Annotated in this window: 51 protein-coding genes and 5 pseudogenes (1 of these 56 running past the window's edge); 23 read left to right on the top strand and 33 right to left on the bottom strand. The window is 71.6% G+C overall.

Annotated elements, in window-relative coordinates; all coding sequences use genetic code 11:
• Positions 1-611: 611 nt before the first annotated feature.
• Both ACWDBE_RS25595 and ACWDBE_RS25590 read right to left on the bottom strand, forming a co-directional pair.
• The gene (locus tag ACWDBE_RS25595; RefSeq protein WP_449809198.1) at positions 612-2,177 is read right to left on the bottom strand and encodes an RICIN domain-containing protein; all 1,566 of its coding nucleotides are present in this window, start codon (positions 2,175-2,177) and stop codon (positions 612-614) included.
• A 558-nt stretch (positions 2,178-2,735) separates the two neighbouring features.
• Positions 2,736-2,900 carry a hypothetical protein gene (locus ACWDBE_RS25590; RefSeq protein ID WP_449809197.1) on the bottom strand — a complete coding sequence of 55 codons (165 nt, stop codon included), beginning with the start codon at positions 2,898-2,900 and terminating at the stop codon, positions 2,736-2,738.
• 438 nt (positions 2,901-3,338) lie between these two features.
• Between ACWDBE_RS25590 and ACWDBE_RS25585 the strand changes: the two genes are divergently transcribed.
• From ACWDBE_RS25585 to ACWDBE_RS25555, 7 genes are all read left to right on the top strand, one after another.
• Positions 3,339-3,617 (top strand): alpha-isopropylmalate synthase regulatory domain-containing protein, encoded by a 279-nt coding sequence (locus ACWDBE_RS25585; protein WP_449809196.1) that lies wholly within the window; start codon positions 3,339-3,341, stop codon positions 3,615-3,617.
• The gene (locus ACWDBE_RS25580; RefSeq protein WP_449809195.1) at positions 3,614-4,105 is read left to right on the top strand and encodes a YbaK/EbsC family protein; all 492 of its coding nucleotides are present in this window, start codon (positions 3,614-3,616) and stop codon (positions 4,103-4,105) included. The genes ACWDBE_RS25585 and ACWDBE_RS25580 overlap by 4 nt, the downstream gene beginning before the upstream one ends.
• Positions 4,106-4,533: 428 nt before the next feature.
• Complete coding sequence (locus ACWDBE_RS25575; protein ID WP_449809194.1) at positions 4,534-5,082, top strand: hypothetical protein; 549 nt, start codon at positions 4,534-4,536, stop codon at positions 5,080-5,082.
• A 550-nt stretch (positions 5,083-5,632) separates the two neighbouring features.
• Complete coding sequence (locus ACWDBE_RS25570) at positions 5,633-6,388, top strand: (5-formylfuran-3-yl)methyl phosphate synthase (RefSeq protein WP_449809193.1); 756 nt, start codon at positions 5,633-5,635, stop codon at positions 6,386-6,388.
• Positions 6,389-6,396: 8 nt separating this feature from the next.
• The gene (locus tag ACWDBE_RS25565; protein ID WP_449809192.1) at positions 6,397-7,800 is read left to right on the top strand and encodes an aldehyde dehydrogenase family protein; all 1,404 of its coding nucleotides are present in this window, start codon (positions 6,397-6,399) and stop codon (positions 7,798-7,800) included.
• A 2-nt stretch (positions 7,801-7,802) separates the two neighbouring features.
• Positions 7,803-8,909, top strand: a complete 1,107-nt coding sequence (locus tag ACWDBE_RS25560; RefSeq protein ID WP_449809191.1) for an NAD(P)-dependent alcohol dehydrogenase — start codon at positions 7,803-7,805, stop codon at positions 8,907-8,909.
• Between the two features lie 80 nt (positions 8,910-8,989).
• Positions 8,990-9,895 carry a class I SAM-dependent methyltransferase gene (locus ACWDBE_RS25555; protein ID WP_449809190.1) on the top strand — a complete coding sequence of 302 codons (906 nt, stop codon included), beginning with the start codon at positions 8,990-8,992 and terminating at the stop codon, positions 9,893-9,895.
• Between the two features lie 227 nt (positions 9,896-10,122).
• On the opposite strand, the gene ACWDBE_RS25550 is transcribed toward ACWDBE_RS25555, so the two are convergent.
• Positions 10,123-10,809, bottom strand: a complete 687-nt coding sequence (locus tag ACWDBE_RS25550) for a KR domain-containing protein (RefSeq protein WP_449809222.1) — start codon at positions 10,807-10,809, stop codon at positions 10,123-10,125.
• A gap of 74 nt (positions 10,810-10,883) precedes the next feature.
• On the bottom strand, positions 10,884-15,572 hold the full coding sequence (locus ACWDBE_RS25545) for a multicopper oxidase domain-containing protein (protein WP_449809189.1): 4,689 nt from the start codon (positions 15,570-15,572) through the stop codon (positions 10,884-10,886).
• A 236-nt stretch (positions 15,573-15,808) separates the two neighbouring features.
• Here ACWDBE_RS25545 and ACWDBE_RS25540 point away from each other — a divergent pair, with 236 nt between their 5' ends.
• The 4 genes from ACWDBE_RS25540 to ACWDBE_RS25525 all read left to right on the top strand — a co-directional run bounded on the left by ACWDBE_RS25540 (position 15,809) and on the right by ACWDBE_RS25525 (position 21,138).
• Positions 15,809-16,474, top strand: a complete 666-nt coding sequence (locus ACWDBE_RS25540; protein ID WP_449809188.1) for a response regulator transcription factor — start codon at positions 15,809-15,811, stop codon at positions 16,472-16,474.
• Positions 16,464-17,489 (top strand): sensor histidine kinase, encoded by a 1,026-nt coding sequence (locus ACWDBE_RS25535; RefSeq protein WP_449809187.1) that lies wholly within the window; start codon positions 16,464-16,466, stop codon positions 17,487-17,489. The genes ACWDBE_RS25540 and ACWDBE_RS25535 overlap by 11 nt, the downstream gene beginning before the upstream one ends.
• Positions 17,490-18,064: 575 nt before the next feature.
• Positions 18,065-20,005: a LodA/GoxA family CTQ-dependent oxidase gene (locus ACWDBE_RS25530; protein ID WP_449809186.1), complete on the top strand. Its 1,941-nt coding sequence runs from the start codon at positions 18,065-18,067 to the stop codon at positions 20,003-20,005.
• Positions 20,002-21,138, top strand: a complete 1,137-nt coding sequence (locus ACWDBE_RS25525; RefSeq protein ID WP_449809185.1) for an FAD-dependent monooxygenase — start codon at positions 20,002-20,004, stop codon at positions 21,136-21,138. The genes ACWDBE_RS25530 and ACWDBE_RS25525 overlap by 4 nt, the downstream gene beginning before the upstream one ends.
• A 256-nt stretch (positions 21,139-21,394) precedes the next feature.
• Here the strand turns inward: ACWDBE_RS25525 and ACWDBE_RS25520 are convergent.
• Positions 21,395-21,661: pseudogene (locus ACWDBE_RS25520) on the bottom strand (AraC-like ligand-binding domain-containing protein); the annotation flags it as partial.
• Positions 21,662-21,875: 214 nt separating this feature from the next.
• Positions 21,876-22,112 carry a LuxR C-terminal-related transcriptional regulator gene (locus tag ACWDBE_RS25515; RefSeq protein ID WP_449809184.1) on the bottom strand — a complete coding sequence of 79 codons (237 nt, stop codon included), beginning with the start codon at positions 22,110-22,112 and terminating at the stop codon, positions 21,876-21,878.
• Between the two features lie 772 nt (positions 22,113-22,884).
• Between ACWDBE_RS25515 and ACWDBE_RS25510 the strand changes: the two genes are divergently transcribed.
• The gene (locus tag ACWDBE_RS25510) at positions 22,885-23,814 is read left to right on the top strand and encodes a terpene synthase family protein (RefSeq protein ID WP_449809183.1); all 930 of its coding nucleotides are present in this window, start codon (positions 22,885-22,887) and stop codon (positions 23,812-23,814) included.
• Entirely contained in the window at positions 23,811-25,157 is a 1,347-nt protein-coding gene (locus ACWDBE_RS25505) for a cytochrome P450 (protein WP_449809182.1), read from the top strand. Before ACWDBE_RS25510 ends, ACWDBE_RS25505 begins: the two co-directional genes overlap by 4 nt.
• A 315-nt stretch (positions 25,158-25,472) precedes the next feature.
• Here the strand turns inward: ACWDBE_RS25505 and ACWDBE_RS25500 are convergent.
• From ACWDBE_RS25500 to ACWDBE_RS25490, 3 genes and pseudogenes are all read right to left on the bottom strand, one after another.
• Positions 25,473-25,754: pseudogene (locus tag ACWDBE_RS25500) on the bottom strand (transposase); the annotation flags it as partial.
• 79 nt (positions 25,755-25,833) lie between these two features.
• On the bottom strand, positions 25,834-26,283 hold the full coding sequence (locus ACWDBE_RS25495; RefSeq protein WP_449809181.1) for an SRPBCC family protein: 450 nt from the start codon (positions 26,281-26,283) through the stop codon (positions 25,834-25,836).
• A gap of 62 nt (positions 26,284-26,345) precedes the next feature.
• A complete protein-coding gene (locus ACWDBE_RS25490) occupies positions 26,346-26,762 on the bottom strand; it encodes a CsbD family protein (protein WP_449809180.1) in 417 nt (138 codons plus the stop codon).
• A gap of 471 nt (positions 26,763-27,233) precedes the next feature.
• Here ACWDBE_RS25490 and ACWDBE_RS25485 point away from each other — a divergent pair, with 471 nt between their 5' ends.
• Positions 27,234-27,737: a hypothetical protein gene (locus ACWDBE_RS25485; protein WP_449809179.1), complete on the top strand. Its 504-nt coding sequence runs from the start codon at positions 27,234-27,236 to the stop codon at positions 27,735-27,737.
• A gap of 233 nt (positions 27,738-27,970) precedes the next feature.
• Positions 27,971-28,462: a hemerythrin domain-containing protein gene (locus ACWDBE_RS25480; protein ID WP_449809178.1), complete on the top strand. Its 492-nt coding sequence runs from the start codon at positions 27,971-27,973 to the stop codon at positions 28,460-28,462.
• A 73-nt stretch (positions 28,463-28,535) separates the two neighbouring features.
• Here ACWDBE_RS25480 and ACWDBE_RS25475 read toward each other — a convergent pair whose 3' ends face one another.
• The 8 genes from ACWDBE_RS25475 to ACWDBE_RS25440 form a co-directional block, all read right to left on the bottom strand.
• A complete protein-coding gene (locus tag ACWDBE_RS25475) occupies positions 28,536-28,949 on the bottom strand; it encodes a gas vesicle protein K (RefSeq protein ID WP_449809177.1) in 414 nt (137 codons plus the stop codon).
• A complete protein-coding gene (locus ACWDBE_RS25470; RefSeq protein WP_449809176.1) occupies positions 28,946-29,194 on the bottom strand; it encodes a gas vesicle protein in 249 nt (82 codons plus the stop codon). Before ACWDBE_RS25470 ends, ACWDBE_RS25475 begins: the two co-directional genes overlap by 4 nt.
• Entirely contained in the window at positions 29,191-30,009 is an 819-nt protein-coding gene (locus ACWDBE_RS25465) for a GvpL/GvpF family gas vesicle protein (RefSeq protein WP_449809175.1), read from the bottom strand. The genes ACWDBE_RS25470 and ACWDBE_RS25465 overlap by 4 nt, the downstream gene beginning before the upstream one ends.
• Positions 30,006-30,443, bottom strand: a complete 438-nt coding sequence (locus ACWDBE_RS25460) for a gas vesicle protein (RefSeq protein WP_449809174.1) — start codon at positions 30,441-30,443, stop codon at positions 30,006-30,008. The genes ACWDBE_RS25465 and ACWDBE_RS25460 overlap by 4 nt, the downstream gene beginning before the upstream one ends.
• A 36-nt stretch (positions 30,444-30,479) precedes the next feature.
• On the bottom strand, positions 30,480-30,731 hold the full coding sequence (locus ACWDBE_RS25455) for a gas vesicle protein GvpG (protein WP_449783483.1): 252 nt from the start codon (positions 30,729-30,731) through the stop codon (positions 30,480-30,482).
• A gap of 13 nt (positions 30,732-30,744) precedes the next feature.
• Positions 30,745-31,458: a GvpL/GvpF family gas vesicle protein gene (locus ACWDBE_RS25450; RefSeq protein ID WP_449809173.1), complete on the bottom strand. Its 714-nt coding sequence runs from the start codon at positions 31,456-31,458 to the stop codon at positions 30,745-30,747.
• A 1-nt stretch (position 31,459) separates the two neighbouring features.
• Positions 31,460-31,903, bottom strand: coding sequence for a gas vesicle structural protein GvpA (locus ACWDBE_RS25445; protein ID WP_449809172.1), 444 nt, complete (start codon positions 31,901-31,903; stop codon positions 31,460-31,462).
• Positions 31,904-31,974: 71 nt separating this feature from the next.
• Complete coding sequence (locus ACWDBE_RS25440) at positions 31,975-32,364, bottom strand: gas vesicle protein GvpO (RefSeq protein WP_449809171.1); 390 nt, start codon at positions 32,362-32,364, stop codon at positions 31,975-31,977.
• A 401-nt stretch (positions 32,365-32,765) separates the two neighbouring features.
• Here ACWDBE_RS25440 and ACWDBE_RS25435 point away from each other — a divergent pair, with 401 nt between their 5' ends.
• Both ACWDBE_RS25435 and ACWDBE_RS25430 read left to right on the top strand, forming a co-directional pair.
• Positions 32,766-33,599 carry a histone protein gene (locus ACWDBE_RS25435; RefSeq protein WP_449809170.1) on the top strand — a complete coding sequence of 278 codons (834 nt, stop codon included), beginning with the start codon at positions 32,766-32,768 and terminating at the stop codon, positions 33,597-33,599.
• A 3-nt stretch (positions 33,600-33,602) separates the two neighbouring features.
• Positions 33,603-34,682, top strand: coding sequence for an SRPBCC family protein (locus ACWDBE_RS25430; protein ID WP_449809169.1), 1,080 nt, complete (start codon positions 33,603-33,605; stop codon positions 34,680-34,682).
• A 406-nt stretch (positions 34,683-35,088) separates the two neighbouring features.
• Here the strand turns inward: ACWDBE_RS25430 and ACWDBE_RS25425 are convergent, their stop codons facing one another.
• Complete coding sequence (locus ACWDBE_RS25425; RefSeq protein ID WP_449809168.1) at positions 35,089-36,087, bottom strand: YihY/virulence factor BrkB family protein; 999 nt, start codon at positions 36,085-36,087, stop codon at positions 35,089-35,091.
• 317 nt (positions 36,088-36,404) lie between these two features.
• The gene (locus ACWDBE_RS25420; protein WP_449809167.1) at positions 36,405-36,764 is read right to left on the bottom strand and encodes a DUF393 domain-containing protein; all 360 of its coding nucleotides are present in this window, start codon (positions 36,762-36,764) and stop codon (positions 36,405-36,407) included.
• 197 nt (positions 36,765-36,961) lie between these two features.
• Between ACWDBE_RS25420 and ACWDBE_RS25415 the strand changes: the two genes are divergently transcribed.
• Positions 36,962-37,135 carry a CsbD family protein gene (locus ACWDBE_RS25415; RefSeq protein ID WP_270141165.1) on the top strand — a complete coding sequence of 58 codons (174 nt, stop codon included), beginning with the start codon at positions 36,962-36,964 and terminating at the stop codon, positions 37,133-37,135.
• 300 nt (positions 37,136-37,435) lie between these two features.
• Positions 37,436-37,789, top strand: a complete 354-nt coding sequence (locus tag ACWDBE_RS25410) for a hemerythrin domain-containing protein (protein WP_449809221.1) — start codon at positions 37,436-37,438, stop codon at positions 37,787-37,789.
• Between the two features lie 64 nt (positions 37,790-37,853).
• Here ACWDBE_RS25410 and ACWDBE_RS25405 read toward each other — a convergent pair whose 3' ends face one another.
• Complete coding sequence (locus tag ACWDBE_RS25405; RefSeq protein ID WP_449809166.1) at positions 37,854-38,111, bottom strand: DUF6480 family protein; 258 nt, start codon at positions 38,109-38,111, stop codon at positions 37,854-37,856.
• A gap of 261 nt (positions 38,112-38,372) precedes the next feature.
• Between ACWDBE_RS25405 and ACWDBE_RS25400 the strand changes: the two are divergent.
• Positions 38,373-38,732, top strand: a pseudogene (locus ACWDBE_RS25400) (transposase); the annotation flags it as partial.
• 347 nt (positions 38,733-39,079) lie between these two features.
• Here ACWDBE_RS25400 and ACWDBE_RS25395 read toward each other — a convergent pair.
• Positions 39,080-40,438: pseudogene (locus ACWDBE_RS25395) on the bottom strand (MBL fold metallo-hydrolase); the annotation flags it as partial.
• An 832-nt stretch (positions 40,439-41,270) separates the two neighbouring features.
• On the opposite strand from ACWDBE_RS25395, the gene ACWDBE_RS25390 reads away from it, so the two are divergent.
• Both ACWDBE_RS25390 and ACWDBE_RS25385 read left to right on the top strand, forming a co-directional pair.
• Positions 41,271-43,103: an FAD-dependent oxidoreductase gene (locus ACWDBE_RS25390; RefSeq protein WP_449809165.1), complete on the top strand. Its 1,833-nt coding sequence runs from the start codon at positions 41,271-41,273 to the stop codon at positions 43,101-43,103.
• A gap of 896 nt (positions 43,104-43,999) precedes the next feature.
• Positions 44,000-45,109: a mechanosensitive ion channel family protein gene (locus tag ACWDBE_RS25385; RefSeq protein ID WP_449809164.1), complete on the top strand. Its 1,110-nt coding sequence runs from the start codon at positions 44,000-44,002 to the stop codon at positions 45,107-45,109.
• A gap of 151 nt (positions 45,110-45,260) precedes the next feature.
• Here the strand turns inward: ACWDBE_RS25385 and ACWDBE_RS25380 are convergent.
• The 10 genes and pseudogenes from ACWDBE_RS25380 to ACWDBE_RS25335 form a co-directional block, all read right to left on the bottom strand.
• Positions 45,261-45,632 (bottom strand): annotated as a pseudogene (locus ACWDBE_RS25380) (E3 binding domain-containing protein); the annotation flags it as partial.
• Positions 45,633-45,697: 65 nt separating this feature from the next.
• Complete coding sequence (locus ACWDBE_RS25375) at positions 45,698-46,321, bottom strand: V-type ATP synthase subunit D (protein WP_449809163.1); 624 nt, start codon at positions 46,319-46,321, stop codon at positions 45,698-45,700.
• On the bottom strand, positions 46,318-47,694 hold the full coding sequence (locus ACWDBE_RS25370; protein WP_449809162.1) for a V-type ATP synthase subunit B: 1,377 nt from the start codon (positions 47,692-47,694) through the stop codon (positions 46,318-46,320). Before ACWDBE_RS25370 ends, ACWDBE_RS25375 begins: the two co-directional genes overlap by 4 nt.
• Positions 47,691-49,412, bottom strand: a complete 1,722-nt coding sequence (locus tag ACWDBE_RS25365) for a V-type ATP synthase subunit A (RefSeq protein WP_449809161.1) — start codon at positions 49,410-49,412, stop codon at positions 47,691-47,693. Before ACWDBE_RS25365 ends, ACWDBE_RS25370 begins: the two co-directional genes overlap by 4 nt.
• Positions 49,405-49,947, bottom strand: coding sequence for a hypothetical protein (locus ACWDBE_RS25360; protein ID WP_449809160.1), 543 nt, complete (start codon positions 49,945-49,947; stop codon positions 49,405-49,407). Before ACWDBE_RS25360 ends, ACWDBE_RS25365 begins: the two co-directional genes overlap by 8 nt.
• Positions 49,944-50,153, bottom strand: coding sequence for a hypothetical protein (locus ACWDBE_RS25355; protein ID WP_449809159.1), 210 nt, complete (start codon positions 50,151-50,153; stop codon positions 49,944-49,946). Before ACWDBE_RS25355 ends, ACWDBE_RS25360 begins: the two co-directional genes overlap by 4 nt.
• An 11-nt stretch (positions 50,154-50,164) precedes the next feature.
• A complete protein-coding gene (locus ACWDBE_RS25350; protein WP_449809158.1) occupies positions 50,165-50,581 on the bottom strand; it encodes an ATP synthase subunit C in 417 nt (138 codons plus the stop codon).
• Positions 50,578-51,960: a V-type ATPase 116kDa subunit family protein gene (locus ACWDBE_RS25345; RefSeq protein WP_449809157.1), complete on the bottom strand. Its 1,383-nt coding sequence runs from the start codon at positions 51,958-51,960 to the stop codon at positions 50,578-50,580. The genes ACWDBE_RS25350 and ACWDBE_RS25345 overlap by 4 nt, the downstream gene beginning before the upstream one ends.
• Positions 51,961-51,964: 4 nt before the next feature.
• Positions 51,965-52,888, bottom strand: coding sequence for a V-type ATPase subunit (locus ACWDBE_RS25340; RefSeq protein WP_449809156.1), 924 nt, complete (start codon positions 52,886-52,888; stop codon positions 51,965-51,967).
• On the bottom strand, positions 52,861-53,325 hold the full coding sequence (locus ACWDBE_RS25335) for a hypothetical protein (protein WP_449809155.1): 465 nt from the start codon (positions 53,323-53,325) through the stop codon (positions 52,861-52,863). Before ACWDBE_RS25335 ends, ACWDBE_RS25340 begins: the two co-directional genes overlap by 28 nt.
• 168 nt (positions 53,326-53,493) lie before the next feature.
• Here ACWDBE_RS25335 and ACWDBE_RS25330 point away from each other — a divergent pair, with 168 nt between their 5' ends.
• Positions 53,494-54,336 carry a CBS domain-containing protein gene (locus tag ACWDBE_RS25330; protein WP_449809154.1) on the top strand — a complete coding sequence of 281 codons (843 nt, stop codon included), beginning with the start codon at positions 53,494-53,496 and terminating at the stop codon, positions 54,334-54,336.
• Positions 54,337-54,979: 643 nt separating this feature from the next.
• Here ACWDBE_RS25330 and ACWDBE_RS25325 read toward each other — a convergent pair.
• Together ACWDBE_RS25325 and ACWDBE_RS25320 are read right to left on the bottom strand one after the other, a co-directional pair.
• A complete protein-coding gene (locus ACWDBE_RS25325; RefSeq protein WP_449809153.1) occupies positions 54,980-55,999 on the bottom strand; it encodes an Acg family FMN-binding oxidoreductase in 1,020 nt (339 codons plus the stop codon).
• Positions 56,000-56,127: 128 nt separating this feature from the next.
• Positions 56,128-56,277 carry the 3' portion of a hypothetical protein gene (locus ACWDBE_RS25320; RefSeq protein ID WP_449809152.1) on the bottom strand. 57 nt of this gene lie beyond the right edge of the window, so only the last 150 of its 207 coding nucleotides appear in the window; its start codon lies beyond the right edge, outside the window — the gene reads right to left on this strand; the stop codon is at positions 56,128-56,130.

Raw genomic sequence — 56,277 nt, 5'->3', positions numbered from 1 at the left:
CAACGGTGGCGACCGCACGGTGGCAAGGGCCCGCACCAGGGATCTCGGCACATTCCTCGGTCCCGCCGCCCGGACAGCCGCACGGCTCCGGGCTCGGTCGTGGGACCGACCGTACTGTCCTGCGCCGGAGATCCGTCGTTGGTTGTGTGTGAGCTCTTCTGCTCCTGAGATCCCGGTGCGTCGTCGAGGTCCGGCCTTGACGCCGTTGCTGCTGTCCGACGAGGAGCGGGCTGCGTTGACACGGTGGGCCCGCAGAGCCTCGTCCGCCCAGGCGTTGGCTCTGCGGGCCTGGATCGTGCTGGCCTGCGACGGTCGGGTGCGCTGTGGAGGTCGATGCGCTCGGCTGGCCGAAGATGGAATCGTCCTGTTCGGCAGTCGAGTTGACGGCCATCACGGCCTCCCGGCCTGGATGGTGACGCTCCCGGGTCCGACGCCCTCGGCGGCCACCCGCAGCTTCGCCTGGACGTGGGTCTGGACGTGGCGCAGTAGTTCCTCCTGGGCGGGGCCGATCCGGCTCCGGTTCGTCCGGTCGGCACACCGGTGTACGGGTCCGCCGCACAGGTCGAGGTCGACCTGTGCGGCGGACCGGCGTGCTGGTCGCCCCTGTCGGGTCAGCTGAGGGTGGCCCAGTTCTGGGAGTAGCGGTTGGCGGCGGCGGGGTAGACGGTGACGGGGGCGCCGGTGTTGAAGCTGGTGGTGTCGAGGACGTAGCCGGTCGCGGGGTTGGTGATGGTGAGGTTGCCGCTGCCGTTCTTGGTGACCTGCCACTTCTGGGCGGTGTTGGCGGCGTTGAAGGCCTGCAGGGTGGCCTGGCCTCCGGCGGCGGTGGGGGCGGTCAGGGTGAGGGGTGTCGGACAGCTGTCGTAGATCCTCGCGGTGCCGTCCGCGTTGGTGTCCAGCTTCCACTTCTCGGAGGCGTGGGTGGCGTCGTAGGCGTTGATGTCGGCGACGACGTTGGCGGTCATGACGCACTGGCCGGCGCGTTCCAGGGCCAGGCCGTTGCCGTTGGTGAGGGCGTGGTACTGGTTGTCGCCCACGATGGTCGGGCCGTAGTCGATGGTGTGGTTCGCCAGGTAGGTGAGCGCGGCGCCGGTGGTGGCCAGCGGGGGCACGGCGGCGGGCCGGTCGGTCTTGAAGTAGTCGGCGAACGTCGACGGGGTGTGCGTGGTCAGCACGCTGATGGTGCCGTTCCATCCGCCGTCCACGTTGTTCCACAGGTCGAGCAGCGAGCCGTCCACGTTGCCCTGCACCTGGTCCCCGGTGTTCCAGTTGGTGGTGTAGGTGAACGGGTAGCTGCTGCCGTCGGACCACACGTAGCGGTAGTCGCCCAGGATGTAGGCGGCGGCGGAGTCGGCGAAGCCCTCGGTCCAGGCGCAGCTGCCGGAGCTGACCAGGTTGATGTAGTGCGGGCTGCAGTTGGTGACGGGCGGGAACGACCCGTTGTACAGCCGCTGCATGAGGAAGTGGCTGGACTCGTGGAGCACGGTGTGCTCGGAGTCGGGGTCGGCGGCGGAGAGGTGGACCGTGTTCGCCAGGTCGTAGTACGGGCCGTCGGTGGAGGTGGCGTACCACTGGAGGTTGATCTCCGTGCAGGCGCCGTTGTTGAGCTCGTGGGCGGACCAGCAGATGCTGAGCGGGTTGTTGCGGCTCCACCACAGGAGGTTGACGGTGTCGAAGGCGTGCCAGGCCCGGGCGTCGGCGGTGACGGGCTTGTACGTGCCCAGGCTGCTGCTGACGGTGACGTTGGTCAGGTGCGTCGAGTCCAGCGTGTAGGGGTTGCCGCTGGTGTCGCTGACCTTCCACAGCTTGGTGCTCTCGGTGCGGGCCCGCACCCACAGGCTGCTCATCGAGGTCGTGGTGACCGGGGTGTAGCAGAGGTTGAAGCTGCCGTCGCTCACCGCGGTGTACTGGTAGTCGGCGGTGAGCTGGTGCGGGGTGTCGGTGGACTTCTCGGCTCCCCACAGGGAGATGTTCGCGTTGCGAACCGGCTTGGTCATCGTGGGTTTGGTCGTGCCGGCCTCGGCCGACTGGTAGTCGTACTGGATGTTGCCGCTCAGGCAGATGGGCGCCGTGACGGCCGCGGCGGGGGACGCCGTCAGCGGGATGGCGGCCGCGGCGGCGAGGACGGCGATGCCCACCGCGGCGATTGCGCGCGGCAGTCGGACTCCGATGGCCATGGGGGTTCCTCTCCTGCGGAGAACACACCTGGGTTGAAGGCCTGGTACGGGTGGACAGGGATCTCGGGCAGTCTCGGCCCCGGGGTCGGCACCCCGGGTACGTACAGTCGTGATCCGGCGGGCTCGTGGGCACCGGTCGCGTTCCGGCTCCCCCGCGCGCTTCGGCGTGCCGTGGAACGCTCGTGGAGCACGTGTCGGACCGGCCGGACCGGAAGCGGTACTGCGACGACCCGTCCCATCGGTCGAGGTCACGGCGCTGATCGCCGGCGATCGAGCCCCGAGCAAGGATCGGCCCCGGCGGGCCCCGCAGGAAAGAGCGCGCGACGGCGCGCGGGAGGGCAACAACAGGCGGATCGTCGGATGGAAGCACTTCGGTTGTGACGCCGCTTGTCGCACGCCCGGCGCGCCCGGGCCCACGTGGGAGACGGCACCGTTCAGGACTTCACCTCGCCGCCGGCGTCGGCTGGTCGGCGTGATCGTCCGGAGAAGACGGTCCGCCCCGGACGGAGGTGCGGGCCGGACGGCGATGCCCCGGCATGCGGGCCAGTGCCGTTCCCCTTACCCGTGGCTGTGGTGGTCGGTGGCGGTGGTCAGCCAGCCCGGGACGTGGTTCGGCGCCTGGCTCTTGGAGGCGTCGGGAAGGAGGGCGTAGTCGCTGGCGACGGTGGGCTGCTCAAAGCTGCCGTTGACCAGGGCGGTGCGGGACGGGACGGGCGTGGTCACGGGGGTTCTCCTCCGGGTCGCTGGTGCCGGGCGATGCCGCCGTTCGGACCGAGCGGGTGCACCGGGGCCCGGACGCGGCCTCCGGTGCCCCGGCCGGTGGCCCCTCCCCTGGGGGAGGGGGTGGCAGTGGCACAGGAGGGGCATCCGACCTCAAAGTGAGCGCTCGTTCTTGCACGCACGAGGGCGTGGGATCGGGATCGCGACGCGCGGCGGGTGGTGACGCGCCCGGCCCGCACCCGGTGGTGACCACTCGGGCGCGCGCCAGGCCCAGGGCGCCGTAACGCACGTCAACGAGCCCCGTCCACCCAAGGGTTCACAGCACACTGACTCAGGCATGGTCAGGGGCATAGCACCGGCTCTTGGTTCGAGCTGTTCCGTGCCGAGTACCTGGCGGCCGGCGCCGATCCGGTCTGGCGGGTCGACGGAGAGCGGGCCGAGGTGGACGGCCGCCCGGGCAGCGGCGCCGGGCCGGTGGACGCCGTCGCGGACGCGGTGGGCGTGGAGATCCTCTCCTTCACCGAGCACAAGGTCGCCGGCAGCCCGGACGCGATCGCCTACGTGGAGGCGCGGGCGGGCGGCGGTGGCCCGGTGGTCTGGGGCGCCGGGCGGGACGCCTCGGTGCTCACGGCCGGTGTACGGGCGGTGCTCAGCGCGGCCGCGCGCGCCACTGTGGGAAGTGTGACGGCCGGATCCGGAAAGGGCATGATGGGGCGATGAGTGCACCCCTTCCCACACGAAGCGTCGCCGTCGCCGAAGCCCTGACAGCCGCCGGCGTCGCCGGTGAGATCGTCGTCCTGCCCGACTCCGCCCGCACGGCCGCCGAGGCCGCCGCCGCCCTCGGCTGCGAGGTCGGGGCGATCGCCAACAGCCTGGTATTCAGCTGCGACGGCGAACCGCTGCTGGTGATGACCAGCGGCGCCCACAAGGTCGACACCGGCTACCTGGCGGCGGAGCTGGGCGCCGGGCGGATCACCCGGGCCTCCGCGGACCAGGTCCGCGAGGCCACCGGCCAGGCCATCGGCGGCGTCGCCCCGACCGGCCACCCGGCCCCGCTGCGCACCGTCGTCGACACCGCGCTGCAGGGGTACGAGGTGCTGTGGGCGGCGGCCGGGCACCCGCACACCGTCGTGCCGATGACGTACCAGGAGCTGCTGCGGGTCACCGGCGGGGCCGAGCTGTCCGTCGTGCCGCCGACCGCGGACTGACGGCGGACACCTGGCGCCCGCCCAGGCGGCCCACCACCCCCGGGCGGTGGGCCGTCGGTGTGCGGGCCGTCCCAGGGACGGCCCGCCGACCCGGGCCGGGCAAGAGCTGGTGCGGGCCGAGCGGCTTGACCGCCGACGCAACACCGCCTGCTTGCGACCCCAACCGCGCCCCCGAGGCACTCGCCGCCGGCCTCGGCCTGCGCCCGGCCACCGCCCGGCTCAGCCCCCACCGGCTGGCCACCGCCCGCCACCTCCCCCAGCAGCGCCTCCCAGCCCAGGACGCTGACCAACAGCGAGAAGGACCGGCGCGCGGCGGCTGGTGCGCGCCGCCCTGGGCTGCGGATCGCACCGGTTGCCGTGACGCCTTGACAGTGCGTCACAGGCTGAGAACCCTGGTACCCGTACTCCCGGGACGCGAGGGACACGGCATGCCATGGGTTGACGAGAGCGGGCGCCATCGGGGTTTTCCGGCGGCGGTGTTGGCGGACGGCAGCGAGCCGGCGCCGTTGCCGGACGGGCGCACCACCTGGTGGCTCTACAACGGCGCGGACGGCCCTCGGGCCGCCGCCGTGCGCGGTGGTTGCAGCTGCGGCTGGCGGGGTGAGCGGGTGCACCTGTTGGACTTCGGTGACGACCAGGCGACCGAGGCGGTGGGCGAGGCCACCGGGCCGTTCGCGGACTGGGAGTGGCACGTCGACCTGGCCGAGGGTGTGGTGCCGCGCGAGGTCGAGGAGCTGGTCGCGGCGCTGGTGGACCGCATCTGCGACCTGACGGAGAGCAGGCCGTACGCCGCCGTGCGTGCGGCCGCCCGGTTCGAGCGCGCCGCCGGTTCGACCGCGCTGCTGGCCGGCCACAGGGCCCGCGACAACCTGATGACCTGGGAGTACATCGGCCGCGCCTTCGGCTGCGGGCCGGAGGCGGCGCTGGAGCGGTTCGGCGAGACGCTTCCCGACCTTGACCGGGGTGATGAGATGTAGGTCGTCAGCCTTCACGCCTCGCGCAGGTGGCTGACCATGGCTGCCGGCGCTCCGGCGGCCGGCTGGTGCCTCTGACGGGCGGGGGCGCCGAGAAGGGCTCAGCGGCCAAGGAGACAAGGCGACTTGGCATGGACCAGTCGATTCACCGTGCCCGCGGTATCCCAGCCGGCCGGCCCGCTGCGGGGACCGTTGCAGCGAACACGCCGACGGCGCCGCTTCGATCGAGCGCAGCCGACCGGCCGCAAGCACACTGCGGTCAGATGTCGCGGAGCAGGCAGGTCAGGTCGTCGGTGATGGCGATCTCGTAGGTGGCTGCGGTCCGGCCCCGGAACGTGCAGGCACTCGACCTCCGTCGGGCGAGATGTCGCAGTGGGCCCCATTCGCTCCGCCATGCACGGCGCACACCACGTGGGCATGAGCGCCCCATGCGAGCTCTGCGCGCCCTACCGGTGCCCACGGGTAGCGGAAATGATGAGCGCACCGCACATGAACCAGACGATCCGCGCCCCTGTCCCTCGGCCAGGTGGACATGCGGCGGAAGGAGCTCACGGTGTTGCTTCTCATCTCCCCGGACAGCGTCGAGGAAGCCCTCGATTGCGCGAAGGCAGCGGAGCACCTGGACATCGTCGACGTCAAAAAGCCCGACGAGGGCTCGCTCGGAGCCAACTTCCCCTGGGTCATCAGGGAGGTCCGCGACGCGGTACCGGCGGACAAGCCGGTGTCCGCCACCGTGGGGGACGTCCCGTACAAGCCCGGCACGGTGGCGCAGGCCGCGCTCGGCGCGGTCGTCTCCGGCGCCACGTACATCAAGGTCGGCCTCTACGGATGCACGACGCCCGATCAGGGCATCGAGGTCATGCGAGCGGTCGTCCGGGCGGTGAAGGACCACCGCCCCGACGCGCTCGTCGTGGCCTCCGGCTACGCCGACGCCCACCGCATCGGCTGCGTCAACCCGCTCGCCGTACCCGACATCGCCGCCCGCTCCGGTGCCGACGCGGCCATGCTCGACACCGCCGCCAAGGACGGGACGCGACTGTTCGACCACGTTCCTCCGGAGGTCTGCGCCGAGTTCGTACGGCTGGCCCACGCCTCGGGTCTGCTCGCGGCCCTCGCGGGCAGTGTCACGCAGGCCGACCTCGGCCCGCTGACCCGCATGGGCACGGACATCGTGGGCGTGCGAGGAGCGGTCTGCGAGGGCGGTGACCGCAACGCCGGGCGGATTCAGCCGCACCTGGTGACCGCCTTCCGGGCGGAGATGGACCGGCAGGCACGTGAGCACGCCGTCGGCGTCCCCGCCGCGAATTGACCTCCGGCATGCCGAAACCTGAGGCCGACAGCGTGCCCGGACGCCGGGCCGTACGTTTCTCCGTCGTCGACCCGGCCACCGGGGAGGCGTTCGATGAGGCCCCCGACCAGCAGCCGGGCGAGTTGGACGACGTGGTCGCCCGCGCCCAGCGGGCCTGGCGCGGCTGGCGCGCCGACCCCGCCGCCCGTACCGCCGCGTTGCGCGGCGCTGCCGACGCCGTGGAGACGGCCGGCGACGACCTCGCCCGGCTGCTCACCCGGGAACAGGGCAAGCCTCTGGCCGAGTCGTCCGCGGAGGTCGCCCGTACTGCGGCCCGCCTGCGCTACTTCGCCGACCTGGCCCCCCGGACCCGCCGGATCGACGACGGTCGGCCCGTGCACAGCGAGATCCGCTGGCTCCCCCTCGGGCCCGTCGCCGCGATCGTGCCCTGGAACTTTCCCCTCCAGCTCGCGGCGGCGAAGTTCGCGCCCGCGCTCGCGGCGGGCAACACCCTGGTCCTCAAACCGTCGCCGTTCACTCCGCTCGCCACCCGGCGGCTCGGCTCCGTCCTCGCCACCGCCCTGCCCGAGGACGTACTGACCGTCGTCACCGGCCGCGAACCCCTCGGTGCCCGCCTCGCGTCCCACCCTGGCATCCGCCACGTCACCTTCACCGGTTCGGTGCCCACCGGGCGGGCCGTCGCCGGAGCGGCGGCGGCCTCGCTCGCCCGGGTCACCCTGGAACTGGGTGGCAACGACGCCGCCGTCCTGCTGGACGACGTCGACGTGGACCGGATCGCGGACCGGCTGTTCTGGGCGGCGTTCCGCAACTGCGGGCAGGTCTGCATGGCGGTCAAACGCGTCTACGTCCCGGCCCGGCTCCACGCCGAGGTCGTCGAGGCCCTCGCCCAGCGCGCGAAGACCGTCGCCGTCGGGCCCGGCCTCGACCCCGAAACACGGCTGGGACCGGTCAACAACGCCTCGCAGCTGGCCCGGGTCGAACGGGTTACGGAGCAGGCCCTGGCAGGCGGCGCCCGGGCGGCGTCCGGCGGCCACCGGCTGGACGGGCCGGGATACTTCTTCGCTCCCACGATCCTCACCGACGTCCCACCCGGCAGTCCGGTGGTGACCGAGGAACAGTTCGGACCGGTCCTTCCGGTGCTGCCGTACCGGAGCGTCGACGAAGCCGTCGACGCGGCCAACGGCACCGGCTTCGGGCTGGGCGGCTCGGTGTGGGGCACCGATCTCGACCGGGCCGAGGCGGTGGCCGACCGGCTCGAATGCGGCACGGCCTGGATCAACCACCATGCCGAACTGTCCCTCGCCCAGCCCTTCGCAGGCGTCAAGGACAGCGGAGTCGGCGTCGCGGGCGGACCGTGGGGGCTCTACGGCAACCTCCGGCCGTTCGTCGTCCACCGCCCGCAGGAGGCGTGACGATGAAGTTCCAGGCGGCCGTACTGCGCTCGTACGAGAACCCGTTCACGGTCGAGGAGGTGAGCCTGCGGACAGAACCCGCCGCCGGCGAGATCCTGGTCGAGATCGCGGGCTCCGGGATGTGCCGGACCGATCTCGCGGTCCGGCGATCCGCCGGCCGCAGCCCGCTGCCCGCCGTCCTCGGCCACGAGGGCGCCGGGGTCGTGGTGCGCACGGGCGGCGGCCCTGACGCCGCGATCAACGTGGGTGACCACGTCGTGCTGAGCTTCGACTCCTGCGGACACTGCCGGAACTGCCGCAGCGCGGCCCCCGCCTACTGCGACTCCTTCGCCTCCCTCAACCTCTACGGAGGACGCGAGGAGGAACCGCCGCGGCTCACCGACGCGACCGGGAAAGCGCTGGCCCCCCGTTGGTTCGGCCAGTCCTCGTTCGCCGAGTACGCGCTCGTCCCGGCCCGCAATGCCGTCCGGGTCGACCCCGCACTGCCGCTCGAACTGCTCGGGCCCCTCGGCTGCGGCTTCCTCACCGGCGCCGGAGCCGTGCTGAACACCTTCGGCTCGGGCCCCGGCGACACCCTGACGGTCCTCGGTGCCGGAGCCGTGGGCCTGGCCGCGGTGATGGCGGCCACCGCCGCCGGCGTACTGACCGTGGCCGTCGACCGGCATCCCCAACGGCTCGCCCTGGCCGAACGGTTCGGCGCGATCCCACTGCCGGCCGCAACGGCCGGCCTGCCCGAACGGATATGGCGGCTGACCGACGGCGGCGCGCAGTACGCCCTGGACACCACGGCCTCGGCCCCGCTCATCAACAACGCGCTCCAAGCACTGCGCCCCACCGGCAGCCTCGGCCTGGTGGCACGCCTCCACACCGCGTTGCCGCTCGAACCGGGCACGCTCGACCGGGGCCGCAGCATCCGCCACATCTGCGAAGGGGACGCCGTACCCGGACTGCTGATACCTCGGCTGACCGGGCTGTGGCAGGCCGGCCGCTTCCCCTTCGACGAGCTGATCCGCACCTACCCGCTGGCCGACATCAACGAGGCCGAACGCGACTGCGACGCGGGCCGCGTGGTGAAACCCGTCCTGCTCCCGGAGCGGACAGCCCGATGAGCGAGGCAGGCGACACCACGGACTCACCCCATCCGACGAGCGGACACCTCGCACTCCCCGCTCCCGCCAACGGAGGAAACATGGCCCGCACAGCGCCGCAGCAGACGGACGCGGAAGGCGTGGACGGAGGTGTGGGCCTGACCGCCCTCCTGGTCGCCGCGGCACGGGCGATCGAGACCCACCGCCACGACAGCCTGGCCCAGGACGTCTACGCGCAACACTTCGTGCGCGCAGCCCCGGCCTGCACGGACTGGCCGCTACGCATCGAGCAGGTCCCGGGCGGGGACGACAACCCGCTGTGGGGGCGGTTCGCCCGCTACTTCGGCCTGCGGACCAGGGTCCTCGACGACTTCCTCCTCCGGTCGGCCGGTCCCAAGGCCCGCCAAGTGGTCCTGTTGGGCGCGGGGTTGGACACGCGCGCCTTCCGATTGGACTGGCCGTCCGACTTGACGGTCTTCGAGATCGACCGGGCCGGCGTGCTGGCCTTCAAGCAGCGGGTGCTCACGGACCTGTCGGCTGCCCCGAAGGTGAAGCGCGTCCCCGTACCGGTCGACCTGCGCGCGGACTGGGTCACCGCGCTGACCACCGCCGGCTTCGACCCGGCCGTGCCGAGCGTCTGGCTGGCCGAGGGGCTCCTCTTCTACCTGCCGGGCCCCGCCGAGACGTACCTCATCGACACGGTTGACAGGTTGACCACCGCAGGCAGCGCTCTGGCCTTCGAGGCCAAGCTGGAGAAGGACCTGCTTGCGTACCGCGACAGCCCGATCTACACGGCGACGCGAGAACAGATCGGCATCGACCTGCTCCGCCTCTTCGACACAGGTCCACGACCCGACTCCGCGGGCGACCTGACGGCCAAGGGGTGGTCCACCTCGATGCACACGCCCTTCGAATTCACCCGCCGCCACCGACGCGGCCCCCTCCCCGAACCGAACGACGCGCTGGAGGGAAACCGGTGGGTGTTCGCTCACAAGCCCCGGCCATGACGTCCGCAGCGCGCACGACGACGTCCGCACAGGGCCCGGCATCCCGTACCCGGCTCGCGGCTGCGCCGGGATCGGGAACATCCGTGCGACGGCGAAGGAGTTGAGGGCGGGGCCCTTGCCGCAGGCCCCGCCCGGTAGGACCGCATCCCGGCAGAGGCGGAACAAATCGGCTGCGTCGTAGCGGTTGTCGCCCGCGCCCAGCGCGCGGACGGCTCGCGCTGACGCCGTCACCGCGGGCCTTGTTCCGGCTCACCCTCCGTGTCAGGCGGACCGGCCGCCGGCCCGGGAGGCAGCGTCCGGGCGAGCCGGCCGCGGATCGCTTCCGCCGTGGTGGCCACGTGCTCGTCGAGGATCGAGTGGTGGTCGCCCGGCACCTCGCCGGCGCGCAGGCGCAGGGTGGGGACGGTCGTCTTCCCCTCCCAGCCCAGGAAGATCCGGACGTAGGCGCCCATCGCCGCGAGGCAGGGCTCGTCGAGCCCGAGCGCGCCGGGGACCGCCGGCTCGGTGAGCCACTCCTCGTCCCGGACGGGGTGGGTGTCCACCAGCACCACGGCCACGCCCTCGGCGGGGGTGAGGGGCGTCAGGCCGGGGGTGGCCGGTCGGCCGGCCGCCATCCCGACCGTCCAGGGGCCCCAGGCCAGGGAGAGCGCGGGCAGCCCCGACCGCCGCCGGTGGCGGGCGAGTTCGTCCAGGTAGCTGTTGACCGCCGCGTAGTTGGCCTGTCCGGCGTGGCCGAGCACACCGGCCGCCGAGGAGAACAGCACGAAGGCGTCCAGCTCCCGGTGTGCGGTCAACTCGTGGAGCTGCCAAGCGGCTTCGGCCTTGGGGCGCCACACCGTCGCCAGCCGCGCCGGGGTCATCGAGGCGAGGATTCCGTCGTCCAGCCCCCCGGCCGTGTGCACCACGGCGCGCAGGCCGTCGATCGCCCGCGAAGAGCCGGGAGGGCGGGCCGCGGTGGCCCGCCCTCCCGTCGTGCGCGATCGACCGGTCAGGGCGCCGGGGTCACCTGGAGCGGGTCCGACACCGATTTCACCGTCATGCCCGGGAACTCGCCGCCGTAACCGACCGCGTTGAGCGCGACCACCCGGTAGAGGTACGGCGTGGTCACCGACGCCGACAGGTCGACGAAGGAGCGGGTGCCGTGGGTGTTCGGCTGGTCCAGGGGCGAATCGACCGTGCCGACGTCAACCCAGAGGGTGCCGCCATCACTCGATCGTTGGATGACGAAGCCGGTCTCGTTGATCGAGTTGTCCTGCCAGTCCAGCCGGATCCGGGCGTTGTCGCCGCTGCCCATGACGGTCGAGCCGAGCCCGGTCGCCTTCGTCGGCGGCAGCGCCAGCAGCTGGGGACGCATCATGTCCATCTCCTCGTGGCTGAGGATGTGGCAGTGGATGACGTACTCCCAGCCGAAGTTGACCAGCCGGTTGACGATGGCCGCCGTCGGGTTGCCCTGCGGATCGGTGTTGTTGAACATCGCCGTACTGCCCAGCGGCATGGTCGGATCCAGCGGCCGGACGGAGTTCGGCACTTCGAACGGCACCGTCGGCACGGTCGGCCGCAGCGCGACGATCGTGTCCTCCAGTGGGCTCATCCGCACCGTGTCCTTCCAGCCCAGCTCGTTGGCGTCCGGTTTGATGACGATGTTGTCCCAGGTCACCCGGTTGAGGACCTGGACGTCGTAGAGGTGGAAGTGCATCGGGTGGGTGTCCACCCCGTTGTGGGTGAACCGCCAGATCTGCGTCCCGTCCTCGGTGGTGCTGATCGGCGTCACCTTCATGTCCGCCCTGGGCAGGGCGGTGCCGTCGATCAGCTCGGTCGGCGGGTTGATGTACGGGTACAGCGTCACGTTCTGCGCCCCCGGCGTCGGCGGCGAGGCCTCGACGCCGAGGTTGGCCGACATCCGGCCGTACTCGTCGAAGGTCGAGGCGTTCATCTCGTCGTGGATGGCCTTCGGCTGGAGCGGCATCGACGTCTTGGCGGTCGGCGCCTTGAGCGTGTTGAAGCCGAAGGTCGACGTGTCGTTCACCCGGACCAGGCCGTCGCAGTTCTTGACGGTGCTGTTCTTGACGTTGCAGTTGCTGCTGGCCGCGAAGCTCGTGCCGTACGCCGAGTTGTAGGCCGCCTGCCCGACGATCACCGGGTTCTGCCCGGACTCGAAGACGCCCGAGCCGTCCGCATGGTGCTTGAACGCGGCTTGCAGCCTGGCCAGGTTGAAGGCCGGGGCCGGGGCCGTGTCCGCGATGGTCACCTGCATCACGGTGCGGGTGTTGGGACCGTACCCCGGCAGGGTCTTCGGCGCGCCGCCGTTCCCGGTGAGGTCGGGGCCGCCCGTGTAGTAGTCGTACGACGAGATGCGGGCCGGGAAGGCCGCGGGCGCGTCGTTGTAGAGGATCAGCGTCTTGCCCGCGAACTTCGAGAAGTCGACCAGCACGTCGGCGCGTTCGGCCGGGGCGACGGTCAGCGAGTGCTTGTCCACGTTGCCGACGTCGAAGCGGGTCGGGTCCGTGATCCAGGTCGTCGGCTGCTGGCCGTCGATGACGGCCGGGGCGGCCAGGAAGCCGCCATCGTTGGCGATCTGGATCCAGTCCGGCCCGGCGGCGTCGTTGTTGGCGTCCGCCGGGGTGGGTGACACGTTCGGGTCGGTCTGCGCGGCGGCCAGCTCGTCGGCGTTCAGCGCCACCTCGGTGGTGCCGTCGCCCTGCTTCGGATCGGCCTTGTACCACTGGAAGTTGAAGAACCGGTCGTTGGCGGCGTTGAGCAGCCGCATCCGGTAGGTCTTCGGCTGGAGCGTCACCTTCGGGTAGGCGACCCCGTTGACGATGGGCGTGTCGTTGAACTGCTCCATGCCCATCGAGATGTTCGGCGTGCCGGGGATCTGCTCCGGCTCGCAGTACGGGGCGCTCTGGTACTGCCAGGTCGCCTGGTCGTCCAGCTTGCACTTCGGGTCGTAGTACGGGTTGGCGATCGGCCCGAACTTGGTGTCCCCGGCCGGCGGCCAGAACCACGGCCCGTACATCCAGCGCCCGTAGGAGCTCATGCCCGACGGATCGCCCGGGTTCTGCGCGGGCATGTAGACGTGGTGGTACCAGAAGCTGCCCTTGCCGCCCCAGCGTTTGGTGTCCCAGGTCGGGTCCTGGCCGTAGGAGACGGTCTTGCCGTCGGCGTCCTTGCGGTCCTTGAGCTGGGCGTCGTCCGGCACGAAGGTGCGGTCCTGGACGAGCAGCGGGATGGTGTCGGGCGCGTCCGGGATGGTGCCGCCGGCGACCAGTGCCTTCTCGGTGTCGTCGGTGATGGTGTAACCCGCGGCCTCGCCGGCGTACACGTTCAGCCGGGTGATGCCGTAGCTGTGGTCGTGGTAGAACATCAGCCGCGCGCTCTGCTGGTTGGTGTAGTAGAAGGTCGAGCAGCCGTCGTCCTTCGCCTCGCAGAGCACCGCGCCGCTGTTGTCCACCATGTCCGGCACGTTCTGCACGCTGACGCCCTGCGGCCACGAGGTGCTCTCACCGGCCGGGGTGATCCACTGGTGCGGGGTGCCGTCGCTGATCCACGGCGTGACGCCGCCGTGCAGGTGCAGCGTGGCCCGGTTGTCGGTGAAGCAGCCGGACTTGTCGTCGGTGCACGAGGGGTTGCGCACCTCGTCCGTGACGGTGCCGTCGTTCTTCGGCGGCGGCATCGTCATCGGGACCATGCCGGCTCCCATGCCGCTGCTGTCCACCGGCAGGAACAGGTTGCCGTCGGCGCCCTTCGGGAGCAGGTTGCGGAACACGATCCGCACCGGCCGGTCCTTGGTCGCGGCGAGCAGCGGGCCCATCCACTGCGGGGAGGTCACGCCGGTGTACGGCAGCGGCTGCCGGGTGCCGTCCATCAGCTCGTTGTAGAGCGGGACCTTGCGGCCGGGCACCGCGTCCGTCGACAGCTGGACGTAGCCGCGCACCAGGGTCGGCGGCAGGTCGGAGGAGAACCGGGTGAGGTACTGGACCAGGCCGATGACGTACTCGTCGGCCGGCTTGCCGCTGGTGGTGACGGATTCCGGTACGGCGACCGGGATGAACTTCTCCGAGGGCTTCGTCGTCGGCGCCTGCGACTGCGCGACGCCGGGGCAGCCGGTGCCGTCCGTCCCGGGGTTGCAGGTCAGCGGCAGGGTGTCCTGGAACTTCTTCATCCCGACCGTGAGGTAGCCGGCCCCCGCGCCCGTGACCTCGATCCCGCTGATCGCGCCGCGGTCGGTCACGGCCGTCGCGGTCGCCCCGGTGCCGCCCCGGCCGGTGGGGTCGGTGACGGTGACGACGGGCGCCGCGTTGTAGTCGGAGCCGATCTTGTCCACCGTGACCGCGACCAGCTTCAGGCTCGCGGTGGCCGTCGCCTTCGTCGCGCCGTTGATCGGGGCGGCGAGCGTCCCGTTGCGGATCACCACGCCGGGTGCGCCGCTGTAGCCGCTGCCCGGCTCGTCGACGGTCACCTTGGTGACCTTGCCCTCGGCGGTGAGGTCGGCCGGGTCGACGTGGCCCTTGGCCGCCGTGCCGTTCGGGTCGTCGGGGAGGTCGAAGTCGACCGTCGGCATCGTGTAGCCGGATCCGCCGTCGGTGACCGCCACGGCGTCCACGCCGCCGGAGGCCGTCGCGGTGGCGCCGTTGCCACCACCGCCGGAGATACCGACGGCGAAGCCGCCGTAGCCGCTGCCGCCCGCGTCGACGGTGAGGCCGACCACGGCCCCGGTCGCCTTGACGGTGGCCTTCGCGGTCGCCGCCGTGCTGCCGCCCGCGATGGTGACGGAGGTCGCGCCCGGGGTGTAGTGCCGCCCGGGCGAGGTCACCTCGATGCTCGCGATGCCGCCGGTGCGCGGGTCCACGGTGGCCGTCGCGGTGGCGCCCGTCCCGGTGCTCGCCGGGAGCACCTGCGCCCCGAAGGAGTACGTCCGGTCCTGCGCCGGGTAGCGCGGGTAGGCGCTCGACCCCAGCGTCACCGTGCCGCCCGCGGCCGGCGGCACGTTGGTCGGCGGGTTCGTGGTGCTGTCCACACCGGCCGGGTACAGGAACGCGTCGGTGGCGGCGCCGACCCCGGTGTCGACCGGGACTCCCTGGCCGTAGAAGCCGATGAGGTCGCCGGACTGCACGGCGACGTCGGGGACCTCGTAGGTCGCGACCTCCCCGGCGGCCGCGCTCGGCTTGGGCACCGTCCTCGGCCCGCTGTCCGCCACCACGGTGTAGGCGTCCGGCGCGCCCGTCGGCCGCAGCACGTAGGCGTGGAAGAGCCCGCCCTCGGAGGCCGAGGGGCTGCCGGCCGGCTTGGCCTGGTTCCAGGTCTGGAAGCTCTTCAGGGTGCCGGCGGGCAGCGGGGAGCCGCCCAGCACGACGAGGACCGGCCCGAGCCTGCCCGGCGGCGTCGCGAAGTCCGTCGCGAACGCCCGGTCGACCAGCGGGTTTCCGACCGGCATCGCGGTGGACGCGATGGACACCTCGGCCTTCGACTGGGTCAGCGGGCTGTTGGCCCAGTTGCCCCACGGTCCGAAGTAGTGCGGTGTCTTCGTCCCGTCCGTCGCGCTGCTCGGTCCGCCGGTGGCGACGGCCTCCTGGCCCTGCTGGAGCGGCGCCGGAGGCAGCCCCAGCAGGGCCGCCACCATCGTCCCGACGCCGGCCATGGCGACGGTCCGCCGTCTGCGGCGCGCCGACGCTCTCATTGCCCGTGTGGTGAACACGGCCTGTGTGGTGAACACACCTTTCCTCTCACCTCGACTGATCCGCCCCCGCTTGCGCGCCGGGGTGACGCGCGCGCGACAAGCTTGTGGCCGAACCATCGGGAGCGGGGCGAAGATGACAGGCCTCTCATCAAGCTGTCATGAGAGGTGAAGCGCTTATAGGATCTGACGCACCCCGAGAGGGGCGAGTACGGCAGGGGAGGAGACGGAAGCCCACCATGGCCCGGCTGTTGGTCGTCGAGGACGAGGCGCGGCTGCGCACCTACCTCCATCGCACGCTGGAGGCGGACGGCCATCTCGTCGACGGCGCGGGAACCGGCCCGGAGGCCGTCCAGCGCCTGTGGGACGGCGAGTACGACCTGCTCGTGCTCGACCTGATGCTGCCGGGGTTCGACGGCTTCGAGGTGATGCGGCGCGCCTTCGAGCGGCAGCCCGACCAGCGGGTCCTCGTCCTGTCCGCCGTGATGGACGTCGCCACCCGGGTCCGCTGCCTGCGGCTCGGAGCCGTCGACTTCCTCGGCAAGCCCTTCGCCACCGTGGAGTTGCTGGAGCGCGTCCGCACCAGGCTCCGCACCCCCGCCGCCGGTGCCGCCCAGCGGTGGCTCCACGTCGGGCCGGCCGCCCTCGACCTCGACCGGCAGGCACTCAGCCTCGGCGGGCGCGAAGTGCCCTTGTCCCACCGCGAGTTCATGCTGCTCGGCCATCTGATGCGGCGGGCGGGCGAGGTGTGCAGCCGGCGCGAACTCCTGGCGGGCGTCTGGGGCCACACCGACGACCTCGGCAGCAACGTGGTCGACGCGACGGTCCGCCGGATCCGCGGCAAGGTGCCCCGGCCGGTCATCGAGACGGTGCGCAACGTCGGGTACGCCTTCAGTGCCGGCTGAGCGCGGGCGGCGGCTGCTGTTCGCCGGATGGGTGCTGTTCGCCGGGTGCGCCCAGCTGCTGCTGCTCGTCCAACCCACCCTCGAAACCCTGGTGTTCCACCTGGTGTGGATCAGCATGTCCATCGTCTACGGCCTCCAGAACTGGTCCGCCCGCCGCACCGCCGCCGCCCTGGCCTCGGTCACCCTGGTCACCGGCGCCGCGCTGGGCCGGTTCGTCGCACAGGGTCACGCCGAGTGGGACGAACTCGCCGAAGTGCCGCTGATGGCACTGGTCTTCCTCAGCATGGTCTGGCACGTCCGACGACGGGCCGCCGCCCTCGCCCAGACCCAGGACCTCGTCGAACGCGAGCGCCGCGCCCAGGAGGTCAAGGAGCTGTTCGTACGCAACTGCTCGCACGAGATGCGCACCCCCATCACGGTGGCCCGCTGCTACGCGGAGATGGTCCGGGGCGAGCTGGCGACCCCGGAGAGCCGGGACGACCTCGACGTGGTGGTGGACGAACTCGACAAGCTCGCCGGCCTCGCGGGGAGGCTGCTGGTGCTGGCCGACGCCTACGAGCCCGCCACCTTCGACCGGGCCCCCGTCGACCTCGGCGCCCTGCTGCGGCGCACGGCCCAGCGGTGGAGGCCAGCCTCGGACCGGGACTGGGTCCTGGACGCGCCCTCCGTCCCGGTGCACGGCGACGAGTCCCGTCTGGAGGCCGCCCTGGACGCCCTGGTGGAGAACGCCGTGAAGTTCACCGCGGACGGGGACACCATCGCCCTGCGCTGCCGCGCCACCCGCGACGGCGCCGTGCTGGAGGTGGAGGACGGCGGCATCGGCTTCGCCCGCTCCCGGGCCGACGACGGAAGCGGCCACCCCCGCGCCTCGGGCCGCCCCGGCACCGGGCTCGGCCTGGCCATCGCGCGCGCCGTCGCCGAGGGCCACGGCGGCGGCCTCAGCGTCGCCTCCGAACCGCCGAGCGGTTCACTGCTCCGGATGACGCTGCCGCCGTACCCGCCGCCGGGGCGCTGAGGCACCCCCGCGCGCCTCGCCGACCTCATCAGGAGCGTTGCAGAACATCCATAGCTGGCTGTATTCGATGAAAAAAGTTGACTACAGGGAGTCTTGACACCACTTCAGCACGCTCTGCACCAGACGCCCTCCGGCCGACGTCGTCGCCGGTGCCGGAACCGGTGCCGCGCGGCGGCGCCCACGACTCCGAGCTCGGGAAGGCCCGCCAGGAGATCACCCGGCCGAGTCGACGACCTGGAACGCGCGCTCACCGAGTTCGACGGAGCGACGGTCGACTGATGTCGACAAGCACGCACCCGCGGTGCCCGTTCCACCGGATGGCCTTCGACGTGCGGCACTGCCGCGGACGTGCCTATCGTGATGAGCGGTTTCCGCACACCCTGTTCGGTGTGCGCGGGTGCCGTCGCCGCCTTGTGCCGTGCCGGTGACCCGAGGGCCCATGCCGTCCTTCCCGTGTCCGGGGCGCCCTTCCCGTCGAACCGTCGAGGATTCCGGGGCGGGCCGACCGCCGGTGGGCCTGGGCCCCGGTGCCACGAGCGTTCCGGCGGTTACGCAAGATCATCTGGAGTGTGTCCATGTCGGACATCGCGTATGTGAAGATCCACCCCGCGATCGGTATCGCGCGGGTCGGCAACGGCGACGGGGTGTTCCTCGGGCCCGAGAGCCCGGATGAACCACCGAGGGATCCGGGCTTCTCGAAGGACAGCGTCTCCGCGATCAAGCGGCAGGCGGCCCGCTTCCGCCTGTACGGCTACAACGCCGCCGGCGAAGTCCTGCAGGAGATCAAGCACGGGCAGTCCGGCGCCGACGTGACATGGACTGTCTCGCTCGCGAACAAGAAGGCGGCCTGGTACCAGTTCTCGCTCGCCCTGGACATCCCCGAGGCCCGGAACCTCTCGTCCGACCAGTTCGGGCGCCGCAACGCCGACACCGCCGATCGGGGCAGCCTGAAGAACACCCCGCCCGCGCAGTCCATCTCCGGTCTCAACCAGAGCGGCAAGCCCTTCGAGGGGGCCGTCAACGGCATCGGCGTGTACCTGGGTGAGCTCCAGACCGACGAGGCCGGCAGGCTCAAGGTCCTGGGCGGCCGGGGCACCTCCGCCTCCTTCACCGACCCTGCGACCGAGTTCACCTCCTTCGGCAACAACGACGGCTGGTACGACGACGTCTCCGACGGCCCGGTGACCGCCGAGATCACGATCGAGGGCCAGGTCTTCACCGCCGCCCCGGCCTGGGTGGTGGTCGCACCGCCGAACTACGCGCCGGACGTCAAGGGCATCGTGACCCTCTACGACCTGCTCTTCGACCTGTTCGTGCGGAACCAGGAGATACCGCTGCCCGACCCGGTGACCTTCGACGAACACATCAAACCGCTGCTGCTACGGTTCACCGGACTCCAGTGGGTCAACGAGGGCTTCGCCGCCGAGTACGGCTGGGGCGCCGCCAACGACTTCTCCTCCCCCGAGGTCCTCGCCAAGCTCGGCAGCAACAAGTCCCAGTACCAGGACCTGCGCCAGCGCGTCTACTACCACATGCGCAACTACGACCGGGACGGCATGTCGCCCCTGCCCTGGCCCTGGCTGTACGGCGACGCCATGTCCACCCACCCCAGCTCGGTGCGCCAGCACAATGTGCTCACCGACACCCAGGACGCCCTGCTGCAGCGGTGGGTGAACGGCGAGTTCGACACCACGCCCTCCAGCCCCTACCCCTGCCTGGACGAGGCGCCCGTCGCCCTGCAGCCCGCGCTGCTCGACCGGGCGATGCTGGAATCCTGCCTCGCCGACGCCTTCCACCCGGGCTGCGAGGTCACCTGGCCCATCCGCCACCGCACCCTCTACCACGAGCCCTTCCGCATCCTGCACCGCACCGACGGCCAGGACCCGGACTACGGGACGCTCCTCACGCCCGACAAGGCACTGGCGACCAACGGCCCGCTGTACGCCCAGGGCCCCGGCGATCTCACCCGCTGGATGGGACTGCCCTGGCAGACCGACACCGCGAGCTGCCGCTCGGGCTACGAACTCGCGGCCAACATCGGCCCCCGCTACAGCCCCTACCTGCCGACCTTCTGGCCCGCCCGGGTGCCCAACCACGTGCTCAAGCAGGAGGACTTCGCCACCGTCGACGACCCCGGCAAGAGCGACGACGAACGGGAACGGGCCTTCGCCCGCCGCGCCGTCTGGCTGCGCTTCCTGCACCCGACCAAACCCCAGACGTACCACGACATGGTGAAGGGATGGGCCGGGTTCGGCATCGTCGAGACCCGGGCGTACACGCCCAAGGACGGCAAGTTCCCCGTCAGCATCCTGGTGGAATCCACCCCGGCCTTCCCGCCGGTCGCCGACCGCCGCAACCTGGTCAACGTCCACGTGCCCGAAGCCGGACCCGCCGCACCCGCCGCCACCGCCGCCCAGCGCGCCACCCGCGAGGTCGCCCGCCGGACGCGCTTCACGGAGGAGGAGATCTCGGCCGGCTACGTCGACAAGGTGGACCCGTTCCGGGAGAGCAGGTGACGACCGCGCCCGGCGCCCGCGGCCCGCACGGCGCCGGGTGCTACGACGCGGTGATCGCCGGCGGCGGCCCCGCCGGCGCCGCCGCGGCCATCACCCTGGCCGCCGCCGGACGCAGCGTCCTGCTCGCCGACGCGGGCACCGGGCCGCCGAAGACCGGGGAGTCCCTGGTCCCCGCCGCCCGGATGCTGCTGCGTGACCTCGGCGTCGACCCGCGCCTGCTGGACCGCGACCACCGCGTGTGCCACGGCACCGTCTCCGCCTGGGGTTCCTCCGACCCGCGGCACGTCCACTTCATCGACGACCCGCACGGACACGGCTGGCACCTCCACCGGCCCGCCTTCGACCGCCTGCTGCGCACCCGGGCGCGGGACTGCGGGGTCCGGGTCGCCGAGCACACCACCGTCGGGCACCCCGAACGCGACCCGGGCGGGGGCTGGCGGGTGACGGCGACGGCCCCCGGCGCACACCGGACGCTGCGCTGCCGGTGGCTGGTCGACGCCACCGGCCGGCGCGCCCGCCTCGCCGTGCGCTGCGGGGCCGTCCGCCACCGCCTGGACCGCCTCGTCGCCGTCCACCTGTGCCTCGCCCACGACCCCCGGGACACCGAGCACCTGTCCCTGGTCGAATCCGCGCCCGACGGATGGTGGTACACCGCCCCCTGCCACCCCACCGGCCGCCTCGTCACCTTCTTCACCGACACCGACCTCACCCCGCCTGGCCTCACCGACCCCGAGGCCTTCCGCCGCCGCCTCGCCACCACCGTCCACACCGCCGCCCGCGCCGCCGGCCGGCCACCCCGCCCCGGTCACACACCGCTGCGCTGCGCCGCCCACACCGCCCGGCTGGAACCCGCGGTCGGCGACGGGTGGATCGCCGCCGGCGACGCGGCGACCGCCTACGACCCGGTCTCCTCCCAGGGCGTCCTCACCGCTCTGTACACCGGTGTCTGTGCCGGCCGAGCCGTGCACGCCCACCTCGACGGCGAGCCGCACGCCTCCGCCCGCTACGCCGCACAGCTCCAGGAGACCTTCGACGCCTACCTTCTGGGCCACCGCGCCGTCCACTCCTGGGAACGTCGCTGGCCCACCAGCGACTTCTGGCAGCGCCGACAAACGGCCGTGCCATCCGGCTGACCTGACACAGCGGAGGCGGCGATAACCAGTCGTCTCCGCACACACCTACACCTTCACCGCGGAGAACGCGACCTCCTCTGCGGACTCGAATCCCCTGATCGCTCGACACCGCTTTCTGTTGCTCGGGACCAGCGACGTCCTCGCGTACCGCATCTCCCTCTTCAACATGCCTGCCCGCGCCTTCCAGATGGTGCTCTCGATCGATCTGGGCAGGAACGGACACCTGAAGTTCCACCCTGCGGTTGGGCCGCGCGGTGTCGTACAGGACGAGTCCGCCCGCTGCCATCTCCGCCCGGTGCCCGTCCTGCTCCAGCACGGCCCGGCCGGACACCTGCACCCCGACCCCGACGTGCGGTTCGGTCCGCGGTGCAGTCGTGATCAGCGCCGCGGTGCGCGAGCCCCTGGCTGCGTCCGCCTCCAGCGTCGAGATCCGCACGGACCCGATTCGGTGCGACACCAGGCGTCCATCGAACGGCCTTCCGGCGAGTGGGACCACCTCGACCGGCACCAGGGTCCGCGACATCGCCCCGCTCCAGAACGCCGCCTTCTCGTCCTCCGGGACGGACGCGCTCGTCACCTGCATGCCCATGTGACCTCCCCTCCGCCGAGATCCCTGCACGCTCGCCTGGCGCACGACCGCAGAGCCTGTCAGGTCATCTGACTGTCGCGACGCAGCGGCCTCGCGGGGCGGCCCGGTGGCCCCGGGAGGGACCGGCGGGGCCGGACCTCCCGACCGGTCAGCGGTTGTCGAGAGCGTGGGCGAGCGCGGCCCGCGAGGTGATGCCGAGCTTCGGGAAGACCTTGTAGAGGTGGGCCCCGACGGTGTGTGGCGACAGCTGGAGCCGTGGGCCGATCTCCTTGTTGGCCTGCCCGCTCCCCCGGGCCGAACAGGGAACCGTCCGCCGCTCCTCTCCGTCACCACGCTCACTACGGTTCCGGGCACTGGGCAGGGACCCGGTCTGACCGTCGACCACGCTGGTGCCCGTGCCGTGCCTTCTCGGTCAATCCCCCGTGCGCTCACAGCACCATCGCCGGCGCTCCTCGTCAGTAGTCTGCCGAGCGCCGGGCTGGAACGCTCGCCACGGGTTCCGCCGCGCACGGGTTCCGCCGCGCCCGGCGTGAAACCCCGGCCGGATGCACCGATGAGGGAGGTGGTCCGATGGGCTCGGAACATAGGGGGAGGCTTCGCGCCGCCGGTGCTGGCGCACCGCGCATGCTGGGGACGGTGCTCGGCGGGATCGGTCTGGCAGTGGGGATCTCAACCTCGCCCGCCGCGGCCACCGAGGACGACTGGATCAACGAGGGAGGTGCTGCGAGGCCCCCGGAGGCCCTGTCCGCCGCGTGGTTCGGCGGGCAGGTCGTCGAGGTCACCCGCGGGGAGGACAACCGGGTCTGGTGGCGAAACGGGAACGGGGCCTGGCAGCCGATGCCGGGCAACGCCCCCACCCGGCACCGCCCCCAGCTGGTGTCCTTCGCCGGGGACAACCTGGCGCGGCACCTCGTCGTCTTCCGGAGGGGCGTGCGAGTCGGTGGCGGTCGGCCGCGGCGGCGACCCGGCACACCTCGCAACCAGTCCCTTCGACCCCGCCTTCTATCCCTCACGCTCACACGCCCGCAGGCCCCCGTCGGGGGGGACGGCGGCCTGCGGCAACCCATCGAGACAAGGACGTCGGATCAGTGGTCGATCTCCACGACAGGCAACCTGGCGTATCCACCGACGAGTTGTGGTGCCCCTTCCCCTCTCTGATGAACCAGCACGCCGACCAGGCGGACGAGCAGAGCCTGGTCTGGCTGGCAAAGCACCGCATGTTGGACGGACAGCCGCGGCAGGCGGAACGAATCCGGCGCCAGCGGAGCGGCCACTTGGCCGCGCGGACCAATCCCGAGGTTGCCGCCGAGATGCTGCAGTTGCTGTCCGACTGGTACGTGTGGCTCTTCGCCTTCGACGACGGGTGCTGCGAGAACCGCGAACACGGCGGCAAGCCCGGCCCGTTGGCCCGGACGACCGCCCAGCTCACACGGGTGCTCGACATCGAGACGCCCGCGGCCCAATCGAACGGACCGGCCCGTGCCTACGCCGCGGCCCTGCGCGAGATACGGGACCGGATCGCCGCACACGCTTCACCGTCACAGCTGTTCCGGTGGGAGTGCACCGTCCGCGACTACCTCTCCGCCCAGGTGTGGGAGGCCGCGAACCGCGAGGCGGGGGTGGTTCCGGACCTGGCCGAGTACGTGGCCATGCGCCGGCACGCCGGGGCGACGTACACCTGTCTCGCTCTCATCGACATCGCGGCCGGCTACGAAGCGCCGGCCGAAGAGGCGGACGGTCCCGCGCTGCGCAGACTCAGGGACATCACCGCGAACCTGGTGAGCTGGGACAACGACCTGTACTCGCACACCAAGGAGAAGGCGGACGACCAGGGCCGCCACAACCTGGTCGAGGTTCTCGCCCGCCACCACGGATGCCCGTCGGCCGAGGCCAGGGGGCTGGCCGTCGCCATGCGCGACTCCGAGATGGGCGCGTTCATCGAGCTGAGCGAGGCCGTCCGGACCGACGGCAGCGCCGCGAGCGCGGCCTACGCCCGCAGTCTCGGTGTGTGGCTACGGGGTCACATCGAGTGGTCCCGCGGCAGTTCGCGATTCCGCGTACAGGCACCAGCGGCGGTCGGCCGATGAGCAGGATCGAACCCTCGACTGACGCAGCACCGTGTGCCGCCGGTCGGCTACCGCTGATCGGCCACCTGATGCCGCTGATGATCCGGCCCGTGCCCTTCCTGCAGTCGCTGGCCGACTACGGACCAGTGGTGCGGATCCACCTGTGGCGTCGCCCGGTCCACGTCCTCACCACGCCCGAGCTCGTCCACCGGCTGCTCGTCCAGGACGCCGCGAAGACCGAGAAGGGCTTCGTCTTCGACAAGGCGCGCGGACTACTCGGAAACGGGCTGTTCATCTCCGAGGGCCCGTTCCACCTCCACCAGCGACGCCTGGTCCAGCCGGCCTTCCACCAGGACGGCATCCGCCGGTACGCCGCACTGACCTCGCGCCTGGCAGCATCGGCGGTGTCCCGGTGGGAGCCCGGACGGCCGATACCGATCGAGCAGCGGATGCACGAACTCGCCCGGGACATCGTGGTGGAGGCTCTCTTCGCCGCCCGGCTGAGCGAGTCCCGTAAAGCCAGGATCGACCGGGCCGTGCCGGTGGTCCTCACCGGATTCGTCCAGCGCGCGCTCTACCCCTCGGCCGCGCTGGAGAAGCTCCCCCTTCCGGCCAACCGACGCTTCGACGCGGCGGTCCAGGACCTGCGCGCCGTGGTGGACGAGATCGTCACCCACGCCGTCCCCCGCCAAGGACAGGACGGCACGCTGCTGGACCTGCTCCTGTCCGCCCGGGACGAACGCACAGGACGAACCATGGAACCGGCCCAGGTACGGGACGAAGTGGTCTCGCTGCTCCTGGCCGGCACCGAGACCACCGCCACCACGCTCGCCTGGCTGTTCCACGAACTCGCCCGACACCCGCGTCTACAGGATGAGTTGAGCGATGAGGTGCACGCCGTCGCCACCGATGGCTCCGTGACCTGGAGCGACCTGCCCCGCCTGGAACGCACCGGAAACGCGCTCGACGAGACTCTCCGGCTCCACACCCCCAACTGGATCCTGATGCGCCGAGCGGTGGCCCCCCTCCGGTACGGCGACGCCCACCTACCCGCGGGGACGGAGATCCTCTTCAGCCCAACCGCCCTGCACCGATCTTCGCTGCACTACCCCGACCCCCTGCGCTTCGACCCCGGCCGTTGGCGACAACCCGGGGCTCCTTCACACAAGCTGTTCCTTCCCTTCGGCGCGGGCCCCCACAAGTGCGTCGGCGAGTCCTTCGCGCGAACCGAGATGCTCGTCGTCGCCGCGACCGTCCTGACGCACTGGCGGCTCAAACCGGCCACCCCCACCCCCGTCGCGGAGAACGCCACCTCGGCGACCATCCGCCCACGAGGCCCGCTTCTCACCGTCGATCAGCGCTGAGGAACGGCGGGGGCAGTCAGCCGTGAACGGACGAGGACGCAGTGCGGCTACCCCTGGTACTCCAGCAGCGCTACTCCATTTCTGCTGGTCAAAGGCCCGGGCGTGAGGAGTGTCTTCGGTCCGGCCACCGCCGGTGAGCTGGAGTACGCCGCCTGGCCGCGGACCTGCGGGCGGGGATGCTGCTGGGCGACCGGAACTTCGCCGCCGCGCTGCTGAACCATGAGCGGACACGTCCTGCGAGCCCGCACCCCGGACGGCATCGAGCAGGAGGTCTGGGCTCTACTGACCGCACCAGGCACTGCGGACCGCGATGAGGTGCAGTTTGCCGGGCCTGCGTCGTCTGCGGCCGCGTCGCGAGCGGAACGGCGGGATGGCTTCGGTGAGCGGGATCAGGGCCTGGCTGTCGTGGACGTTAGCGCCTGAGATTGCGATCGAAAGGGGTAGGCCGGTACGTTCGGTGAGCAAGTGGATCTTCGAACCGTACTTGCCCCGATCGACAGGATTCGGACCCGCCCGGGCCCCTGCCCGGCCTTCATGTGCTCCGGCCCCGCTCCGGCGTGCATCCCTGCGGCGCGCCGCACCCGGCCGGCCCAGCATCCCCTACCCGCACGACAAAGCCGGACGGCCCCGGCGGGCGGGCTCCGCCGCCAGCCGGGGCCCTCACACGGTTGCCGGGTCAGAGCTTGCCGCGGTAGCCGCCGGTCTCGCTGCCGCGCTTCTCGATGAAGTTCTTGAAGCGCTTAAGGTCGCCCCTCACCTGCCGGTCGAGCATGTTCACCATGTCGGCGGCCTTCTCCGCCAGCCCCTCGGGCTGGTAGTCCATCGACATCACGATCCGGGTGTGGCCGGCGTCCAGGGACTGGAAGGACACCATGCCGGACTGCTTCACCTCGCCCGTGACCGTGCGCCACGCCACGTGGTCGTCCGGGACCTGGTCGACGATCTCGGTGTCGAACTCCCGGCTGACACCGGCGATCTTCGTCTTCCAGCGGTTGTGGCGGTCGTCGATCTGCGTGATCTCCTCGACGCCCTCCATGAACATCGGGAACTGCTCGAACTGTGTCCACTGGTTGTACGCGGTGCTGATCGGCACGTCGACGTCGATCGTCTCCTGGACCCTGCTCATAACCAACCCACTCCTTACTCGTCGGTCTGCTGAACCGGACCCGCGCGCCAGCCCTCGGGCAGTCAGGCACACGGGACCCCCTCGGCCATCCCGCCCCACCCGCGGCGTGCCCGCAATCGGAAAAAACCAGCACCGTCCAGCCACAGCGGGCGGCGGGCCAGTCCCCCGACGGCCACGGCCGTACGCCACCCGGGCCGCGCCGTGTGGTCCGCCCGGGTGAACGCCCGCACAACCACCAACACAGCCCGGATGCTGAGCAGCCCTTCTCCTGAGGTGTCCAGCCCTTCCCTCCACCGGGTGGCGCGGTCAACCCTGGAAGGCGTCCTTGACCTTCTCGCGTCCTGCTTCACGTCGCCCTTGGTTTGGTCGCCTTTACCTTCAACTTCAAGGCGTTCGTTGCGGACCGCCTTGCCTGCGGTCTCCTTGACCTTGCCCTTGACCTTGTCACCGAGGTTCGAGGCCTTGTCCGAGGCGCTCATTGTGATCTGATCTCCATCTGATCTCCCACCGTTTCCGCAACGGCCTGTCCCCGGAGCGGCTGCCCGGATTGCCCGCAGGCATGCACCGGATGTGGTGCGGTGCAGTTGGTCCGGGACCGCGGCGGTGGGCGTGGGCGCTGCGCTTACTGGACCTGGATGTAGGTCGGGGATCCGTGGGGGTGGCGGCGTTGCCGGGGGTGCTGCGGGCCGTGGGAACAGTGCCGCCCGGTGCTGGGGGTGACGGTGGCTGGATGGAGCAGCCCCGGGTGCTCGGAGTCGCCGCGCTGACCGGTGCAGCCGAGCGGCGCCGCGATGACGCTGAACCTGCACGACGTGACCTTTCTGGACTCGGCCGGACTGAACCCGCTGCTGGCCCGGAACCCAGGCCGCGGTCACGGGACCCCAGCATCGAGTGCCGTACAGGCGTGACCTCGGGCCGCCTTGGGCCGTTGCAAGGGCATGAGCCATTCCATGTCCTGGGCCGGCCTGCCCGGCGTTCCCGGCCTGGGAGAAGACGAGACCGACTCGGTCGCCGGTGGGCCGAGCGGGCACGACGGGGACGTGCTGGCCGCGGTCGCCGCCTGCACGACGAGGGCCGCGGCCTGGGTAGGCCACCTCGCCGACCGGCAACCCGACCCCATGCACGGCCGGGTCCTGCACCAGTTCGCCGAAGCGGTCGCCCGGGTCGGCAGCGACCTGGATCCCGGGGACGGCTACCTGGGCGGCGTCGATTGGCAGACCCGCTCGCGCCTCGACGGCTACGTGCTGCTCGGCGCCCGGCGCAGCCACCAGCCCGTCGACCTGGACGTGATCGAAGCGGTGGCTGTCGGCGCGGTGGCCGCCCTGGCTCTCGCCCTGCCCGCCGCCGCGATGTTCGACGTGGCCGACCTGCCCCGCGTGTGTGGGCTGATCGACCAGGCCCTCGCCGCCGGGCGTGCTTGCCGCCAGCAACACCATGGCGCCGGCTGGCAGTAGCGCCATCACCGCCCTGCGGGGCCCGGATCCTCCCGGAGGAAGCCGGGAACCACGCAGTAGTGGATCATGCCCGGCTGGCCGCTTCCAGGCAAGCGAAGGGAGCCGGGGGAGGTCATGCCGACCTGGTTGCGGCATGTGAGCAGAGTCCGTCCTCCGTTCGGCTTCCTCAAGGCATGCGCGGTGCTCTGTCAGGGCACACGGTCCACACTGTCCGCCGCTTGAAGGAGGCCCTTGTGTCCACTGACGCCATCGTTTTGCTCAAGGAAGACCACAAACAGGTCCGCCGGCTCTTCCGAGCCTTCCACAATGCCGACAAGGCGACCAGGGCTGAGACGGTGAACCAGATCCTGGAGGCTCTTACGGTCCACACCTACATCGAGAACGAGGTGATGTACCCCGAGGTGCGCAGGCTCGTTCCGGACCTGGAGGGCGACATCCTGGAGTCCTTCGAGGAGCACCACGTCGCCGATCTGCTGTGCGCCGAGTTGGCCGGCCTGAGTCCCGACGACGAACGCTTCGATGCCAAGACCACCGTGCTGATCGAGAGTGTGACCCACCACATCGAGTCGGAGGAGAACGACTGGTTCCCCAAGGTGCGCGAAGCGCTGGGTCGCAAGGAGCTGCAGGAGATCGGAGTCCGGCTGATCGAAGCGCGCGACAGGGCGCCCCGCAGACCAGAGACGCCCAGCGCGCTCAAGAAGGCGGTGGACGCGGTTCTGTCCTGACGGGACCAGGGGCACGGCCCGGTGTCCGGACCTGCGCCGTCCACGGCCATCTGCACTGCGGCGCAGGACAGGACTACTGCGGTTCGTCTGGTGGGAGGAGAGGGCCGAGGGGGCCGAGGTCGAGGTTGAGGTCCTGCATGGTGAGCCCGTAACGGGCACACAGGTCGTTCATGCGCTCGTGTAGCGCCATGAGGGTGGCTCCGAGGTTCTCCTCCTGCTCCTCGGTGAGGTCGCCGGCTTCGACACGGTGCAGGGCCTGCCGTTCCATGAGCTGTCGGAGGAGTTCGACGAGGGTGAGGACGAGCTTCATCAGGTCCCGTTCGACGGTCTCGGGACTGGTCGTGATCTTTCGGGGTGCATGGCGCGGGCGGCCCGGGCCTGGGGCTGCCTGGTCGCTCGGGGTGGCCGGCAGGACGCGGAACGCGCGTGTGGCGGCCTGGGCGACCTCTTGACGGCGGTCCGGACGGGGTGGCCTGTCGGTGGTCACGGCGTCCCCCACTCTTCGGACGGGGCGTGCGCCGCCCAGGGAGCTGTCGTGCGCTCGCTGATCGACGTGATGAGGGCGCGCAGCGAGATCCGTACGAGGTCGATGTCGGCGACGGACAGGACGAGGTCACCGGTGACGACCACTCCGCCGCTGAGCAGCCGGTCCAGGAGGTCGATGAGGGCGGGCTGCTGCTGGGGCGCGGACGCGCCGCTGGTCGGAGCCGGGATGTTTCCTGAAGGGTTCACGGTGCGCCCGCCGTGCCGCGTTCGGGAGAGGTGAGGGTGGCGAAGGAGTAGGGGGCCCACGGACCGGTGACATCGACCCGCAGGCCGGGGAGACCGTCGGTGGCGTGCATGGTCTCCTCGCGGAACGCGCGGACATGGTCCGCGGGCACGAGGTACGCGTCGTTGACCACGTTCTGACCGGGGCCGGTTGCCAGTTCGCCTTCCTGGACACGGTGACGTGCCCACTGCACCGCGTGGGCGCGGGCGCTCACTGCGATCCGTTGTGCTGCCTCTTCGGCCGCCCGATGGGCGTCGTGGCGGGCGTCCTGCTCCGTACGGCGGCGGCGTAGATAGGCGCGTCCCGGACTGAGCGCCGGATCAGGCGGGGCATCCGTTGCGGCGGGGGGCGGGGGTTCGGCCTCGATGTAGAGCTTGACGCCCAGCTCCACATGGCCACGCAGGCGTTCCAGGCCGTCCAGGAACAGTTTCTGGTTGTCGTCGAGCATCGCGCGTACCCGGTCGTCGTCGAGGTAGACCGTGGCCAGGCGTAGCGGAAGGACCGTTGTGTGCGCTGCCAGTGCTTCGATGACGCCGTGGTGGGCCCGGGCCAGGGCTTCGAGCCAGCCGAGGTCCTCCAGATGCCGATGCAGGGCCGCTTCCTGGAAGTCCTCGGCGGGAACGGAGCTGACGACGGCCACCGGAGTGGTGCTGCGGTCGGGAGTCAGCAGGCGGACGGGTGCTCCGGCGACGCCCGTGACGGTGCCCGCCTCGGCGGCCAGGGTGGGGGTGCGGTCGCGGGCAACGGCGTAGGCGTAGGTGAGGGAGGCGTCGCTCATGTGCCACCTGGACCGGGTCGTGGGTGAGCCGTGGGCCGCTGGGCCTGGCGGCGGCGCGGCGTGGCTGCCTCCGGAGAGCTGACTGGCGGGAGGGCGGCGTCGGCGCGCAGGGCCTCGATCTGTTCGCGCAGGCGTTGGTTCTCCTCTTCGAGACGGGAAGTGGAGTGGTCGGCGCGGGAGGACAGCGAGGGATCGTGTTCCCACCAGTCGATGCCCATCTCCTTGGCCTTGTCCACGGAGGCGATGAGCAGGCGCAGCTTGATCGTGAGCAGCTCGATGTCGAGGAGGTTGATCTGGATGTCGCCGGCGATGACGACGCCCTTGTCCAGCACCCGCTCCAGGATGTCGGCGAGACTGGCGGAGGAGGCCGGCTGGTAGGGCGGCGTGGACCGGGAGGGCAGCGAGCCCAGACGGTTGGCGAGAGAGTCACTCACTGCTGTCCTCCCTCCGGTCACGTGGCTGCTGCGCGATCATGGTGCGCGGTGCTGGGTGTGGGCCCGGATTTCGTCGAGGCGGTCGAGGAGTTCGTCCTCACGCCGGTCGAAGGTCTCCTCGTCGATCTCTCCGGCCAGGAGTGCTCGCTCCAGTGCGGCAAGGTCGTGTTCGACGGGCGCCGGGTCGTAGTACTCGTCCTCGGCGGTTTCGACGACGCGTTCGAGCACCCAGACGGTGCCGCGCACCGGCGCGAGCGGGAGGGTGAGGATCTGGGTGATCAGACCCATGGCTTCACGTCCTTCAGACGAAGCTGTAAGCGGGCAGGGGGCCGTACAGCCGGACGTCGCAATCGGCGCCGAGTTCATCGGCGAGGCCCTTTTCCGCAGTGAGGAAGAGCTCTCGGTGCTCTTGGTCAACGAGGAAGGAGATGCTCAGGAAGTCGTTCCCGGTGGGCTCGGAGGCCAGTTCCTCGCGGGTGTGGGGACGCAGTGCCTCGGTGATGCCGGCTGCCAGGGCCTGCTGGCGCGCGAGGACCTCGTGCGTGACGAGTTCCCCGAGGGCGAGCGGCAGCTCGGGGTTGCTGTTGCCCGCCTTGATGTCGTCGTTGAGCTGCCGGGCCCTGGGTGATTCCCGCAGGATCTGCCGCAGCAGGGCGTCCTCCTCGACGGCAGCCTTGATGTGGTACTCGGCGCAGCCCTCCAGGCGGCTCAGCCGCTGGAGATACTCCTCGCGGTGCTGGTCGAGGGCGGCCCGGACGGCGTCGTCGTCGGGAGCCGTGAGGCCGAAACGCAGCGGCAACACCGCCCCGTCGGCGACGAGGCGTTCCTGAACGGCCTGGTGGGCGATCAGGTCGCGTCGTTTGGGACGCAGTTCCGCAGGTGCGTCGCTGACGACGGCCGCCAGCGGCCCGGCCCGCAGGGAGCGCAGCGCTGCTGGGACGGGACCGACCGCGTCGAGGCCGGTCAGGTCGTGGGGATGACCGGCTGCGGTGATGGAGTAGACGTAGAGGGTCATCTCATTCCTCCCGTCGTCTGGTGGGCCGACGGGCGGGCCGCGTGCGCCTCGGCGCGGGCTCCTCCTCCTCTTCCTCCTCCTCGTTGGCGTCTCCGAGGTGGAAGGCGTCGGTGACAGCGTCGACGGCGCCGCTCAGCGCGCCCTTGCTCTTGCCCCGGGCACCCCCTTCCGTGACCTCGCCCACGATGTCGGTGAGCTGAGCGGGCGCTTTGCGCCCGGATTCCAGGTCGAGGCGGTTGCACGCCTCGGCGAAGCGGAGGTAGGTGTCGACACTGGCAACGACGATGCGGATGTCGATCTTGAGGATCTCGATGCCGACCAGCGAGACCCGGACGAAGACGTCGATGACCAGCCCCCGGTCGAGGATCAGCTCAAGGACGTCGTAGAGACTTCCGGTGTTCCCGCTGCGGGAAACGCCGGCTGCGCTTTGCGGCACCACAGTCATGGTGCCTCCCTTCGCGGCCCGCCCTCACGGTGAACGCGGGCGTTCTTGCAGGTCATCGCGCCGCAAGGTTGTCAGGTCGGGCGATCGACCTGTCCCCGGGTGTAGCGACGGATCCGCTCGTACGACTGCAGTTCGCCTTCTTCGTCGAGCCTTACCCGGTAGCTGGCCAGCACGCTGGTCGTCTCGGGGATGCGTTCCAGCTCCACCACCTCCACGTCGGCCTGCCAGCCGCCCTCGACGGGTTTCAGGGCCGACACCGACTCGGGGACACGTCCGAGGAGGTCTTGCAGTTGCTGAGCGGCGATACGCATGGCATGTGGCGCGGATACACGTCGACGGGGCCGCGGCGTCCGGCCCGGCGACCGCGTGGGACGCGCGCCGGCCCTCCTCGGTTCCTCGTCGTGCTCGTTGCCCGTGGTCATGCCCTTCTCCGGATCGGGGAAAGCCTGCTCCAAAAGCATTCACGTACCACGCATGCCCGATATGCACCAATATAGCCGTCGACTTGTGTCTCATGCCCCGGCGCCGCAGGCCTGCTTCGCGGTGGCTGGTCGGCGTGGGGCGTGGAGTACAGGGCCGTGCACTCGGCGCGACATCGGTTCCAGGTGCGGGAACACCGCGGCATGCCAGACTGGGAACTGGGTTCTTTTCTGCCGGCTCGGCAGGGTCACGATCCCCGATTCTCCCAGCGCCGCTTCCGACGCGGGCTGCCGTGACCGACGTCGCAGCGACGGATCGTTGCCGCATGTCGGCGTCGCGCCGACCACAAGACCGGCCATCACGCGCGCGGAAAGACAAGGAACGGCCCCTTCGCTGGTGCCGATCACTCGCGAAGGGGCGATCGCCGGAAAGGGATGCCCCTATGAATGACACCACCAAGGTCGCCTTGGCGGCGGCTGTCGTGGGCGGTTACGTACTCGGGCGCGCGAAGAAGGGGCGTCTCGCGTTCGCGGCCGCCACTTACATCGCCGGGCGCCGGTTTGGTCTGGATCCGCGCCAGCTCGCCACCGAAGGCATACGCAAGCTCGCCGAGGTCCCGCAGGTGGCCGAGCTGAACAAACAGGTCCGCGGCGAACTGCTGGAAACGGGCAAGAAGGCCGTCGCCGCGGCCGCCGACCGGCGCATCGGTGAGCTGGCCGACTCGCTCAGGGAGCGCACGCTCAACATTGGAAAACCGAAGCCGGACGAGGGGCAGGACGAGGAGGAACCGTACGAGGCCGAAGCCGGGGAGGAGGAATGGGACGAGGAGCCGGAGGAGGAGGAAGAGCCCGACCAGGCCGGAGAGGAGGACGAGTACGAGGAGGAGCCCGAGGAGGAGGAGGAAGAGCCCGAGGAAACTCGTCCGGCGAAACCGGCCCGGCGACGCCGCACCGCCGAACCCGCCGGTGACCAGCCGCGCTCCTCCCGCACGGCGCCGAGCACCAGCGCGCCGAAGACCGCCGGCCGCCGACCCGTCAGGAAGGCCGCACCGGCGGGGAAGAAGACCACGGCCAAGAGTCCGCCGGCGGCGAAGAAGTCGTCGGCCCGCGCCACGACGTCGAAGACCGCCGCATCCAAGCCCGCGCGCGAGAAAGCGCCGGCGCCGGCGAAGAAGACCGCGGCGAAGAAGACCGCAGCGAAAAAGACCGCAGCGAAGAAGACCGCAGCGAGCAAAAGCACCGCCGCAAAGCCGTCGACGCGCACCAGGCGGAGGTGAGCCATGGCCGCCACGGGAGACAGGTCCACAGCCGGGTCGGGAGTCGACCGACTACGGGAAGAAGTCGTCAACTTCCTCGGCGCCCAGTTGGAGCACCTGGGGGAGAAAGCGGGTGAGAAGGTCTCCGACCTCACCGACACCCTTGCTGACGTCGCCCAGAACGGAGGCGTCCTGCCCAAGGTCGGTTCCCGTGTCCTGCAGGGTGACTCCCCGCTCAAGGCCTTGGTGGGCGAGAAGGCCAAGAGCATCAAGGACAACGTCGTCGACAAGGCCAAGGAGGCGTTCGGGGGAGGCGGCAAGCCCGGCCGCAAGGCGGGCAAGAAGACGATGAACATCGTGGAGGCACTGGATGTCGGGGTCCCCGTGCGCACCGCCTACGACCACTGGACGCAGTACGAGGATTTCAGCGGCTTCGCGAAGGGTGTGCTGAGCGTTTCACAGGGCGATGAAGTCACCACCGACTGGAAGGTGAAAGTCGGGCCCTCCAAACGCAGTTTCAAGGCAACGGTCCAGGAGCAGATCCCGGACGAGCGCATCGTGTGGACCTCCGAAGGCGCCAAAGGCAGCACTCGGGGGGTCGTCAGCTTCCACGAGCTCACCCCGAACCTGACCCGCATCGTGCTCGTCGTCGAGTACTACCCCAGCGGCTTCTTCGAGAAGACCGGCAACATCTGGCGTGCCCAGGGCCGGCGCCTCCGCCTCGACTTCAAGAACTTCCAGCGGCACGTCTCCCTGTCCAACGACGAAGCCGAAGGCTGGCGCGGTGAGATCCGCGACGGCCAGGTGGTGCGCACGCACGAGGAGGCGATGGAAGACGAAGCCGCCGAGGACGACCGGCTCGGAGAAGACGAAGACGACGAAGAGGAGGAGCCCGGGGGCGAGTACGACGAAGGAGAGGAGCCGGAGGGCGAGTACGACGAAGAAGAGGAGGAGCCGGAGGACGAGTACGACGAAGAAGAGGAGGAGCCGGAGGGCGAGTACGACGAAGAAGAGGAGGAGCCCGAGGACTACGACGATGACGAGTACGACGATCGCGACTACGGGGAAGAGGACGAACAACCGGAAGAGGAGGATGAGGAGTAGGTGGAGGAAGCCAGCTGACCGGCGGGGCAGCCAACCCGGGTCGGCCCCGCGCTCGCGGGGGTTGCTCCGATACCACGGTCGTCGACCAGGGCAGAGCCGAGGACTCCCCGGATGAGCTGCCCCGAGTTTCGTGGAGTCCGCGATCGTGTGATCAAGCGACCTGCGGGACTTCCTCCAGGCTCGCCCAGTACGCCTGTTCGTACTCGTCGGGCGGGATGTAGCCGAGGGCCGAGGTGAGTCGTTCACCGCCAATGGAAGACGGCCCTCTCGACCTCGTCGAAGTCCCGCCAAGGACCTTGATGCTCGATCAGTTCGGCCTTGAACGTTCCGTTCAGGGCCTCTGCCATCGCGTTGTCGTACCACCGCACTCGCAGGCCAGCCACCCGCCAGCCGCGTCCCCAACGGTTCAGGTGTCGTCTTGGTGCGGCCGCCCGTCCTCGGGGGACCTGTTGTCATCGTCGAAGTCGACGTCGACATGCTGCTCGGGGCGGCGTTCTTCCTGGTTCGCGATGGATTCCAGGACTCTCTCGTCTGCCTCGGTGAGCGGTGGCTGCAGAATGCTTCGCGGCCACAGACGCCGGTGCAGAACCACGTTGGTCTCGGCCGTGTACACGGTGATCGTCGCGGCCAGAGCGAGCCATGAGAGCAGGCCGATCACGGTTGCGAAGAACCCGTAGACAGCTGTGGCATGACGCAGCTGGTGGGCCACGAGGACGGCACCGAAGGCCTGCAGGACGGTGAACAAAGGCCCGGCGATCGCACATCCGGGCAGCAGGGCGCGAGCGGAGATGATCTTTGGAGTCAGGATGCGAAAGCAGGCCAGGCACAGGCCCGTGTTGAGCAAGGCGGACAGGACGAGGGCGCCGATGTGGGCGGCCAGCCCGCCAAGAGTGGTGGCGACGAGGGTAGCGGCGGCCGTGCCGAGTAGCAGGCCCACGGCGAGGGTGCTGAACAGCAGCAGGCTGCGGGCCAGGCGCGGGAAGTAGCCGGGGCGGACCACTCCGGGCACGTTCCAGACCTCGGCCATGGCGTGCTGAAGGACCTGGGCGATACCGAGCGCGCCGTATACCAGGCCGAGGAGGGCAACGACGAGGGCGAGGCCGCTGCCCTGGACGGAGTGGACGTTCTGGCGGAGCTGGTCGCCGATGATGGGAAAGTCGACGAGCGCGGAGTTGACGATGGTCTTCTGGGCGCCGGGGTGTCCGTGGAGGACGAAGCTGAGAATGGTGCTGAGCAGGAGCAGCAGCGGGATCAGGGCCATGAACCCGTAGTAGGCGATCAGGGCTGTGAGCAGACTGCCGCGGTCATCACCGTACTTCTTGATCACGCCGACGACCATTCCCGGGACCGTGTGGTGCTGCTGGGCGCGGTCGAGAGCGCGGAGGGTGCGTTCGACGGGGTTCATGCCTGGGCCTTCTTGTCGTCCGGCTCCGCAACTTTTTACGGCGCGTCTACCCCGTGGCGCAGCAGGTTACCGGCCGACCCGGGCCGGGGGACAGTCGGCTGGGTATGGCGGCCGCAGCTGCCAGAGCCCCCAATGTCAGCCCAACCGTTGACCAGATCCGGAGGACGACGCGCGACTGGCTCCGGGACCGTGGTGCGGTCCGCGGATGACCCCTCGCTCGACCCTCCGTGCACCGCGCGACCGAGTGGCCGGCGCGGACCAACTTTGACCGAGACGCGACCAGGCGCTTGACACTGCTCACGCATCTCCGAACCCACTCACTCCCGCACTGGCAGCGGCACGGAACGGGAATGGCGGTAGGTCCGGTGCCCGTATCGAACCACCGGCAGCGCCACGAGGCCGACCAGCGCCCTGACTGGCTGCAGAGCCAAAAGACCACCCAGATATGCCCGGGGGCCGCTCAAGCGCATCAGTAGCCGCGCGCACGCCTCTACGCCCGAATATTGCCTTCCCCTGGGCGTGACCCACAGCAAACGATGCCGGCATCGGGCCGGCTTCAGCACATCCCAGCCGCCGACCCGCTTGTCAAGCGCTGGCAGATCCGCGAGCTGGAACGCCATCGCTTCCCATCCCCCCCCGAGGAACGCATCGCCCACATGACCCATTTCGAGCACCACGGACAGTCTCCGTCGAAGATCAGCACCGGATCCCGGAAACCACTACCCATGCTTCATTCTCTCGACCAGGCCACCCCCACGCCGCCCGACTTGACCCATGTGGGTCGACGGCCAGCGCGCTCCATAACTTTCGGGCGTGAAAGTGCCGATACGGGGCAGACGCGGTACAGGTAACCGAGCTCATGAGGAGGATGGTCATGGGCGCAGGTAAGAAGATAGAACACACGGCAGAGACCGTTAAGGGAAAGACAAAGGAAGCCGCCGGCAAGGCCGTCGGAAACGAGACCCTCACGGCGAAGGGCAAAGCCGAGCAGGTGAAGGGTGACATGCTCCAGGCTGGCCAGAAGGCAAAGGACGCCCTCAAGCACTGACCAAACACCCCTGGAACGCAAGTCCGCCTCCCATCACCAGTACCGAGAGGCGGACTTGCTGCGTCTGCTGCCTTTGACTTCACCGAACGCCTGCGCCGCCCCAGCAGACCTCAGCGCCGGCCACCGTCCTTCAGGATGGCTCATTGGCGTCTCCCCACCCCGGCCACCGTCGGATGCCGGCCGGTCGGCGAGTACCACGCATGGGGCACAGCGGGAACGTGATCGAGGAGTAGGCGGTCGACCACCGCGAGGTGGAGGGGATCTTCGCCCGGATCCAGGCGATGGCGGCCGTAGGCGGCCATCGCGGAGGAGCAGTACCTCTGCCCAGCAGTACGAGAGCACCTCGAAGGTGACGACCGGCTCGCGGACAAGGAGCTCGAGGACCACAGTCGGGTCGAGAGGATCCTCAAGCGCCTGGAAAACACCGACGACGCACAGGTGAGCCTGCTGCTGCAGCAGCTCATGGACGAGGTCGCCCTCCACGTCCAGGACGAGGAGAACAACCTCTTCCCGAGCCTGCGCCAGGCCAGTGCCGCCGAGAGCTGGCTGATCTCGGGGGCAAGATCCGGCGGGCGAAGGCCATGGCCGCCACCCGTCCGCACCCGGCCGCACCGAGCACCCCGACCGCGAGCAACCTCACCCGACCGGCCCTGATGCGGCTGATTGTCTTCCCCAACCGACCGCTCGAGCATGGACGGGCGATTGTCAGGGGCTCGGATCAGGTCACCGCGATGATGATGCCGACCAGTACAAGCAACACCGCCAGGGAAAACAACACAATCAGGATGGCGGCCCACGTCACCCACACCTTCCGGAATTTCTCGGGTTCCCCGGGGGAGATACCGGATATGCCGCCCTCGGCCAGCGGGGTGTCCTCGCCGGACAGCGCGCCATGCTCGTCGAGCGCCGGAGTGCGGTCGGGTTCGGGATCGGGTGTGGTCATGACGTCGTCCAGGGCAGAGATGAACTCCGACACCCGGCGGCTTCCCGACGATGCCAGCCGCAAACCGGTGAGTCTTCCCGACCTGCGGAAACCACGCCCTTCAGCGGCCAGCCGCCGGACGACGGGAGGGTGAGGGCGGTGCGGGGCTGGTTTGAATGGTCGGCTCCGGCAGAGCGGGGTGGCTTTGACGCGCGCAGCGGAGCAGGCTGGAGCCGGACAGCCTTCCTCACTGGAGAGGGCCGCTCATGCCCAGACGCGTCATCCCGACGGCGAGTGCCGTCCGGGGAGCACGCGCTCTCCAACCCCGAGAACCTGCACGACAAGGACACCGCACTTCTGCAGGAACTCACCCGGACCTGCCCCGAGATGGCCGAACTCGCCAGCCTCACCGGCGAGTTCGCCCGGCTACTGACCCCGGCCGAGGGCAATGACGCCAAGCTCACCGACTGGATCACCACAGTCCGTGCCGCCGACCTTCCCCAGCTGCACTCCTTCGCAAACGGCCTCGAACTCGACCGCGCCGCCGTCGACGCCGGCCTCACCCTCCACTACAGCAACGGTCGCACCGAAGGCGTCAACACCCGAACCAAGCGGATCATGAGGCAGATGCACGGCCGAGCAAGCTTCGTCACCTGGATCGACCCGACTCACTGAGCTGTCACTACACAGCGCTACCACCGATTACGGGCCAGAGCCGTTGGCTGGACACACCCCAGCCGCCGATTCGGAGCGCTGGGGCCCCATCCGCCACCGGCAACGGACCACGATGAGGCCGCCACCGGCCCCCGAACCGCACCCCACTGAAGCTCGGCAATCGGCATGGCGAGGCGCAGTTCGACGGCGTCGGCCAGCCACCGGGCGATGGTGGCGCGCTGAGTCCTCGGCGGGGCGGGCGTGGACGCACGTCCTTCACCTGCTGCGCCCCTCGCCAGGGGGCTGGCGGGGGCAGCCTTCAGGAACTCCCGCGGCCCGGCCAGGTGGACCGGGCCGCGCAAGTGGGGTCAGGCCTGCGGGGCGGTCTCCCAGGCGCCGTAGCCGCCGATGAGGTCGTAGGTGTGCGGGTGGCCGTGGTGGCGCAGGAGGCTGGCGGCGATGGAGGAGCGGCTGCCGCCGGCGCAGTGGAGGACGACGGGGCGGTCGGTGGGCAGTTCGCCGTGGCGGGTGGGGAGTTCGGCGAGGGGGAGGTGGAGGGAGCCGGGGATGGTGCCGTTCTCGCGTTCGCCGGCGCCGCGGACGTCGACGACCAGCGGCGGCTGGGCGCCGGCGAGTTCGGCGCGCAGGGTGTGGACGGTGAGGCGGGCGCCCTGGCGCATCAGTTCGGGGTTGGCGAGAAAGGTCTCCTCCGGGTCGGCGAGGTAGCCGGCGACCTTGTCAAAGCCGATCCGGGCGAGGCGGGTGACGAGTTCCGCGCCGCGCTCCTCGGGGGCGATTTCGCTCTCCGGCGCGAGGACGGTGCCGGACTGCTCGGCGAAGCGGCCGTCGGCGGGGACGTTGAAGGACTGGGCGAGGTGTCCGGCGGCGAAGGCGGCCGGGTCGCGGCCGTCGACCACCAGGGCGCCCTCGGCGCGCAGGTGCAGGAACTCGGTGCCGGTCAGGGCGCGGACGGCGGCCGGGTCGAAGAGTTCGCGCTCGCGGCGGTTGAGGTCGGCGTCGTAGCCGAAGTAGCCGGGCGCGGTGGGCTGGCCGTCGGTGACCAGGGCCACGAAGGTGGCCTCGTCCATCGGGGCGCAGGCGTAGTTGGTGGCGCGTTCGCGGCCGATGGTGGACTGGCGGTCGGCGGAGAGGTTCTTGCCGCAGGCGGAGCCGGCGCCGTGGGCGGGGAAGACCAGGGTCTCGTCGGGCAGGCCCATCAGCTTGCGGTGGACGCTGTCATAGAGCATCGCGCCGAGTTCGCCGGCGGTGACGCCGGTGGAGGCGAGCAGGTCGGGGCGGCCGACGTCGCCGATGAACAGCGCGTCGCCGGTGAGGACGCCGTAGGGGACGGTGTCGTCGGGCTGCTCGAAGACCAGGATGCTGATCGACTCGGGCGTGTGGCCGGGGGTCTCCATGATCTGCAGGGTGACGTCGCCCAGCTCGATCCGTTCGCCGTCGACGAGCTTGCGGATCGGGTACTCGGTCTCCGCCCGCCGTCCGTAGCCGATCCAGGCACCGGTGCGGTCGGCCAGTTCGAGGTGGCCGGCCAGGAAGTCGGCGTGGAAGTGGGTGTTGATGACCGCCTCGACGGTGAAGCCGTGGGCCTCGGCGTCGGCTACGTACTCGTCCACGTCACGGCGGGGGTCGACCACGACGGCCCGGCCGGTGCGCTCGTCGGCGATCAGGTACGAGGCCTGGGAGAGGCAGTCGAGGTAGAACTGGGCGAACTATGTCGGCCGATCCGGTGATCGGATCGTACAGGCGAGAGAAGGGCAGGGGAAGAAGGTCAGGTCCGGGCGACGCACGTGGCTGGGCGGATGACCAGGTGCACGTCAGCCGCACGGCAGCTTTAGCTGACGCTTTGGACATGGATGCGCTGACCTGCGGAGATACCTCGCCGATCGACTGCTGGGGTTGCCGTGCGACGAATCTGAAACGATCTCGCTCGAGTCACACGAGAGGGCCCGGAGCAGGCCTCCGGATGTCCCGTCGCAACACCGCATGGATGACGAGCACTCTCATGTGTTCGCGTGTGCAGCAGGATGTACTCATCCCGATGCTGACCGCTTGCCGACTCAGCTGACGGAGCGTCAGTTCGGGAAAGGCATCGGCGACTCGTGCCCCGTGCTCGGTCAGGTACCAGCCCCGGCCCGACCGGACTGGGGCAGCACCAGTTCCTCGGTCAGGCCCTCCTCCCGCAGCCGCCGCAGCCAGGCCCGCATCTTCTCGGTGCCAGGGCGGCGAGCACGGACCAGGTGATCTCCAGCTCCCGCGTCTCACTGTCCGGCTCCGCGCCCGTCCGCGCCCCCGCTCTTCGTCCCAGTGCCGTCGTTCTTCGTCATCGCAGGGGTTCCGCTTCGGCTGGGCGCGAAGCCGGGTGCTCCGCGCGGTCGCCGAAGGGGCCTCAATCCGACGTGCGTGGTTGCACCCCTCACTCGCCGTCGAACGCACTGGCGTTGAGTGTGACCGGTGTGGGTGATCTTCGGGCGGCCGGCGTTGCGGCGTGCGGTGGTTGGGCGTTGCTCGGGCGTGTCCCCACTGCCCTCGTCAGGAGAGAACGTGAGTCAGCCCCTTGTGAGTCAGTCCGGCGAGTCGAGCGCCGTCCTTGGGCAGCCCCGACTGGGGAGGCGTGCCCTCCTCGGGTCGGCCGCCGTGGCCGCGGTCGGCTCGGTCGGCCTCGGCACCCGGGTCGCGGCGGCAACGGTGCCCGCGTACGCGCCGAGCGTCGGCCCGGTGGCCGACGAGGCGGTCAGCCGTGCGCTGGCCCGCGAGATGCTCATGGTCGGTGCGGACGAGCAGACCGATCTGACCCTCGAATACCTGCGCATCCTGATCGACGGCCAACTGCCGCCCCGCGCCGGCCGGAAGCGGGTGCTGGTGGTGGGTGCGGGCGTCGCCGGGCTGACCGTCGCGACGCTGCTCAAGCAGGCCGGTCACGAAGTGACCGTCATCGAGGCGAACGCCAGCCGGGTCGGCGGGCGGATCAAGACCTTCCGGGGCGTCTTCGCCGATCCCCGGTTGCACGCCGAGGCCGGCGCCATGCGCCTGCCCGACTTCCACCCGCTCGCCCTGGCGCTCGCCGACAAGCTCGGTCTGAAGCGGCGGCTGTTCTACAACGCCGACGTCGCGCCGGGCGCCGGCCCGATCGGCGCCGTTCCGCCGGTGAAGTACCGCTCGTTCACTGGGGAGACCTGGAGCAACGGCCCGGACCGGACGTTCACCCCGCCCGGAGCCTGCTTCCGCAGTCTGATCTACGTCAACGGCAACCGGATCACCCGCGCCGCGTACGCTCAGTCGCCGACCGTGGTCAACCGTTCCTTCGGCGCCCGGCTCGACTCCACCACGGCCAGTGCCCTCGGCAAGGCGTTCGAGGGGGTATCGGTCCGGGACGGTGACATCCGCGACCGGCTGGACGCCTGGACCCACATCTTCTCCACCTACGGCCACCACTCCACCCGCCGCTTCCTCCAGGAGGAAGCCGGCTGGGACCGGGCGTCCCTCCAGGCCGCGGGCACCCTGGAGAACCTCACCTCGCGGCTGCACTACTCCTTGTTCCCCACCCTGATCGACCACGCGGTGATCAGCCCCACCAACCGGTACTGGGAGCTGGAGGGCGGCACCGCCATGCTCACCGACGCTCTGGCCGCCCCGCTCCGGGCCGAGTTGCGCCTCGGTCACCGGATGACCCGCCTGGTGCAGGACGCCGGCAAGGTCACTATCGAGACCGTCGCGGAGAGTGGCGACGAGGAGTCCTGCGACGGCGCTCCCGTCGCTCCCACCACGACGTTCGAGGGCGACTACGCGATCGTCACCATCCCGTTCAGCGCGCTGCGGTTCTGCCGGATCGAGCCCCTGATGTCCTACCCCAAGCGCCGGGCCGTCACGGAGCTGCACTACGACTCGGCCACCAAGGTCCTGCTCGAATTCCACCACCGGTTCTGGGAGGAAGGCCCGGACGGCTTCAGCGGCGGCGGCTGCGTCAGTGACAGCCCCAGCCGCTTCACCTACTTCCCCTCACATGCGCCGGAGGGCTCCTCGGGGGGCGTGGTGCTCGCCTCGTACACCTGGTCGGACGACGCGGCACGCTGGGACTCGCTCACCCCTGGCGAGCGCTACGCCTTCGCCCTCGACGACCTGGAGCGACTCCTGGGGCCGCGCGTGCGGCGGGAGTTCACCGGAGTCGGCGCCACCCAGTCCTGGGCACGCGCCCGGTACGCCCTCGGTGAAGCCGCCATCGTCACCCCCGGCCAACTGCACGAACTCCACCCGGCCACCCAGACCCCGGAAGGCCGCGTCCACTTCGCCGGCGAGCACACCAGCCTCAAGCCGGCCTGGATCGAGGGCGCCCTCGAATCGGCGGTCCGCACCTTCCTGGAGGTCCACCACCGCTGAGCGAGACCCGGTGCTGCTGTCCGTCGGACGCCGCGCCTTCGGCGGTGCCTGGATCTGCGCCACGGTCCAAGAGGGCGTTCTGCGAGTATCGGGGATTCCCTAAGAACCAGCAGGGCGGGGTCCGGGTGCTGCCGAACGGGGGCCTGGTTCCCTGGGCGTGAAGTAGCAGCGACCGGTCAGCAGTTGGCGATCTTGAGTGCTACGGATCTCCACCAGGAAGGACGTCATCCGACGGCGCCGACGGCCGGTCCCGACGGAGCGGGACTTCGTGGCCGCGCTGGTGTCCGCTCCGGACGATCCGTTGGGGGGAGATTCGGCGGCAGCACGCCCGCGACTACCCGAACCGCAGGGCGTGGACGAGGTGGCGGGTTGTGCGGGAGCGGTGCGCGGGCGGTCCCAGAAGCCGTCAGGCCGCCTTCACACCACCCGGCCGCCGCTGTTTCTCCAACGCAGCGGAAACGGCCGAGCAGAGCACCGGGCCCGCCCGGGGGTCAGCGCCGGTCGAGCCCGAGTGCGGCGAGCTGGTCGAGCTGGTCCCCGCTGAGCCTGGTCCGGCGGGTCTTGGCATTGGAGATCCCACACGCCCACCCAGTGGCTGTTCGGGGTGAGCAGGCGTACGCCCGCTCACACGTGCTCGGTGCGCGAGCGGTCCTCACCCGTTCGGGCGATAGGCCCTGGAATGGGCGATTCCTACCTTGTCAGAGGCATATCCCGTCATGTCCGGCTGTGGCGGCAGCCGGACGATGAGGCAGGATTGGCAGGCCGTTCGGATCCGAGCATCCGATCCGGCGCAGCAGCACACAACACGACCTGACAGGCGACAAGGTGACGACACAGCACGTACGGCGGCCGACGACAGCCCTTTGCCTCGCTCTCCACGCTGCGGGGGTGGGACGGTGACCCGGGACCTGGTCCTGCACGACTGGGTGGTGGCCGGCATCGCGCTGGCTTCCGGCTGTGTGGCCGGTCTGGGGCTGCGGGCTCTGATGAAATGGCTGGGCAAGCACGCCAGCAGGACCAAGTGGAGCGGGGACGACGTCATCGTCGACGCGCTGCGCACCATCGTCCCCTGGGCGGCCGTGGTCGCCGGGGCCGAGGTGGCCGCTTCGGCCCTGCCGCTCACCGCGCGGATCGGGGGGCTGGTCGGCCAGTCGCTGACGGCCGTGCTCATCGTCATCGCGACGCTCAGCGCGGCCCGGGTGGTGGCCGGTCTGGTGCAGTCGGTGGCCGCGTCCCGCACGGGGGTCGCGGCGTCCGCGTCCATCTTCGTCAACATCACCCGGGTCGTGGTGCTGTCGATGGGCGTCCTCGTGGCCCTGGAGACCCTCGGGGTGTCCATCGCCCCGCTGGTCACCGCCCTCGGGGTGGGCGGTCTCGCGGTCGCGCTGGCGTTGCAGGACACCCTTGCCAACCTCTTCGCGGGTGTGCACATCCTCGCTTCGAAGACGGTCCAGCCAGGTGACTACATCCGGCTCACCAGCGGGGAGGAGGGATACGTCGTCGACATCAACTGGCGCAACAGCGTGGTGCGCAACCTGTCGAACAACCTGGTGATCATCCCTAACGGCCGCCTGGCGCGGACGAACATGACGAACTACTCCCAGCCCGAGCAGAAGCTGTCGATCCTGGTCCAGGTCGGGGTCGGCTACGACAGCGACCTGGAGCACGTGGAGAGGGTCACCCTCGATGTCGTCGACAGCGTGATGGCCGACGTCAGCGGTGGCGTGCCCGACCACGAGGCCGTCGTCCGTTTCCACACCTTCGCGGACTCCAGGATCAACTTCACGGTGATCCTGGGCGTCGGTGAGTTCAGCGACCAGTACCGGATCAAGCACGAGTTCATCAAGCGCCTTCACCAGCGGTACCGGACGGAGGGCATCTCGATCCCCGCGCCCACGCGCACGATCTCGCTCCAGCAGGACGGGCCTGGCGCACCGTCGCCCCTCCCGCCGGTTCCGCACCAGTGGGAAGACTCGTCCGAGGTGCTGTCGGACCGGCGGCGGTAACCGGCGCGGAGGTAGAGGGGACCATCAGGTTGCCGACGGCCCGACGCATCACCTGCTGCCGGTCCGCTGCGGCCCGCGTCTGCGTGTTCTCCGGGGACGGTGCCGGGCGCGTTAGCGGGGACGCCGCGCCAATAGCGGCCCGGACGTCGGACACCCGGACCGCTCCATCCGTGCCCGTTCCCGTCACGGTGGCGAGGTCGAGCCCGGGCTCCGCCGCGGCGTGCCGGGTCAGTGGGGTCGCCCGGGCCCGGGATCCGGACGGCGGTGCCTGCGCACTGGCGGCCGGGCACCGTGAGACCCTCCGCCTCTTCCCGGTCGGCTTGCCCGGCACCGCGGCCACGACACCGGCCCGGGTGATCCGTACGCCGAAGCCGGCCCCGTGCACAGCGGCGAGGTCCACCCTGCTGTCCTCGGCCAGGTGTCGGACGAGCGGCGTGACCCCCGGCCCGCCGGCCCGCACCAGCTCGGGCCCCGGTGCCGACGCTGGCTCGGGCGCGGGCTTCTCGGTGGCGATGGCGGCCATGGCGGCAGCCGCCGGGACCGTCGCCCCGGGCACGCCGGGCGTAGGGCGCCGGCACTGCGCGGGCGTCACGCGTGACCACGCGTCCGGTCCGCCGCCCAACGGCGGCGGACCGCGTCCTCGTGCTCGGCCTGCTCCACCGCCTGGTCCACCGCGGCGAGTTCGGCGGTCAGGCGCGGGATCCAGTGCCGGCGCAGGGCCCGGACCCGACGGCGGGTACGGGCCGCTTCCTCTCCGATCAGCCGGGCCGCCGTCCGGTGCGCGGCGTAGTCGGCCGCCGCCCGGACCGCTTCGCGGTAGGCCTCCTCGGCGTGCACCAGTGCGGTGTTGCCCGGGGCGGGCTCGTGCGCGGCCCGGGCCGCGTCGGTGCAGGAGACGCCGGACGGATGGCGCACCCCCATGGAGACGGTCCACTCGACGGCCAGGTCCGCCCGATCGGCCACCGCCGCCGCGGACAGCGCACCCTCCCCGCTCACCAGCAGGCCGCGCAGGAGCCACGTCTGCGCCTCCGCCCAGCTCTCCCGCCACCGGGCCTCAGCCGTCTCCTCGTCCTGCCTCAGCTGCCGGTGCCGCTCCAGCAGCACCCGCAGCTTGCGGTCGAGCAGGTCGGCCCCGCGCAGAGCGACGTCCAGGCTGTGCCGCAGCCTCAGCCGGGCCGCCCGGCCCGGCGGGGTGTGCCGGCGCGCGGTCATGGCGCACCGTGCGCGTCGAGTTGCTCGGACGGCAGCATCGTGAGCTGGCTGCGGGGCAGGGTGAGCAGGACGTCCCAGGCTCGGTCCAGGGCGTCCGCCAGCGGCCGGTTCTCGTCCGGCCGCTGGGCGAGGAACCGCTGCGGGAAGGCCTCGTCCAGATCGAGGTGGCGCAGATCGGTCGGGCTCAGCGCCGAACGGCCGACCAGGTCGGCGAGTTCCCGGACCTGCCGGGCGCGCGCGAGCGCGGCCAGCAGCTGTGCGGCGACGTCGAGGTGGTCGGACCTGGTCCGGCCCGGCCCCGCGCCCTTGCGCATCAGGCGGGAGAGCGAGGAGAGCGCGTCCACCGGCGGGTACACCCCGCGCGCGTGCGCCTCGCGGGAGAGCACGATCTGCCCCTCGGTGATGTAGCCGGTCAGGTCGGGCACCGGGTGCGTGATGTCCCCGGCGGGCATGGTGAGCACCGGGAGGAGGGTGACCGAGCCGGGCCGGCCGCGGATCCGGCCGCAGCGCTCGTACAGGGAGGCCAGGTCGCTGTAGAGGTACCCCGGGTAGGCGCGCCGGGCGGGCACCTCGCCGCGCGCGGCCGACACCTCGCGCAGGGCCTCGGCGTACGCGGTCATGTCCGTCATCACCACCAGCACGTGCCGTTCGCCCTCGAATGCCAGGTGCTCGGCTACGGTGAGGGCGATGCGCGGGGTGAGCAGTCGCTCGATCACCGGGTCGTCGGCGGTGTTCAGCAGCAGCGTCAGCTCCCCGGTGCCGGAGCGCCCGGCGAGCCCGTCGCGGACGAAGGCCGCGTCCGCGTGGGTGAGGCCCATGCCGGCGAACACCACGCTGAAGGCCTCGCCGCCGCTGACGGCCTGGGCGGCCACCTGCACGGCGAGTTCGAGGTGGGGCAGTCCGGCGGCCGAGAACACGGGCAGTTTCTGCCCGCGCACCAGCGTGGTGAGCACGTCGATCGCCCCGACCCCGGTCAGCACCGGTTCGGCGGGCGGCTCGCGCCGGACGGGGTTGAGGGGGGCGCCACCGACCGGTGCCGACGCGAGGCCGAGGACCGGAGGACCGCCGTCGATCGGCTCGCCCCTGCCGTTGCACACCCGGCCGAGCCACGCGGGACCGACCGGGACGCGCAGCGGGCCGCCGGTGAACGCGGCCCGGGTGGCGGCCGGGTCCATGCCCGCGGTGTCCTCCAGGACCTGCACAACCGCGAGGTCCCGGTCCACCTCCAGGACGAGGCCGTGGCGCCGCTCGCCCGATCCGAGGGTGATCTCCACGAACTCGTCCCACCCCACTCCGGCCACACCGCCCACCACGAGGAGCGGCCCGCGCAGCTCCCGCACGTCCGTGAACTCGACCTCGCCGAAGTCCGTCATCGCGGCTCCCCGAGCGCACTGAGCACCGCCGCGCAGCCGGCGGCCACGGCGTCGGTGTCCCCGGGCCCGGCCTGCTCGCGGGCGCGCAGCAGCGGCGTGAAGTCGGTCTCCTCGACCGTCTCGGCCGGTGTGCCAGCGTCGACCAGCTCCCCGCACCGCGCGACCACCGTGAGCACGGAGTCCGCCAGCGCCGCCGTCTTCTCCGGGGAGCAGTACGCGTCGTGCGCCGACAGCGCGCTCTGCTGGAGCAAGCCCTCCCGGACCAGCCGCCCGGCGAGCACGCTGACCCGCTCGGGGCCCGGGAGCGCGGTGATGCCGACCAGGTCGACCAGGTCGGCCAGCCGGTCCGCCTCGGCGAGCAGCGCGGCGACGCGGGCGCGGCGCTCGCCCCAGCCAGGGTCCCCCGCCCGCGCGTGCGCCGCGCCGAGCGCGGCGGCGTCGCGGGCGAACGAGCCGGACCACGACAGGGCCGGATAGTGGCGGGCGTAGGCGAGTTCGCGGTCGAGCGTCCAGAGGCCGCGGACGAAGCGCTCGGTGTGGGCGGTGACGGGCTCGGTCAGGTCCCCGCCGGGCGGGGAGACGGCGCCGAGGACGGTGACCGACCCCCGGGCGCCGCCGAGGGTGCGCACTGCCCCGGCGCGTTCATAGAACGCCGCGAGCTCTGAGGCGAGGCCGGCCGGGTAGCCCTCCTCGGCCGGCAACTCCCCCATTCTGGAGGAGAATTCGCGGAGCGCCTCGGCCCATCGGGAGGTCGAGTCGGCGATCACGACGACGTCCAGGCCCATGTCGCGGAAGTACTCGGCGACGGTCGCGCCGGTGTGCACGCTCGCCTCCCTGGCCATCATCGGCATGTTGGAGGTGTTGGCGACCACGACCGTCCGGTCGACCAGCCGGCCGCCGGTCCTCGGGTCGTCGAGTTCCGCGAACTCGGCCATCACTTCAGCCAGTTCGTTGCCCCGCTCGCCGCAGCCGACGTAGACGATGACGTCGGCGTCGCACCATTTGGCGATCTGCTGGAGCAGGACGGTCTTCCCGGTGCCGAAGCCGCCGGGCACCGCGACTGTCCCGCCCCGGGCGACCGGGAACAGCAGGTCGATCACCCGCTGGCCAGTGTGCAGCGGCTCGGCCGCGTCCAACCGCTCCCGCACGGGCCGGGGCCTGCGGATCGGCCACCTGGCACCGACCCGGACCGGTGCGCCGCCCACCACAGCAAGCACCTCGTCCGCACTGTACGGTCCTTCCGGGGCGATCCGCTCCACCGGTCCGGACGCGTCCGGTGGCACCAGGACTCGCAGCGGCACCGATCCCCCGGCCCACTCCCCCAGGAGGCCGCCCGGTACGGCCTGGTCGCCCGGCGCCGCCGCGGGGACGAAGCGCCAGGTCCGCCCGTCGGCCTCGGTGCCGCTCCCCGGAAGCAGCCAGTCGCCGGCTCCGGTGAGCGGGCGCAGCAGGCCGTCGAAGACGCCCCCGAGCAGCCACGGGCCGAGCCGCACCCGCAGCGGTCGGCCCGTCGGGCGGGCCGGGTGCCCCGGAGCGAGCCCGCCGGTGTACTCGTACGCCTGCACGCTCGCCACGTCCCCGGTGATGGCCACGACCTCGCCGGATAGGTCCTCCGGGCCGAGCAGCAGCACGTCGTGCATGGCGACGGCGCCGTCGCAGGCCACCTCGACTAGCGGACCGGCGACGCGCAGGACCCTCGACGAGCCCAGGTCAGCCACCCCTCCTCCCCTCGCCGCCATCCGGCTGCCAGAGCCTCCCGGCCTCCACGCCGAGCCGGTCGAGCCCATGCCGTACCAGCGCGGGCACTCCGAGGTCCACCACGCGGCCTGGGACGGTGGCGAGCAACCCGCCGTCGGGGTGGTCGGTGACCCGGGCGTCCGGTCCGAGCAGGTCCCGCGCCCGCCTGGCCAGCGCCTCCGCCGCGCCGGGATCGGCCTCGTACCGTTCTCGGACGCGCTCGGCCACCCGGCGGCGCAGCTCGGCGTAGGCCTCGCCCTGGGCCGCCAGCTCTCGCGCTCGGGCCGCACGGGCAGTTCGGGCGGTCTCCGCCGCGGCGACGGCCTCGCCCTCCTCCGTCCCCGCCCAGGTGGCCCGGTCCAGCACGGCCGCCGCCTCGGCGCGTGCGGCGGCGAGGACGCTTTCGGCGTCGTGGCACGCGGCGGCGATCGCCTGCTCGGCATCGGCCCGCGCGGCGCGCAGCAGTTCGGCGCGGACGGGTGTCAGCGCGTCTGTGCCGCCGGTCGTTCCGGTCACGGCAGGACCGTCGTCAGGGGCTCGGTCGCGTCCAGCCTCGCCGGGCCGAGCGCCCGCGCCGCCGCCCGGCCGACCAGGACCAGCGCCGTTCCCTCGGGCAGGGCGTCCCAGGCGGCCACGACCTCTTCCGGCCGCTCGGCGACGAGCACGGTGACGCCGGCCAGGGCCAGTCCGGCCACCTCGGTCCGTGGCCCGATGGCGACCACGCCGCCCACCGTCAGGCCTTCCCGATCAGCAGGACGGCCACCACCAGCCCGTACACCGCGATGCCCTCGGCCAGGCCGACGATCACCATCGCCCGGCCGAAGAGCTCGGGCCGTTCGCTCAGCGCGGCGATGGCCGCGGCGCCGGTGTACGCGACGGCGATCGCCGCGCCGATCGAGGCTCCGGCGACCGCGATGCTCGCCCCGATCAGCGCCGCCGAGCCCGACCCGGAGCTCGTCGCGGCGGCCGGCCCGGCCGCGCCGGCGGGGTCGGCGAGCACGGTCACCAGCAGGGCGAGCGCGCCGGCCATGACGGCGGCGTTGACGCCGAGCAGCCAGCGCAGGGCCGCCCGCCCGTGCCGGCGGGCCAGCAGCCGGGCCGCGCCGAGTACGGCGGCGAGGGCAGGCAGCGCGATCAGCCAGGTGATCACCAGGGCACCTCCGGAGGCAGGACGGGCACGTGCCAGGGGCGGAAGGGCCGTCCCAGGCTCTGGAAGACGCGGGAGAACAGCTCGTAGTACTCCAGCCGCAGCGCCTGGATCCCGGCCACCAGTGCCTCCAGCGCGAAGGTGAGAGCAGTGCCGAGGGCGAAGAGCAGCGCGGCCCCCGGCAGACCCCAGGAGCCGTGTCCCGCCAGCGCGGCGGTGCCGCGCCACACCACCTGTCCGAGCGCAGCATGGGTGAGTCCGAAGGCGGCCAGGCGGGAGAAGGAGACCGTGTTCGCGAAGAGTCGCAAAACAGCGTCGAAGAGCTCGACGGCCGTCTGCAGCACGCCGCCCACACCACCGGTGCTCGCGCCGTACAGGCCTGCGCCGGCCAGTCCGAGCCCGGCCAGGAGGAGCGCCGCCCCGCCGGCCGCGAGCCCGGTCGAGCGCAGGTACACCCCGCCACCGACGGCCCCCAGGCCCAGGAAGAGCGCCAGGCCCGCCACCCCGGACGTCGCGCACAGCGCCCTCGCCGGACCACCCTCGCGCCACCGGTTCACCCCGCCGGCCACGTGGGCGAGGGCGAGCAACACCCCGCCCAGGCCGACGGCCGCCGCCAGGAGACGTCCCGGCCGGTCCAGCGGCGACAGCCACAGCACCGGCAACACCCCGGTCGGCCCGAAGAACTCCCCGAACGCCACGCCCGCCAGCGCGCCGCAGAGCCCGGCCCCGGCCAGGAACGGCCACACCGGGCGCAGCCGCGCCAGCCGCCGGGGCCGTCCGCTCCGCAGCACCAGCGCGGCCAGCAGCAACAACGCCCCGTGGCCGACGTCGCCGAACATGAGGCCGAACATCACGACGTAGGCGATCCCGGCCGGCCAGGTCGGGTCGAGGTCCCGGTACGGCGCCGTGCCGTAGGTGCGCACGAGCGGCGAGAAGGCGCGGCGGAGCGGCCGTCCGTCGCGCAGCAGAGTGGGCGGGTCGACGCCGCGCGGTGCGCGCAGGGGCACCAGGGCGCCGCCGGCGGCAGCCAGCACCTCCGCGAGTCCGGCGACCCGGTCCGACGGGCACCAGCCGGCGAGCGCGGCCACCTCGCCCCGGTGGACGGCACTCGCCGCCCGCTCCTCCACCTGGGACTCGCCCGTGAGGAGGTCCAGCCTCGCCTCCCGTTCCAGCCGGTCGAGATCCGGCAGGGTGCCGGACAGGGCCGCGGGCCGACGCGGTGCGGCGGGCAACCGTCGGAGCCGCCGGCCCGCCGGGCCCGGGGCGGCGTCCTCGATCCGGTCGATCTCGACGCAGCCCGCGTCGGCGACTAGCAGGAGGATCTCGCGCAGCGCGGCGCTCGGGGCGACGATCGCCACCCGCTGCATGGGCGCCGGAGTCATCGCCTCAGCCCAGCGCATCCGCCACCTCCGGGGTCACGCCGCCGTGCGCGGCCAGTTCCAGCGCGGCGCGCACCCGCCAGGCGTCCGCGGAGAGGACCGCGACGACCCCCACCACCGGCGGAAGACCGTACTGCGCACCGCGCAGGAGGTCACGGCCCTCCCGGTCGACGACCGTCCACCACCGGGACTCGGCCCGCCACAGGTCGCCGGGGGTCTCGATCCCGTCCAGCGCCCATCGCGCGTCCGCCGGCAGCGCACGGCGAAGCTCCTCGAACGACGCGGCGGCCACGGCCCCGGGACCGAGTAGGCGCGCCGCCTGGCGGACGGCGTTCCCCGGGAGCGGGCGACCGACGACGAATGCCGTGCGCGCCGTCAGGAGAGCGGCCCGGCCCTGGGCCCACCGCCGGGCGTGCGGCACGGCCTCCGCGACCCGGTAGGCGGCCGACATGCGCAGGGCCACCGCCGCTGTCGCCGGGTCCGCGCCCCCGGGGTCGCCCCACGCCGATGCCGCCAGGGCCGCGCGCAGTTCCTCCGGTGTGCGCGCGTGGGCGGCCCGGCGCCAGGCGATGGCCAGCGCGCCGAGCGCGTACGGTCGGCGCGGGGCCGGGCCGGCGAAGGAGCGCAGCAAGTCCTCGATGTTGGCGGTCTCGAAGCCGGCGGCGAGGGCGCGCACGGCCTGTGCCCCGCTACGAGGCAGCCAGCCCGCGAGGACCCTCAGATGCCACAGCAGGGTCGCGGAGACCGCCCGCTGCGCCTCGGCCAAGTCCGGGTCGGGCGGCAGGAAGCGCCGGTACGGCGTCGCTGCGAGCGATCGTACGGCCTCGGTGAGCGTGCCCGCTGCCGCGAGTTCCCCGGCGCCGCGGCGGCCGAGGCAGCGGGACAGCAGCCCCCGGGCCCTGGTCACTCCGCCGACCCAGCCTGCTGCCACCGGTGCCTCCCGGGGCTGTCCGCCGGTTCCAGCGCCAGTGCCGCCGCCCGGTCGACCAGCGCGGGCATCCGCTCGCGGGCCCGGCTGCGGATCCGGTCCGCGGCCTGCTCCGCGTCGGCGATCACTTCGGCCGCCCAGGCCGCCGCCACGCGCCCGGCCGCCGCGGCGGCCTCCGCGCGGACCTGCGGCGCCCGGGCGTGGGCGAGTTCGACGATCCGCTCCGCGTTCCGGACGGCCTCCTTCCGGATGCGTTCGGCCTCCACCGCGGCCCCGGCCCGGATGGCAGCCGCCTCGGCCTGGGCCTGCGCCAGCCCGTCGAGCGGCTGCTCCAGCTCCGCGGCCAGTTCGGCGGCCCGGTCGGCGGGCACGCCGGCCGTGGGTGCACCGGGCGTGCCGGCCGGGCGGAACCGCGCGAGGAAGTCCCGAAACCGCGCCATGCGAGCCCTCCAGCCGATCCAACCCTTTCCTCCAGCATCCGGCCGGTGCGCCGGGCTGTCGCCCCGGATTGGGCCGTCCGCCGAGGAGCTGGGGCCGACCGGCACAAGCGGCGACGGCGCACCGGACCAAGACTCGAAAGCGGGGAGCACCACAGGGAGGTCCACACCATGAGCGAGCACGAGTACTTCTCCGCCGGGACGGAATCCCGCCGATCCGTTCCCGGCAAGGCCTGGAGCCCCGAGGAGCCGCACCGGCAGGACATGCTGCTGCGCTACCTGGGCGCCGTCGCGGGCATCTCCGCGGCCCGGGCCAGGGAACCGGAACCGGCCCCGTCGGAGGCCTCCACCGAGCCGGATGAGCCCGGCCCCGCGCCGGTCCTGCGGGTGCGCGACGTCATGGACGTGCCGGCGGTCGCAGTGCCGGGCGACCTGCCGTTCGCCGAGCTGGCCCGGACGCTGGCCCGCGAGCACGTGGGCGCGGTGCCGGTGGTCGACGCGAAGGACCGCGTCATCGGCGTGGTCTCGGAGTCCGATCTGCTCGCGAAGGCCGCCGTCGAGGCGATGGAACACCCGTCCGGCCCGATCGACCGGCTGCGTGATCGCGGCCTGCAACAGAAGGCCCGGGGCGAGACGGCCGCCACCCTGATGACGGCGCCCGCCACCACCGTCCGGCCCGGCACGACCGTCGCCGAGGCCGCCCTGACCGCCGCCCGTTACCGGCTCAAGCGGATGCCGGTCGCCGACTGGCAGGGGCGGCTCGTGGGTGTCGTCCGGCGGGCCGCGCTGCTGAGCGCACTCGTCCGGGACGACGAGCACATCCGCGAGGAGATCACGTCCCGGATCCTCACCCGCGAGTTCCACCTTCCGCAGGGGGCGGTCGAGGTGACGGTCCGCAACGGTGTCGTCGACCTGGCCGGTCGCCTGGACCGGGAGAGCATTCCCCGGCTCCTGGCGGAGGTCCGGGACATGGACGACGTCACCGACGTGCACGACCATCTCAGCGCGGCCTGAGGCACCGGACGTCCACCTGTGATCCGCCACCGTCACCGCGATGCCCCGGCCCGCGACGTTGTTCGACCGCGAGGCTGAACTGGGACACCCTCGCCGCCTTCGTCACCGATCCGCGGCCCGGGCCCCGCCGCCAGGACAAGACGTTCCTGCACGATCTGGCCCGGGCCACGGACGGCTTCTACTTCTTCGGGGCTCAGGAGGCCACGGAGGCTGAATCGCCACCTCGGCGACCATCTGGCCCGCCACCTCGGCGCTCCCTATCCGGAGCGTCACCGGCTGGAGCGTGCTCGTGAACGGCACCGTGTCGGTCGTCTCCGACGAGGACGCGGTGCGCTGGTTCGGGGAGCACGCCGACCCCGGCCCCTGGGCGGGCGGCCCCGGGACACTTGGATACGCATCCGTCCCACGAGGATCACTGGCCGGATCGTCCGCCCCGACGGCCCCCGATCATGGACTCCGGATACGCCAAGTACGAGTGACGGACCGGACATCGGCCTCCCGTTCCGATGCCCGCACTCGGATCGGATAGGACTCCGTCCGCGTCTCGCGGACCACGATCGCGCGGTGCGCGGCGGCTGCCGCCACTTCTCTCGCCGTTCTCCGCGCCCGTACCGGAGCCAACCGCTCCCGACATGAACGGAATTCACTCGCGGCAGGCTCCCGGCGAAAAGCAGGTGCTCCCCTCCGGCGCGTCAAGAATGTCCTCGACGCGGCAGCGCGGGCTAGCCGCACCGGGCGGCCCGTAGCCGAGACGCAGGACCAGCTGGACGTGCGCGGGGCCTTCGGCGGGGTCGCGCAGGCGCCAGCGGGTGTCGGGGATCTCGACGGCCTGGTGCAGGACGGAGGCGCGCAGGCCGTGGACGGTGGCGAGCAGCCAGACGCGTTCCATCGCCTGTCCGGTGTTCAGCCAGTCGGCCGGACTGTCGAAGCGGGTGGCGAGAGTGGCGAGTTGGGGCAGTGCCTCGAAGCGTTCGGCCGGGGTGCTGTGGCGCGGCGGGTGGCCGGTGAAGCCGCGCATCGGGATGCGGGCGTCGCGGTCGTGCGAGCCGAGGGCGGCAAGCGGGATGCCGTCGTAGGAGGGTTCGAGGCGCAGCCAGTTGCGGGTCTCGGCCTCGCGGGTGACGTCGGCGGCGATGCGGGCCTCGGCCTCGGAGGTCAGCGCCAGCACCCGGCGTACGCCGTACTCCTCCAGCATGCTGAGCGTGACGCCTTCGTCCTGGGCGGCCGTCATGAGATCGGCGACCAGAGCCTCAGGGACGTCCCGGTTGGTGAACGGCTGCCGGCTGGAGTGGCGCTGGGCGATGGCCGGGTAGAGGTCTGCGCCGAAGGGCTGCGGTGTGCGGGCCGGTGCGGAGAGGTCGAGCACGGCGCGTGGCTGCGCGTCCTCACCCGCCGGGAGGAGGCGGACAACGGCCTCGCGGCCGAGGTGGGTGGCGGCCACGCGCAGGTTGAACAGGGCGGCGCCGATCGAGATGTGCAGGGCCCTGCGGTCCGGGTCGGCGGCCGGGACGGTCCGGTTCAGGTCGGCGTGGACCTCCAGGCCGAGCAGGTCCGGCGTGGGACGGAAGCGCCAGGGCTGGCTGTTGTGCAGCGAGGGCGCCGCGCCGCCGGCTTCGGCCAGCAGGTACAGGTCCGCGGTGGTGAGGGCGGTTTCGGTGGTCATGGTGGTTCACTCCCAGCTTCCGGCGGGGAGCGCCGGTGATTCGAGCATCCGCCTGACCGGTGGCATCGGGCGAGGGCCCAACGGCCCTGGCCTCCACGACCGAGCGGCACCGAGCGCCGAGATTGTGCTCACCGGACGGCCGGAGCCAGCAGCTCGATGTGGCCGTTGCGAAGGTGGTTGCGGTGGCCGTCGGTGAACTCCAGCCGGAGGCTTTGGTCCGCCGGGGTGTCCACAACCACGGCGCTCTCGATCATGCCGTAGGAGGATTCGCGGTAGAC

This window comes from Kitasatospora sp. NPDC001132 (genome assembly GCF_053598415.1).
Note: the sequence above shows the minus strand (reverse complement) of the source record. Positions and strands in the feature narration are given on the sequence as shown.

Bases quoted from the DNA above. Each gene is read 5' to 3' on its own strand.
- ACWDBE_RS25565 (WP_449809192.1), top strand. From the start codon at position 6,397: ATGCCGAAACCTGAGGCCGACAGCGTGCCCGGACGCCGGGCCGTACGT.
- ACWDBE_RS25450 (WP_449809173.1), bottom strand. From the start codon at position 31,458: ATGACCCTCTACGTCTACTCCATCACCGCAGCCGGTCATCCCCACGAC.
- ACWDBE_RS25455 (WP_449783483.1), bottom strand. From the start codon at position 30,731: ATGGGTCTGATCACCCAGATCCTCACCCTCCCGCTCGCGCCGGTGCGC.
- ACWDBE_RS25540 (WP_449809188.1), top strand. From the start codon at position 15,809: ATGGCCCGGCTGTTGGTCGTCGAGGACGAGGCGCGGCTGCGCACCTAC.
- ACWDBE_RS25375 (WP_449809163.1), bottom strand. From the start codon at position 46,321: ATGACCGCGCGCCGGCACACCCCGCCGGGCCGGGCGGCCCGGCTGAGG.
- ACWDBE_RS25505 (WP_449809182.1), top strand. From the start codon at position 23,811: ATGAGCAGGATCGAACCCTCGACTGACGCAGCACCGTGTGCCGCCGGT.
- ACWDBE_RS25430 (WP_449809169.1), top strand. From the start codon at position 33,603: ATGGCCGCCACGGGAGACAGGTCCACAGCCGGGTCGGGAGTCGACCGA.
- ACWDBE_RS25445 (WP_449809172.1), bottom strand. From the start codon at position 31,903: ATGACTGTGGTGCCGCAAAGCGCAGCCGGCGTTTCCCGCAGCGGGAAC.
- ACWDBE_RS25545 (WP_449809189.1), bottom strand. From the start codon at position 15,572: ATGAGAGCGTCGGCGCGCCGCAGACGGCGGACCGTCGCCATGGCCGGC.
- ACWDBE_RS25530 (WP_449809186.1), top strand. From the start codon at position 18,065: ATGTCGGACATCGCGTATGTGAAGATCCACCCCGCGATCGGTATCGCG.
- ACWDBE_RS25560 (WP_449809191.1), top strand. From the start codon at position 7,803: ATGAAGTTCCAGGCGGCCGTACTGCGCTCGTACGAGAACCCGTTCACG.
- ACWDBE_RS25490 (WP_449809180.1), bottom strand. From the start codon at position 26,762: ATGAGCGCCTCGGACAAGGCCTCGAACCTCGGTGACAAGGTCAAGGGC.
- ACWDBE_RS25435 (WP_449809170.1), top strand. From the start codon at position 32,766: ATGAATGACACCACCAAGGTCGCCTTGGCGGCGGCTGTCGTGGGCGGT.
- ACWDBE_RS25345 (WP_449809157.1), bottom strand. From the start codon at position 51,960: ATGACTCCGGCGCCCATGCAGCGGGTGGCGATCGTCGCCCCGAGCGCC.
- ACWDBE_RS25425 (WP_449809168.1), bottom strand. From the start codon at position 36,087: ATGAACCCCGTCGAACGCACCCTCCGCGCTCTCGACCGCGCCCAGCAG.
- ACWDBE_RS25495 (WP_449809181.1), bottom strand. From the start codon at position 26,283: ATGAGCAGGGTCCAGGAGACGATCGACGTCGACGTGCCGATCAGCACC.
- ACWDBE_RS25510 (WP_449809183.1), top strand. From the start codon at position 22,885: ATGAACCAGCACGCCGACCAGGCGGACGAGCAGAGCCTGGTCTGGCTG.
- ACWDBE_RS25555 (WP_449809190.1), top strand. From the start codon at position 8,990: ATGGCCCGCACAGCGCCGCAGCAGACGGACGCGGAAGGCGTGGACGGA.
- ACWDBE_RS25485 (WP_449809179.1), top strand. From the start codon at position 27,234: ATGTCCTGGGCCGGCCTGCCCGGCGTTCCCGGCCTGGGAGAAGACGAG.
- ACWDBE_RS25335 (WP_449809155.1), bottom strand. From the start codon at position 53,325: ATGGCGCGGTTTCGGGACTTCCTCGCGCGGTTCCGCCCGGCCGGCACG.
- ACWDBE_RS25580 (WP_449809195.1), top strand. From the start codon at position 3,614: ATGAGTGCACCCCTTCCCACACGAAGCGTCGCCGTCGCCGAAGCCCTG.
- ACWDBE_RS25330 (WP_449809154.1), top strand. From the start codon at position 53,494: ATGAGCGAGCACGAGTACTTCTCCGCCGGGACGGAATCCCGCCGATCC.
- ACWDBE_RS25465 (WP_449809175.1), bottom strand. From the start codon at position 30,009: ATGAGCGACGCCTCCCTCACCTACGCCTACGCCGTTGCCCGCGACCGC.
- ACWDBE_RS25370 (WP_449809162.1), bottom strand. From the start codon at position 47,694: ATGACGGACTTCGGCGAGGTCGAGTTCACGGACGTGCGGGAGCTGCGC.
- ACWDBE_RS25440 (WP_449809171.1), bottom strand. From the start codon at position 32,364: ATGCTTTTGGAGCAGGCTTTCCCCGATCCGGAGAAGGGCATGACCACG.
- ACWDBE_RS25575 (WP_449809194.1), top strand. From the start codon at position 4,534: ATGCCATGGGTTGACGAGAGCGGGCGCCATCGGGGTTTTCCGGCGGCG.
- ACWDBE_RS25595 (WP_449809198.1), bottom strand. From the start codon at position 2,177: ATGGCCATCGGAGTCCGACTGCCGCGCGCAATCGCCGCGGTGGGCATC.
- ACWDBE_RS25325 (WP_449809153.1), bottom strand. From the start codon at position 55,999: ATGACCACCGAAACCGCCCTCACCACCGCGGACCTGTACCTGCTGGCC.
- ACWDBE_RS25415 (WP_270141165.1), top strand. From the start codon at position 36,962: ATGGGCGCAGGTAAGAAGATAGAACACACGGCAGAGACCGTTAAGGGA.